Source organism: Amycolatopsis sp. NPDC028719, assembly GCF_055565395.1.
Genome location: NZ_JBVHUL010000001.1, coordinates 1,253,177 through 1,308,996 on the forward strand (window position 1 = coordinate 1,253,177; position 55,820 = coordinate 1,308,996).

At 71.3% G+C, this 55,820-nt stretch carries 53 protein-coding genes and 1 pseudogene (1 of these 54 cut by a window edge); 31 read left to right on the plus strand and 23 right to left on the minus strand.

Translation table 11 applies throughout. The annotated features are described in order from the left end of the window. Positions 1-119: 119 nt before the first annotated feature. The 5 genes and pseudogenes from ACZ4TR_RS06255 to ACZ4TR_RS06275 all read right to left on the minus strand — a co-directional run. A pseudogene (locus ACZ4TR_RS06255) lies at positions 120-947 on the minus strand (5-oxoprolinase subunit C family protein); the annotation flags it as partial. Further along, positions 944-1,555 (minus strand): 5-oxoprolinase subunit B family protein, encoded by a 612-nt coding sequence (locus ACZ4TR_RS06260; RefSeq protein WP_465285998.1) that lies wholly within the window; start codon positions 1,553-1,555, stop codon positions 944-946. The gene ACZ4TR_RS06260 and the pseudogene ACZ4TR_RS06255, both read right to left, overlap by 4 nt. Continuing rightward, positions 1,552-2,304 carry a LamB/YcsF family protein gene (locus ACZ4TR_RS06265; RefSeq protein WP_465285999.1) on the minus strand — a complete coding sequence of 251 codons (753 nt, stop codon included), beginning with the start codon at positions 2,302-2,304 and terminating at the stop codon, positions 1,552-1,554. The genes ACZ4TR_RS06260 and ACZ4TR_RS06265 overlap by 4 nt, the downstream gene beginning before the upstream one ends. A 1-nt stretch (position 2,305) precedes the next feature. Continuing rightward, on the minus strand, positions 2,306-3,100 hold the full coding sequence (locus tag ACZ4TR_RS06270) for a putative hydro-lyase (protein WP_465286000.1): 795 nt from the start codon (positions 3,098-3,100) through the stop codon (positions 2,306-2,308). A gap of 10 nt (positions 3,101-3,110) precedes the next feature. Continuing rightward, positions 3,111-4,355 carry an MFS transporter gene (locus tag ACZ4TR_RS06275; protein WP_465286001.1) on the minus strand — a complete coding sequence of 415 codons (1,245 nt, stop codon included), beginning with the start codon at positions 4,353-4,355 and terminating at the stop codon, positions 3,111-3,113. Between the two features lie 114 nt (positions 4,356-4,469). Here ACZ4TR_RS06275 and ACZ4TR_RS06280 point away from each other — a divergent pair, with 114 nt between their 5' ends. Continuing rightward, complete coding sequence (locus ACZ4TR_RS06280) at positions 4,470-5,192, plus strand: GntR family transcriptional regulator (RefSeq protein ID WP_364525326.1); 723 nt, start codon at positions 4,470-4,472, stop codon at positions 5,190-5,192. Here ACZ4TR_RS06280 and ACZ4TR_RS06285 read toward each other — a convergent pair whose 3' ends face one another. The 6 genes from ACZ4TR_RS06285 to ACZ4TR_RS06310 form a co-directional block, all read right to left on the minus strand. Further along, positions 5,193-5,852, minus strand: a complete 660-nt coding sequence (locus ACZ4TR_RS06285) for a DNA alkylation repair protein (protein WP_465286002.1) — start codon at positions 5,850-5,852, stop codon at positions 5,193-5,195. It abuts the gene before it with no gap. A gap of 249 nt (positions 5,853-6,101) precedes the next feature. Continuing rightward, a complete protein-coding gene (locus ACZ4TR_RS06290) occupies positions 6,102-7,469 on the minus strand; it encodes a ricin-type beta-trefoil lectin domain protein (RefSeq protein WP_465286003.1) in 1,368 nt (455 codons plus the stop codon). After that, a complete protein-coding gene (locus ACZ4TR_RS06295; protein WP_465286004.1) occupies positions 7,466-9,325 on the minus strand; it encodes a ricin-type beta-trefoil lectin domain protein in 1,860 nt (619 codons plus the stop codon). Before ACZ4TR_RS06295 ends, ACZ4TR_RS06290 begins: the two co-directional genes overlap by 4 nt. Next, on the minus strand, positions 9,322-10,389 hold the full coding sequence (locus ACZ4TR_RS06300) for an RICIN domain-containing protein (protein ID WP_465286005.1): 1,068 nt from the start codon (positions 10,387-10,389) through the stop codon (positions 9,322-9,324). The genes ACZ4TR_RS06295 and ACZ4TR_RS06300 overlap by 4 nt, the downstream gene beginning before the upstream one ends. Positions 10,390-10,466: 77 nt before the next feature. Next, entirely contained in the window at positions 10,467-11,708 is a 1,242-nt protein-coding gene (locus ACZ4TR_RS06305; RefSeq protein ID WP_465286006.1) for a family 16 glycosylhydrolase, read from the minus strand. Positions 11,709-12,614: 906 nt separating this feature from the next. Beyond that, entirely contained in the window at positions 12,615-13,850 is a 1,236-nt protein-coding gene (locus ACZ4TR_RS06310; protein ID WP_465286007.1) for an ROK family transcriptional regulator, read from the minus strand. A gap of 132 nt (positions 13,851-13,982) precedes the next feature. On the opposite strand from ACZ4TR_RS06310, the gene ACZ4TR_RS06315 reads away from it, so the two are divergent. From ACZ4TR_RS06315 to ACZ4TR_RS06355, 9 genes are all read left to right on the plus strand, one after another. After that, on the plus strand, positions 13,983-15,212 hold the full coding sequence (locus tag ACZ4TR_RS06315) for an ROK family transcriptional regulator (RefSeq protein WP_465286008.1): 1,230 nt from the start codon (positions 13,983-13,985) through the stop codon (positions 15,210-15,212). 206 nt (positions 15,213-15,418) lie between these two features. After that, positions 15,419-17,089 (plus strand): ABC transporter substrate-binding protein, encoded by a 1,671-nt coding sequence (locus tag ACZ4TR_RS06320; protein WP_465286009.1) that lies wholly within the window; start codon positions 15,419-15,421, stop codon positions 17,087-17,089. 120 nt (positions 17,090-17,209) lie between these two features. Beyond that, positions 17,210-18,226: an ABC transporter ATP-binding protein gene (locus ACZ4TR_RS06325; RefSeq protein ID WP_465286306.1), complete on the plus strand. Its 1,017-nt coding sequence runs from the start codon at positions 17,210-17,212 to the stop codon at positions 18,224-18,226. Then, positions 18,223-19,203 carry an ABC transporter permease gene (locus tag ACZ4TR_RS06330; protein WP_364525310.1) on the plus strand — a complete coding sequence of 327 codons (981 nt, stop codon included), beginning with the start codon at positions 18,223-18,225 and terminating at the stop codon, positions 19,201-19,203. The genes ACZ4TR_RS06325 and ACZ4TR_RS06330 overlap by 4 nt, the downstream gene beginning before the upstream one ends. A 1-nt stretch (position 19,204) precedes the next feature. Further along, the gene (locus tag ACZ4TR_RS06335; RefSeq protein WP_329054887.1) at positions 19,205-20,197 is read left to right on the plus strand and encodes an ABC transporter permease; all 993 of its coding nucleotides are present in this window, start codon (positions 19,205-19,207) and stop codon (positions 20,195-20,197) included. Beyond that, complete coding sequence (locus tag ACZ4TR_RS06340) at positions 20,194-21,189, plus strand: ABC transporter ATP-binding protein (RefSeq protein WP_465286010.1); 996 nt, start codon at positions 20,194-20,196, stop codon at positions 21,187-21,189. The genes ACZ4TR_RS06335 and ACZ4TR_RS06340 overlap by 4 nt, the downstream gene beginning before the upstream one ends. A gap of 41 nt (positions 21,190-21,230) precedes the next feature. Further along, positions 21,231-22,634 carry a GH1 family beta-glucosidase gene (locus tag ACZ4TR_RS06345; protein ID WP_465286011.1) on the plus strand — a complete coding sequence of 468 codons (1,404 nt, stop codon included), beginning with the start codon at positions 21,231-21,233 and terminating at the stop codon, positions 22,632-22,634. Between the two features lie 188 nt (positions 22,635-22,822). After that, a complete protein-coding gene (locus ACZ4TR_RS06350) occupies positions 22,823-23,542 on the plus strand; it encodes a DUF2306 domain-containing protein (RefSeq protein ID WP_465286012.1) in 720 nt (239 codons plus the stop codon). A 53-nt stretch (positions 23,543-23,595) separates the two neighbouring features. Continuing rightward, positions 23,596-24,216, plus strand: coding sequence for a DUF2306 domain-containing protein (locus tag ACZ4TR_RS06355; RefSeq protein ID WP_465286307.1), 621 nt, complete (start codon positions 23,596-23,598; stop codon positions 24,214-24,216). On the opposite strand, the gene ACZ4TR_RS06360 is transcribed toward ACZ4TR_RS06355, so the two are convergent. Further along, entirely contained in the window at positions 24,167-25,327 is a 1,161-nt protein-coding gene (locus ACZ4TR_RS06360) for an acyl-CoA dehydrogenase family protein (protein WP_465286013.1), read from the minus strand. The two genes, ACZ4TR_RS06355 and ACZ4TR_RS06360, sit on opposite strands and share 50 nt — an antisense overlap. Then, positions 25,324-27,666 carry a bifunctional salicylyl-CoA 5-hydroxylase/oxidoreductase gene (locus ACZ4TR_RS06365; protein WP_465286014.1) on the minus strand — a complete coding sequence of 781 codons (2,343 nt, stop codon included), beginning with the start codon at positions 27,664-27,666 and terminating at the stop codon, positions 25,324-25,326. Before ACZ4TR_RS06365 ends, ACZ4TR_RS06360 begins: the two co-directional genes overlap by 4 nt. Before the next feature lie 67 nt (positions 27,667-27,733). Here ACZ4TR_RS06365 and ACZ4TR_RS06370 point away from each other — a divergent pair, with 67 nt between their 5' ends. Then, a complete protein-coding gene (locus ACZ4TR_RS06370; RefSeq protein WP_465286015.1) occupies positions 27,734-28,129 on the plus strand; it encodes a RidA family protein in 396 nt (131 codons plus the stop codon). Here ACZ4TR_RS06370 and ACZ4TR_RS06375 read toward each other — a convergent pair. Both ACZ4TR_RS06375 and ACZ4TR_RS06380 read right to left on the minus strand, forming a co-directional pair. After that, complete coding sequence (locus ACZ4TR_RS06375) at positions 28,116-28,958, minus strand: PaaX family transcriptional regulator (protein WP_465286016.1); 843 nt, start codon at positions 28,956-28,958, stop codon at positions 28,116-28,118. The genes ACZ4TR_RS06370 and ACZ4TR_RS06375 overlap by 14 nt on opposite strands. Continuing rightward, positions 28,955-29,152 carry a DUF2510 domain-containing protein gene (locus tag ACZ4TR_RS06380; protein ID WP_465286017.1) on the minus strand — a complete coding sequence of 66 codons (198 nt, stop codon included), beginning with the start codon at positions 29,150-29,152 and terminating at the stop codon, positions 28,955-28,957. The genes ACZ4TR_RS06375 and ACZ4TR_RS06380 overlap by 4 nt, the downstream gene beginning before the upstream one ends. Before the next feature lie 46 nt (positions 29,153-29,198). Between ACZ4TR_RS06380 and ACZ4TR_RS06385 the strand changes: the two genes are divergently transcribed. The 3 genes from ACZ4TR_RS06385 to ACZ4TR_RS06395 are packed head-to-tail and all read left to right on the plus strand — an operon-like array spanning position 29,199 to position 30,997. Beyond that, on the plus strand, positions 29,199-29,873 hold the full coding sequence (locus tag ACZ4TR_RS06385) for a GNAT family N-acetyltransferase (RefSeq protein WP_364525292.1): 675 nt from the start codon (positions 29,199-29,201) through the stop codon (positions 29,871-29,873). Positions 29,874-29,917: 44 nt separating this feature from the next. After that, the gene (locus ACZ4TR_RS06390; protein ID WP_465286018.1) at positions 29,918-30,577 is read left to right on the plus strand and encodes a hypothetical protein; all 660 of its coding nucleotides are present in this window, start codon (positions 29,918-29,920) and stop codon (positions 30,575-30,577) included. Positions 30,578-30,637: 60 nt separating this feature from the next. Then, positions 30,638-30,997 (plus strand): PLDc N-terminal domain-containing protein, encoded by a 360-nt coding sequence (locus tag ACZ4TR_RS06395; RefSeq protein ID WP_465286019.1) that lies wholly within the window; start codon positions 30,638-30,640, stop codon positions 30,995-30,997. Positions 30,998-31,090: 93 nt separating this feature from the next. Here ACZ4TR_RS06395 and ACZ4TR_RS06400 read toward each other — a convergent pair whose 3' ends face one another. Then, on the minus strand, positions 31,091-31,555 hold the full coding sequence (locus ACZ4TR_RS06400) for a MarR family winged helix-turn-helix transcriptional regulator (RefSeq protein ID WP_465286020.1): 465 nt from the start codon (positions 31,553-31,555) through the stop codon (positions 31,091-31,093). A gap of 104 nt (positions 31,556-31,659) precedes the next feature. On the opposite strand from ACZ4TR_RS06400, the gene ACZ4TR_RS06405 reads away from it, so the two are divergent. Further along, positions 31,660-32,082, plus strand: coding sequence for a nitroreductase family deazaflavin-dependent oxidoreductase (locus ACZ4TR_RS06405; protein ID WP_465286021.1), 423 nt, complete (start codon positions 31,660-31,662; stop codon positions 32,080-32,082). A gap of 47 nt (positions 32,083-32,129) precedes the next feature. Here ACZ4TR_RS06405 and ACZ4TR_RS06410 read toward each other — a convergent pair whose 3' ends face one another. Next, the gene (locus tag ACZ4TR_RS06410) at positions 32,130-33,407 is read right to left on the minus strand and encodes an FAD-binding oxidoreductase (protein WP_465286022.1); all 1,278 of its coding nucleotides are present in this window, start codon (positions 33,405-33,407) and stop codon (positions 32,130-32,132) included. 87 nt (positions 33,408-33,494) lie between these two features. On the opposite strand from ACZ4TR_RS06410, the gene ACZ4TR_RS06415 reads away from it, so the two are divergent. From ACZ4TR_RS06415 to ACZ4TR_RS06430, 4 genes are read left to right on the plus strand one after another with little or no spacing between them, the layout of a single operon-like run. Further along, positions 33,495-34,373, plus strand: a complete 879-nt coding sequence (locus ACZ4TR_RS06415; protein WP_465286023.1) for a LysR family transcriptional regulator — start codon at positions 33,495-33,497, stop codon at positions 34,371-34,373. A 32-nt stretch (positions 34,374-34,405) separates the two neighbouring features. After that, positions 34,406-35,203, plus strand: a complete 798-nt coding sequence (locus tag ACZ4TR_RS06420) for an oxygenase MpaB family protein (RefSeq protein ID WP_465286024.1) — start codon at positions 34,406-34,408, stop codon at positions 35,201-35,203. A 49-nt stretch (positions 35,204-35,252) separates the two neighbouring features. Beyond that, positions 35,253-36,830: a hypothetical protein gene (locus ACZ4TR_RS06425; RefSeq protein WP_465286025.1), complete on the plus strand. Its 1,578-nt coding sequence runs from the start codon at positions 35,253-35,255 to the stop codon at positions 36,828-36,830. 38 nt (positions 36,831-36,868) lie between these two features. Then, positions 36,869-37,828: a DNA polymerase domain-containing protein gene (locus ACZ4TR_RS06430; protein WP_465286026.1), complete on the plus strand. Its 960-nt coding sequence runs from the start codon at positions 36,869-36,871 to the stop codon at positions 37,826-37,828. 117 nt (positions 37,829-37,945) lie between these two features. Here ACZ4TR_RS06430 and ACZ4TR_RS06435 read toward each other — a convergent pair whose 3' ends face one another. Next, positions 37,946-38,707 carry a CDP-alcohol phosphatidyltransferase family protein gene (locus tag ACZ4TR_RS06435; protein WP_364518558.1) on the minus strand — a complete coding sequence of 254 codons (762 nt, stop codon included), beginning with the start codon at positions 38,705-38,707 and terminating at the stop codon, positions 37,946-37,948. A 78-nt stretch (positions 38,708-38,785) separates the two neighbouring features. Between ACZ4TR_RS06435 and ACZ4TR_RS06440 the strand changes: the two genes are divergently transcribed. Genes ACZ4TR_RS06440 through ribA form a run of 6 tightly spaced genes read left to right on the plus strand, consistent with a single transcriptional unit; the run spans position 38,786 to position 43,762 of the window. Next, positions 38,786-39,748: a zinc-dependent alcohol dehydrogenase gene (locus tag ACZ4TR_RS06440; protein ID WP_465286027.1), complete on the plus strand. Its 963-nt coding sequence runs from the start codon at positions 38,786-38,788 to the stop codon at positions 39,746-39,748. Positions 39,749-39,779: 31 nt separating this feature from the next. Further along, positions 39,780-40,178 carry a 6-pyruvoyl trahydropterin synthase family protein gene (locus ACZ4TR_RS06445; protein ID WP_284742883.1) on the plus strand — a complete coding sequence of 133 codons (399 nt, stop codon included), beginning with the start codon at positions 39,780-39,782 and terminating at the stop codon, positions 40,176-40,178. Then, positions 40,175-41,242, plus strand: coding sequence for a glycosyltransferase family 4 protein (locus ACZ4TR_RS06450; protein ID WP_465286028.1), 1,068 nt, complete (start codon positions 40,175-40,177; stop codon positions 41,240-41,242). The genes ACZ4TR_RS06445 and ACZ4TR_RS06450 overlap by 4 nt, the downstream gene beginning before the upstream one ends. Continuing rightward, complete coding sequence (locus tag ACZ4TR_RS06455; protein ID WP_465286029.1) at positions 41,239-42,096, plus strand: methyltransferase domain-containing protein; 858 nt, start codon at positions 41,239-41,241, stop codon at positions 42,094-42,096. Before ACZ4TR_RS06450 ends, ACZ4TR_RS06455 begins: the two co-directional genes overlap by 4 nt. Continuing rightward, the gene (locus tag ACZ4TR_RS06460; RefSeq protein WP_465286030.1) at positions 42,093-43,112 is read left to right on the plus strand and encodes a lysylphosphatidylglycerol synthase transmembrane domain-containing protein; all 1,020 of its coding nucleotides are present in this window, start codon (positions 42,093-42,095) and stop codon (positions 43,110-43,112) included. Before ACZ4TR_RS06455 ends, ACZ4TR_RS06460 begins: the two co-directional genes overlap by 4 nt. Further along, on the plus strand, positions 43,109-43,762 hold the full coding sequence (gene ribA, locus ACZ4TR_RS06465; RefSeq protein WP_465286031.1) for a GTP cyclohydrolase II: 654 nt from the start codon (positions 43,109-43,111) through the stop codon (positions 43,760-43,762). The genes ACZ4TR_RS06460 and ribA overlap by 4 nt, the downstream gene beginning before the upstream one ends. Here the strand turns inward: ribA and ACZ4TR_RS06470 are convergent. Next, positions 43,751-44,449, minus strand: a complete 699-nt coding sequence (locus ACZ4TR_RS06470; protein ID WP_465286032.1) for a creatininase family protein — start codon at positions 44,447-44,449, stop codon at positions 43,751-43,753. The genes ribA and ACZ4TR_RS06470 overlap by 12 nt on opposite strands. A 29-nt stretch (positions 44,450-44,478) precedes the next feature. Here ACZ4TR_RS06470 and ACZ4TR_RS06475 point away from each other — a divergent pair, with 29 nt between their 5' ends. The 5 genes from ACZ4TR_RS06475 to ACZ4TR_RS06495 all read left to right on the plus strand — a co-directional run bounded on the left by ACZ4TR_RS06475 (position 44,479) and on the right by ACZ4TR_RS06495 (position 49,325). Further along, a complete protein-coding gene (locus tag ACZ4TR_RS06475; protein ID WP_465286033.1) occupies positions 44,479-45,279 on the plus strand; it encodes an inositol monophosphatase family protein in 801 nt (266 codons plus the stop codon). A gap of 141 nt (positions 45,280-45,420) precedes the next feature. Further along, positions 45,421-46,920 carry a serine/threonine-protein kinase gene (locus tag ACZ4TR_RS06480; RefSeq protein ID WP_465286034.1) on the plus strand — a complete coding sequence of 500 codons (1,500 nt, stop codon included), beginning with the start codon at positions 45,421-45,423 and terminating at the stop codon, positions 46,918-46,920. Positions 46,921-47,040: 120 nt separating this feature from the next. Continuing rightward, on the plus strand, positions 47,041-48,099 hold the full coding sequence (locus ACZ4TR_RS06485) for a glycosyltransferase (RefSeq protein ID WP_465286035.1): 1,059 nt from the start codon (positions 47,041-47,043) through the stop codon (positions 48,097-48,099). A gap of 103 nt (positions 48,100-48,202) precedes the next feature. Beyond that, complete coding sequence (locus ACZ4TR_RS06490; protein WP_465286036.1) at positions 48,203-48,367, plus strand: hypothetical protein; 165 nt, start codon at positions 48,203-48,205, stop codon at positions 48,365-48,367. A 37-nt stretch (positions 48,368-48,404) separates the two neighbouring features. Then, the gene (locus tag ACZ4TR_RS06495; protein WP_465286037.1) at positions 48,405-49,325 is read left to right on the plus strand and encodes an RNA polymerase subunit sigma-70; all 921 of its coding nucleotides are present in this window, start codon (positions 48,405-48,407) and stop codon (positions 49,323-49,325) included. Between the two features lie 54 nt (positions 49,326-49,379). On the opposite strand, the gene ACZ4TR_RS06500 is transcribed toward ACZ4TR_RS06495, so the two are convergent. The 3 genes from ACZ4TR_RS06500 to ACZ4TR_RS06510 form a co-directional block, all read right to left on the minus strand. After that, positions 49,380-52,622, minus strand: coding sequence for a GH92 family glycosyl hydrolase (locus ACZ4TR_RS06500; RefSeq protein WP_465286038.1), 3,243 nt, complete (start codon positions 52,620-52,622; stop codon positions 49,380-49,382). A gap of 131 nt (positions 52,623-52,753) precedes the next feature. Further along, a complete protein-coding gene (locus tag ACZ4TR_RS06505) occupies positions 52,754-53,377 on the minus strand; it encodes a response regulator (protein ID WP_465286039.1) in 624 nt (207 codons plus the stop codon). Further along, on the minus strand, positions 53,374-54,531 hold the full coding sequence (locus ACZ4TR_RS06510) for a sensor histidine kinase (protein WP_465286040.1): 1,158 nt from the start codon (positions 54,529-54,531) through the stop codon (positions 53,374-53,376). The genes ACZ4TR_RS06505 and ACZ4TR_RS06510 overlap by 4 nt, the downstream gene beginning before the upstream one ends. A 104-nt stretch (positions 54,532-54,635) precedes the next feature. Between ACZ4TR_RS06510 and ACZ4TR_RS06515 the strand changes: the two genes are divergently transcribed. Continuing rightward, complete coding sequence (locus tag ACZ4TR_RS06515; protein WP_465286041.1) at positions 54,636-55,151, plus strand: GlcG/HbpS family heme-binding protein; 516 nt, start codon at positions 54,636-54,638, stop codon at positions 55,149-55,151. A 28-nt stretch (positions 55,152-55,179) separates the two neighbouring features. Here ACZ4TR_RS06515 and ACZ4TR_RS06520 read toward each other — a convergent pair whose 3' ends face one another. After that, positions 55,180-55,820, minus strand: partial view of a LysR family transcriptional regulator gene (locus ACZ4TR_RS06520; RefSeq protein WP_364518586.1) — the 3' portion only. 202 nt of this gene lie beyond the right edge of the window; the window shows 641 of its 843 coding nt (coding positions 203-843); its start codon lies beyond the right edge, outside the window; the stop codon is at positions 55,180-55,182.

The window sequence follows — 55,820 nt, forward strand, 5'->3', positions numbered from 1 at the left end:
GGCACACCCCCCCTCCCCCTCACCCCCACTGGAGACCCCACCCCCCCTTCTCGGTTTCCTTTCCTCCCTCCTTGTTGGGGGTCGTCGGTTGCCCCCCCCCCCCCCCCCCCCCCCCCCGACGCGGGGCGGAAGCTCACTGCCTGACCCGGCCGCAGCTGGGCCGCCACATCGAGGTCGTCCTCCTCGACGACCGCGATCACCGGGTAGCCGCCGGTCGTCGGGGAGTCCGCGTGGAACAGGATCGGCCGGCCCGAGGGCGGCACCTGCACCGACCCGGGCACGCACGCCTCGGACGGCAGCTCGTCGTGGCGGAGCCGCTCGAGGGCGGGTCCGGTCAGCCGGATGCCGACGCGGTCCGAGTCCGGCGAGACCGTGTACACAGTGGACAGCAGCTGGTCCGGCGAAGCGAACCAGTCGCGACGCGGTCCCGGCGTGACGCGCAGGACCGGTGCCGCCGGCAAGGCCGCGCGCGGGGCCAGGTCGGCCGCCGGGAAAGCGCCGGGGGTGCCCACCGGCAGCAGCATTCCGGCCGCGAGCGGCGGCGGCCCCAGCTTGCCGAGCGTGTCGGTGGACCTCGAGCCGAGCACCGGGGCCACGTCGATCCCGCCGCGCACCGCCACGTAACAGCGCAAACCGGCGGAAGCCGTGCCCAGCACGAGTTCGTCTCCGGGCCACAACGTCATCGGCGCGTTCATGCCACCCGGCGACACCGGGCACAGCGCGCCGGTCACCGCCACCGTCGTGACGGCCGACGCGCGCAGCACCAGCCCGCCGAGCGTCACTTCCAGGACCGCGGCGCCGGGAGGATTGCCGACGAGCCGGTTGGCCAGCCGGTACGACCCGCGATCCGCGGCGCCGGACCGGCCGACGCCGAGCGCCGCGTGCCCGGGCCGGCCGAGGTCCTGCACCGTCGTCGCGAACCCCGGCCGCACGACTTCGAGCTTCACCTCGTCACCGCCTCGAACCGCACTCGCGTGCCCGGTGGCAGGAGGTTCGGCGGATCGCGGTCGACGTCCCACACCGGCACGTCCGTCCGGCCGAGCAGCCGCCAGCCGCCGGGCGACGCGCTCGGGTACACCGCGCTGTACTCCCCGGCGATCGCCACCGAACCCGCCGGGATGCGCGTCCGGGGCGTCGACCGGCGCGAGACGTGCAGCGCCGGGTCCAGACCGGACAGGTACGCGAACCCCGGTGCGAAACCGCAGAACGCCGAGACGTAGGAACCCTCGCTGTGCCGGGAGATCACCTCGGAGACGCTCAAGCCCGCCTCGGCGGCGACGTCGGCCAGGTCCTCGCCGTCGTACCGCACCGGGATCACCACCTCGGCCGAAGGGGACACCGCAGTGTCCACAGGGGACACCTCACGCAACAGCGCGCCCAGTCGGTCGGCGTCCGTCACCGCCGGGTCGAAGCGGACGAGCAGTGTCCGCGCCGCCGGGACCAGCTCCTCGACCCCCGGCAGGTCCGACGACGTCACGGCCGCCTGGAAGCCGAGCACGTCGTCCAGCTCCACCAGCACCGCGCGCCGCCCGCACGGCAGCAGCCGGACGGTCATCCGGTGAACGCGGCGAGCGTGACGTCCGCGGCGGCCAGGCCGTCGCGGATCCGGCGGGCCAGCTCCACCGCGCCCGGCGTGTCCCCGTGCACGCACAGGGAATCCGGGCGCAGGTCGAGCCGGTCGCCGTCCGCCGTCACGACACCGCCGCCGGTCGCCATGCCGACCGCCCGCTCGGCCACCGCGGCCGCGTCGTGCAGGACCGCGCCCGCCTTCTTGCGCGACACGAGCTTGCCCTCGGGGGTGTACGCCCGGTCGGCGAACGCCTCCGCGTACGCCACCACGCCCGCTTTTTCCGCCTGCCGCTGCATTTCCGAGTCCGGCAGGCAGAGCAGCGCGAGCGCGGGGTCGTACCGGCGCAGGCCCTCGACGATCGCCGCGGCCTGCTCGACGTCCACCGCCGCGGTGTTGTACAGCGCGCCGTGCGGCTTCACGTACGTCACGCGGCTGCCCGCCGCGCGGGCGAACGCGTCCAGCGCGCCGATCTGGTAGAGCACCTCGTCCGCCAGGTCGTCCGGCGCGATGTCGAGCGCGCGCCGGCCGAACCCGGCCAGGTCGTGGTAGCCGACGTGCGCCCCGATCGCGACGCCGCGTCCGGCCGCCAGCTCGCAGACCCGCCGCATCACCGACGGGTCGCCGGCGTGGAAGCCGCACGCGACGTTCGCGCTGGTCACGATGTCGAGCATGGCCTCGTCGTCGCCCATCTTCCAGGCGCCGAAGCCCTCGCCGAGATCGCTGTTCAGGTCCATTTCAGTCCACCCGGTATTCGCTGTCGTGTCGGTCGGTGATGAACATGTACCCGGGCGCGTGGGTGATCGCGAACGGGGGCCGCGACGCCATCAGCGCCGCCTGCGGGGTGACCCCGCAGGCCCAGAACACCGGGACGTCACCCGGCTCCGCGTCGACGGGATCCCCGAAGTCCGGCCGCGCGAGGTCCTCGATCCCGAGCGCCCGCGGATCGCCGACGTGCACGGGCGCGCCGTGCACGGCCGGCATCGCGCGGGTGATCCGGATGGCGTCGTCGACGCGGTCTTCCGGGATCTGCCGCATCGACACGACCATCGGCCCGAAGAGCCGTCCGGCGGGTTCGCACTGCCGGTTCGTCACGTACATCGCGACGTTGCGGCCCTGGTCGACGTGCCGCAGCGGGACGCCCTCGGCGGCGAGCGCCGTCTCGAACGTGAAGCTGCAGCCGATCGAGAAGGCGACCATGTCGCTGCGCCACAGGCCGGTCGCGTCGGACACCTCGCCGGCCAGCACGCCGTTCTGCCAGATCCGGTAACGCGGTAGGTCGGTGCGCAGGTCCGCGCCCTCGGCGAGCCGGGTGGCCGGGTCACCGGGGTCGGTGACGTCGAGCACCGGGCACGGCTGCGGGTTGCGGGTGCAGAACAGCAGGACGTCGTAGGCCCAGTCCTCGGGCACGGCGATCAGGTTGGTCTGGGTGAAGCCGTCGGCCCAGCCCGTGGTGGGGCGGGCGGTGCCGCGGCGGAACACTTCGCGCGCTTGCGCGGGAGTGAACGTGGCCGGTTCGTCAAAGGTCGTCATGAGAAGCCCCTCAGTCGACGAGTTCGATACCCCGGGTTTCCGGCAGCCCGAGCAGGGCCAGCACGGCGATGCCGTACCCCAGCGCGCCGAACACGATCGCGCCGCCCGCGCCCAGGAAGCCCACGACGGTCGGGAAGATGGCGCCGACCGCGCGGCCGAAGTTGTACGTGAAGCCCTGTCCCGTCCCGCGCAGCGACGTCGGGTACAGCTCGGCCAGGTACGCGCCGAAGCCGCTGAAGATCGCGGACATCGAGAAGCCGAGCGGGAAGCCCAGCACGAGTACGAGCCCGTTGGCGCCCTTGGGGATCTGCGTGTACGCGACGATCAGCCCGGCCGACAGGATCGCGAACGTCAGGAAGGTTTTCTTGCGCCCCATCAGGTCCGTGAGGTAGCCGCCGCAGACGTAGCCGACGAAGGCACCGGTGATGAGGAACGCGAGGTACCCACCGGTGCCGATCACGGTCAGCTCGCGCGTCTTCTTCAGGTAGGACGGCAGCCACGTCGAGATCGTGTAGTACCCGCCCTGGACGCCGGTGGCGAGCAGCGCGGCGAAGAACGTCGTGCGCAGCAGGTCGGGCTTGAAGATCTTGAGGAGCGTGCCCTTCGGGCGTTCGGCCTTCAGGCGTTCCTCGGCGCGCGGCGCGTCCTTGACGCTTTTGCGGACCCACAGCACCAGCAGCGCGGGGATGACACCGGTCCAGAACATGATGCGCCAGGCCACGTCGTCGCTCGCGACGCTGAACACCACGGTGTAGACGATCACCGAGAGGCCCCAGCCGACCGCCCACGCGCTCTGCACGAACGCCACGGTCCGGCCGCGGTAGCGGGCCGAGGAGTACTCCGCGACCAGCGCGGCGCCGGCCGCCCACTCGCCGCCGAAGCCCAGGCCCTGCAGGGCGCGGAAGACCAGCAGCGTCTCGAAGTTCGGCGCGAACCCGCAGAGCACGGTGAAGATCGTGTACATCGCGATGGTGATCTGGAGGGTGCGGACGCGGCCGATCCGGTCGGCCAGCATGCCGGCGCCGACGCCGCCGATCGCCGACACGACCAGCGTCGTCGTGCCGAGCAGGCCGGCTTCACCGCTCGAAATGCCGAAGTACGCGGTGATCGCGGCCAGGCCGAGCGGCAGGGTCTGGTAGTCGAACGAGTCCAGGCCGTAGCCGCCGAACGCGCCCACGAAGGCCCGCCGCCCGCGTTTGCCGAGCGTGCGGAACCAGTCGAACGGCCGGGCTTCGGTAGCAGTAGTCGCAGTCATGGGTACCTCCTGGCCAGTGTCTCATCGTGGCGTGCCTCACACAGTAGGGATTGTTGAACAATTCCACAAGACGGCAATTGGATCGTCCTCGATGTGACGGGTACCATCGACGAGGTGGTCATCGAAGACAGTGACGTCCCGGGCCTGGAGGCCGACCGCGGCCTGGTCAGCCGCAAGAGCACGGCCGAGCGGGTGGCCGGCGTCCTGCGCAAGCGCATCGCCGAGGGCTTCTTCCTTCCCGGCGGCCGGCTGTCGGAGCAGGACATCGGCAACGCGCTCGGCGTCTCCCGCAACACGCTGCGCGAGGCGTTCCGGCTGCTCACGCACGAACGGCTGCTGGCCCACGAGCTCAACCGCGGGGTCTTCGTCCGCATCCCGAGCATCGAGGACGTCGTCGACATCTACCGCGTCCGCAAGATCATCGAGTGCGCGGCGGTCCGCGGGGTGACGGCGAAGCCCGCCACGTTCGCGCGGATCAAGGAGAAGGTCGACATCGGCGACGAGGCCGCGCGCACCGGCAACTGGAAGGACCTCGGCACCGCGAACGTGTGGTTCCACCAGGAACTGGCCGCGCTGTCCGGCAGCGAGCGCGTCAACGAGCTGGTCGGCAGGCTGACCGCCGAGCTGCGGCTGGTCTTCCACATCATGGCCGAGCCGCGCCGCTTCCACGAGCGCTACCTGCCGCGCAACCACGAGATCCTGGACCGCATCGAGGCCGGCGACGGGCCGGGCGCGGAGCAGCTGCTGATGAAGTACCTCGAGGACGCCGAGGAACAGCTGGTCGAGGCGTACGCCGACCGCGCCGACGCGGCCCGGGCGGCCGTCGCGGCCGACTGACTACTTCTTGCGGCGCACGACCTCGGTGATCCAGACCGGCGCGAACGGCGACGTGCAGCCCGGCGGCGTCGGGTAGTCCTTGAGCACCTCGAGGCGTTCGCCGATTTCGATGGCGCGGGCGCGGTGTTCGACGGATTCGATCCCGATTTGCGCCAGGCAGTGGTTCATCGCCCACTGGAGGCGGTCCGGCGCGTCCTTCATCTCCTTCTCGATGACGTCGAGCAGGTCGTCGAGGCCCTCGGGCTGCTTCGCGACGCGTTCGGTAGTCAACGCCCAGCCGGCGCTCGCGACCACCGGGTCCGGGTCGGCGAACCAGCTTCGCCGTAGTTCGTCGGCGTGCGGGCTCTTCTTCACGACGTAGTTGACGAGCCAGTCGTGCACCTTGGGGGTGCGCGCGCTCCGCAGCATCGCGTCCAGCTCGTCGCGCTCGAACGCCTTCGGGCGGCAGATCAGCGTCGCGAGGAGCCTCGCCGCCGTCTTGTCGGTGGCCCACAGTTCGCGGGCGAGGTCCTGCTGCGTCTTCAGCCGCTTCGCGACCGCGCGCAGCTTGGTCAGGTTCACGCCGTGGTCGTCGCCGTGTTTCTCGTTCACGGCGCGGACCTTGGGATCTTCGAGCGCGGCCAGCTCGGCCAGGAGGTCGTCCACCGTCGATTCGGACACGGCGGCCAGTCTAGGGTGCCCGATCGGGCATCTTCGCCATCCGGAGGCACCAAAACCGGTTCCGGGTCGATAACCTCTGAGCGGTTTCGCCGCCGGAGACCCCCAGCGGCCGGCGGAACCACACCGCTGCCGGGCCGGGGCCTCCCCCAGTGTCACGGTCCGGCAGCCCAAGCCCGTAAAGCCGTGAATGTCGCATCGAGGGACTTAGAGTCCCTCAAGGCGACATTCACGGACTTGCGGGGGCCGGGGTCAGCCGGCGTAGCGGGCGAAGATCCTCGTGAAGTCCCACGCCTGCTGGGAAACACCCGAACACGTGTCGTCGTTCGGGTACGCGCCCGGGCAGGGGCGGTCGCGGTTGGCCGACCAGAACGTCAACCGGGCCAGGTGGTGCTGGTTCGCGTAGGCCAGGATGGCGCTGAAGTCGGCCAGGGTGACCGTCTCGCTGTTGTCGGTGATGCCGTTCATCGACGAGATGCCCATGTGCCGGTAGGCCGTGTCGTCGTCGTAGCCGTAAGCCGACTTGACGACGTTCTTGAGGCCCTCGGCCGCGCGCTGCGTGAGCGTGCCCATGTTCTGGCCGGCGCCGCCGAAGTCGAACGGCATGATGACCCAGCCGTCGACCGTCAGACCCGACTGCGCCGCCCGGTTGACCAGGCTGTTGTCCGGCCCCGACTGCCCGGTGCCGAAGGTGACGTACAGCTTGATCCCCGGGTTGTTCGCCCGAACCGTCTTCAGCGCGTCGACCGTGCGCTGCTGCACCGTCGGGTTGCTGTATGCGTCGGCCTCGATGTCGATGTCGATCGCCTTGAGGCCGTAGGCGTTGATCACCTTCTGGTAGCCCGCGGCCAGCTCACCCGCGCTGCCGCACGACGACTCCAGCTTGTTGCCGGAGTAACCGCCGAACGACGGGATGACGTCGCCGCCGCCCGCGCGCACCGCGTTGATCGTGTTCTGGTCGACGCCGCCGGTCAGCGCGCGCCCGCCGTCCCACATCGGGTTGCAGTAGCCGTTGGACAGGACGAACGCCAGCGTGAACCACTTGACGCCGGTGGCGTTCTGGATCGTCTGCGGGCTCGGCGGGTTGCCCCAGCCGTTGTAGAGGTACGGCGCGACGGCCATCACGCCCGGGCCGGTCGGCGGCGGGGTCGTGCCGCCGGAGGGAAGCGTCCACTGCTGGTTGGCCGTGCTCGCGCACGTCCAGATCTGCAGCCGCGTCCCGTTCGCGCTGGAGTTGCCGGTGGCGTCGAGGCACTTGCCCGACCCGGTGTTGACCAGGTTCTTGGCCGCGTTGGCCGTCCACTTCTGGGCGGTGGAGCCGTTGCAGTCCCAGAGCTGGATCGTCGTGCCGTTCGCCGTGCCCGCGCTGGTCACGTCGAGGCACTTGCCCAGCGCCTGCAGGGATCCGTCGGAGCCGACCGTCCACTGTTGAGCGTTCGAGCCGTTGCAGTCGTACAGCTGGATCGCCGTCCCGTTGGCGCTGCCGGCCGCGTTGACGTCGACGCACTTCCCGGCGATGCCGGTGATCGGCCCGGTCGCCGCCTGCGCGGCGCCGGGGAGGAGGACCACGGCGGACGCCGCGATCAGGCCGCCCACCGCCGCCAATACTCGGTTCCTCATGCGGGCACACTCCACTTCTGGTTGGCCGCGCCGGTGCACGTCCAGATCTGCAGCCGGGTGCCGTTCGCACTCGAATTGCCAGTCGCGTCCAGGCACTTGTTCGACGCCGCCCCGACGATGTCCCGGGCCGCCGTCGCCGCCCACCTCTGGTTCGCCGTCCCGCCGCAGTCCCACAGCTGCAGCTGGGCACCGTCCGCTGTGGACTGTCCGGTCACGTCGAGGCACTTGCCCAGCGCGCGGATCGTGCCGTCGGTGCCGACCGTCCACTGCTGCGCACCCGAGCCGTTGCAGTCGTAGAGCTGCACGGCCGCGCCGTTCGCGCTGCTGCCGTTCGCGACGTCCAGGCACTTGCCGCCGAGCCCGGTGATCGGGCCGGTCTTGCCGGTGCTGCCCCCGCTGCCCTGGTTGCCGGCCCAGGTGAACGTCGCCGACGTGTGGCCGGGCAGGGTGTAGGTGAACGAGGAGTTGCCCCAGTTGACCCGCACGCTCTGGTTGCCGGTGCTGGTGTTGTACGCGATGAGCGCCTTCGAGCCGTCCGGGTTCTTCCAGGCGACGTTGCGCACGGTCGAGTTGTCGTTCGAGTCGATCCGGTACGCGCCCGGCTTCACGAACTTCGTCAGGTGACCCATCGTGTAGTACTCGACCGTGTAGTCGACCTGGCCGTTGCGGCCGTCGCCATTGTGGACGGTCACCAGGCCGGTGCACGTGTCACAGCCACCGTTGTGCGGGTTGTGCGCCTGGTCCATCGCCAGGCTCCACTTGGTGACCGTGCGGCTCCAGTTGCGCGTGTAGTCGACGATGTTCGTCATGTCCTCGGCCTGCTGGTTCGACACCCAGGTGCCGCCCGAGTGCTCGGTCGAGTACGCGTTCACGCTCGGGTACTGGTTGTGCACGGTCGTCTGCTGCGAGACGTCGCCGCCGTAGCCGTGCCACGCCATGCCACCGAAGTTCGGGTGGCTGCGGATCGCGGCATCGTCCATTGTGGGCGCGGCGAAGGACTGGTACTGGTCCCAGTTCCAGTCGAGCGCGAGGACCTTGGTGGACAGGCCGGCGTTCTGCAGTGCGGGCAGGAGGTTGGTCTTGGTGAAGTACGCCAGCCCCGCGCCGTTCCAGTTGGTCGACGGGTAGCTCGCGCAGCACGTCGGCTCGTTCTGGACCGACAGGTAGTTGATCGGCACGCCGGCGGCCTGGTAGGCCTGGACGTACTTGACGAAGTACTGCGCGTAGGCCGGGTAGAACTGCGACTCGACCCAGCCGAGCAGGTAGCTGTCGTTGTCCTTCATCCACGGCGGCGCGCTCCACGGCGACGCCATGACCTTGATCTGCGGGTTGAGCTGCAGCGCCTGCTTGGTCAGCGGCAGGACGTCGGTCTGGTCGTGCGCGATGGAGAACTTCGTCAGGTTCGGGTCGGTCTGCCCGGCGGGCACGTCGTCGAACGTGTAGCTGTAACGCGCGATGTCCGACGCGCCGATCGGGTTGCGGAGGAAGCTGATGCCGATGCCCGCGTTGGGGTCGAACAGCTTCTGCATGACCTGGTTGCGGGTGGTGGCGCTGAGCAGGTTGCTCGAGTTGAGCAGCCACGCGGCGGAGTCGGTGAACGACGCGCCCGCGCCCTCGAACTGCTGGTAGGTCGTGTTTTCGTTGACGTTGATGGTCTGGCCGCCGGTCCCGGTGCCCGCGGTGAAGCTGATCGGCGTCTGCTGCTGCAGGCCGCGGGTGACGTTGACGCCCTTGGCGTCGTCGGTGGTGGTGAGCCAGACGTTGACGGTCTCGCCCGCGGCCTGCGCGGGCACGGCGAAGGTGGCGGCGGCGAGCGCGGTCACCCCGAGCAGGGAGAGCAGAGAGCGTTTTCTCATGGCAGGGTCCACTTCTGGTTCGCACCGGTCCCGCAGGTCCAGATCTGGAGCCGGGTGCCGTTCGCACTCGAGTTGCCGGTCGCGTCGAGGCACTTGCCGGAGCCGGCGTTCACGAGGTTCCGCGAGCCGTTGGCCGACCACTTCTGCGCGTTCGACCCATTGCAGTCCCAAAGCTGGGTCGGGGTGCCGTTCGCGGTGCCGGCGCTGGTGACGTCGAGGCACTTGCCGAGCGCGCGGACCGTGCCGTCGGTGCCGACCGTCCACTTCTGAGCGTTCGAGCCGTTGCAGTCGTACAGCTGGACCGCGGTGCCGTTGGCGTTGCTCGCCGCGTTGACGTCGACGCACTTGCCACCGATGCCGGTGATCTGCCCCGGGTTCCCGGCGGGCGGCGTGGTGGTGCCGCCGGCGAACTGCGTGGCGACCTGCTCACCGAGGCTGGTGGCGGTGGCGTGGTTCTCGATCGGGTCGACGTGCGTGTTCGGGAACACGATGTACGTCACCGGGCCCTCGGTGCCGCCGTTCGACGGATCCGGGTTGATGCCGAGGTTCACGGCGGTGGCGTAGGACGCCTCACCGATGATGCTCGTCGGGCCGGTGTCGCCGACCACGGCGTAGGTGACCTGGTTGTTGTAGACCACCGCCACGACGGAACCGCCGTCGATGCCGTAGTTGCGGTAGTCCCAAGTGGACGTCGGCTGCGGCAGCACGATGTAGGGCAGCTGCGCCGCGTTCAGGGGCTGGTCGGTCGAGGTGTGGAACGCCGTGTCCGGGTAGAAGCAGCAGTCGGTCTGCTCGTTGCACTGCGACGTGCGGACGCCGTCGCAGTCGATGTCCATGTCGGCGGTGAAGAACACCGCGCCGTTGGCCTGGCAGACGGGCACGGTCGCCGCGCCGCCTTCGTCGAAGGAGTACTTGCCGTTCGAGATCTGCTGGCAGGACGTCGTCTTCGCGAGCAGCTGGCTCGCGGACGGCCCGGCCTCGACGGCGGCTTGAGCGGAGCCGGTGGTGAGGAAGGAAAGCGCTAACAGGGCACACCCCATTAGCGCGACGAGGAAACGTCGCACTGTGATTCTCCTTGTGGGGGAAGGAAATAGTGCCGGGCAGGCGGGCCGGGCGGGGCCCGCCTACCCGAGGTGGTGGATCAGGGAGTGGTCCACTTCTGGTTGGCGCCGCCGCCGCAGGTCCAGATCTGCAGGCGGGTGCCGTTCGCGGAGCTGTTGCCGGTGGCGTCGAGGCACTTGTTCGCGTTGGGGTTCACGATGTCCTTCGCCCCGGTCACGACCCATTGCTGGGCGCCGGTTCCGTTGCAGTCGTAGAGCTGCACCGGTGTCCCGTCGGCGGTTCCGGCGGCGTTGACGTCCATGCACTTGCCCAGCGCGCGGATCGTGCCGTCGGTGCCGATGGTCCAGTTCTGCGCGGCGTTGCCGTTGCAGTCGGTGATCTGGGTCGGCGTGCCGTTGGCGGAGTTCGCGCCCGCGACGTCGACGCACTTGCCGCCGATGCCGGTGATCCGCCCGGTGCGCCCGCTCGGGGTGCCGCCGCCGGTGTCGTTGGTGACGTGGACGTAGTCGACGACCAGCTGCTGCGGGAACTGCGTGCTGCTGTTGGGGTCGCCCGGCCAGTACCCGCCGACGGCGAGGTTCATGATGAGGAAGAAGCCGTGGTCGTAGACCCAGCGGTTGCCGTTCAGGTCGGACGGCGTGCGGGTCTGGTAGAGGTTCCCGTCGACGTACCACTTGATCTGGTTGGGCGCCCAGTCGATGGCGTAGGTGTGGAAGTCGTCGGAGAAGTTGGGGCCGCTGTAACCCGCGCCGATGCCGCCGGAGCCGGAATAGCCGGGGCCGTGGATGGTGCCGTGCACGGTGTTGGGCTCGAACCCGACGTTCTCCATGATGTCGATTTCGCCGTCGGTGGGCCAGTTGCCGCCGCCGAGCATCCAGAACGCCGGCCACATGCCCTGCCCGCGCGGGAGTTTCATGCGCGTCTCGAAGTGGCCGTAGGCCTGGCTGAACTTGCCGGCGGTGTTCAGCCGCGCGGAGGTGTACTCGCAGCGGCCGTACCAGCAGTTGTAGTTGCCGGGGTTTTCCTTCTTGGCGGTGATGACGAGGTGGCCCTGGCCGTCGAGCTGGGCGTTGTTGGTGCCCGACGTGTAGTACTGCCGCTCGTGGTTGTTGACGTTGTCGCCGGTTTCGAGCTGCCACTTCGACCCGTCGACGGCGGCGCCGGCGGGGCCGTTGAAGTCGTCGGTGAAGGTGGCCGCGGCTTCGGCGGCGGGTGCGCTCAGCGCTTGCTGACCGACGAACAGCAGGGAGGCGGCAGCGAAGAGGGCTGCTGCTCTTCGCAACTTGCGCGTCTTGCGGGTTTTGCGGAACGAGGTGGACATCGTTGTCGCCTCTCTCACCAGGGGGACCGGCGTTCCGCGCGCAGCACGAAACGCGGGAGGGGAGGTGGCCTCGCATGCCGGGGCGGCGGCAGGCGCGACCGGGCTTCACGGCCCGGGGCGGGGGATGGGCCGCGAGGTGGTTCAGACCTTTGTTGCGCTTGGCAACAAAGTATGCATGGTCCAGACAAGCCGGGCAACCGTCGGACGGTCATTTTTTTTCAACCCGAATTAAGGGTGGGTGGGGGACGAGGCTGGGGCGTTGGGCGGGTTCCCGATCAGTGGGGCATGGGCCTTGTCCACAGGGTTGGCGGGTTGTGGACAGGTCGGGTGCCGGTGCGGGATCGGGCCGGGTTTGTCGGGTGGGGTCGATACGCTGGAGCGGGGATGGACCCCCGGGGAGGGTGGGCTCTGCGCGGGGCGGCCAGTTGGGGACGAATGAGCTGCCGGCAGCCCGATGCTGGTGCGGCGGGCCTTCTGGCAGCCCGATGCTGGCGCGGCGAGCCTTCCGGCACCCTCGATGCTGGTGTGGCCAGCCTTCCGGCACTCCGATGCTCGCGCGGCCAGCCTTTCGGCGCCTCGATGCGCGCGCGGCCAGCCTTCCGGCGCTCCGATGCTCGCGCGGCCAGCCTTTCGGCGCCTCGATGCTGGCGCGGCGAACCTTCCGGCACCCCGAAGCCCTCATTGTGACTACGGCCGGCAACACCGCGTCAAGGCGGGAAAGATGCCTTGACCCGGCGCTGCCGGCCGTGTTCTGGCTTCGGATCGGGGTGCGCGGGGGTCTGGGTCCTCGTCGGTGCCTGTTCTCGAGGTCGCTTGCCTGTCGCCTGTGGCCGTGTGGTGAAAGCTGTCGCGTCGGCCGGGCTCGTGCGAACAGCTTGATCGGTCTGCGGTGCGCTGTGAACCGGCTCAGGCCGCGTCGGAGTCCGGGGCTCCCGGCTTCACGATCCTCGATGTCGCTCCCTGGTCCAGCAGGTCCGCCACCGGTAGCGTTGCCGCCCCCGTGGCCACCGCGTCCAGGCCCAGGGATCCCAGCTGGATCGATGTCTGGCTGAACGGGTGCCGCAGTGCGTGCTCGCCCGCCGCCTCGCGGATTCGGGGCAGCAGGAGCTCGCCCAACGCCAACCCGGCCCACCCGCCGATCACTATGCGCTCCGGGTTGAACAGGTTGATCAGGTTCGCGATCCCCGCGCCGAGGTAACCGGCCGTTTCGTCGAGGACCCGCGCCGCCGTCTTGGACTTCGGCGCCGCCTCCAGCAGGGCCGCGAACTGGGCCTGCTCGTCCTCGCCCGGGACCTCCTTGCCGCGCACCCGCCGGTACCGGGCCAGCACTCCGCCCGCGCCGATGTACGCCTCCAGGCACCCGCGGGCGCCGCAGCGGCAGTCGTTGCCGCCGTACGCGATCGTCGTGTGGCCCCACTCGCCCGCGCTGCTCGTCGACCCGCGGTACGTCGTCCCGTCCGTCACCACCGCCGCGCCCACGCCCGAGCCGATCAGCGCGATCACCGCGTGGCGCGCGCCGCGGCCGGCGCCGAACCACATCTCCGCCTGACCCTGCGTCTTCGCGCCGTTGTCCACGAACAACGGCAGCCCCACGCCGGCCTCCCGCAGGAGCGAAACCAGCGGTACCGCGTCCCAGCCGACCGTCGGCGCGTGCACCAGCACCCGCGACCCCTGCTCGACCGTGCCCGGCACGCCGATGCCGACGCCCAGCACCGCCGAGTCGTCGATGCCCGCGCTCGCGAACACCTCCCGCAGCCCGGACGTCACCTGCTCGACCGCCGTCGCCGGGTCCGGGGCCTTCGGCAGCGGGTGCTCGACCGTCGCGAGGCGGTTCATCGCCAGGTCGAACAGCTCGACCTTGACGCCGGTCTCGCCGATGTCGACGCCCACGACGTGCCCGTACGCCGGGTCGACCCGCAGCAGCACGCGTGGCCGGCCGCCGTCCGACTCGACCTGGCCCGCTTCGGTGATGAGCCGTTCTTCGCCCAGTTCGGCGGTCACGTTGCTGACCGTGGCCGCGCTCAATCCGGTGAGCTGGCTGAGTTCGTGCCGCGACAGCGGGCCGTCGAAGTACAGTTTCGACAGCAGGAGGGAACGGTTGTGCCTCCGCAGGTCACGGACGGTGGTGCGCTTGCTCGCCATGGGCAACCCATCTGAACTCTTACCGGCTCACCGACAGAATGCCTGATCACCGTAAGTTGTGGCTATGTATTAAGTGGTGAACTAAGTCCCGAACCGATGGTCGCACGGACAGTCTCTGGCACAATCCCCCAGGTGACCCAGGTGGTACGCCAGACGACCCGTGACCTCCGGCGGCACAACCGCGCGGCGCTGCTGTCCTCCCTCTACCTCCGCGGCCCCGTCAGCAGGCTGGAACTAGTAGCTGAATCGGGACTTTCGGCCGCCACCGTTACGAACGTGGTCTCCGAGCTCATCGCGGACGGCGTCGTCGCGGAGGCCGGATCGGTCGAATCCGACGGCGGCCGGCCCCGGACGCTGCTGGCCGTGCGGCCGGACTTCGGGCACGTCGTGGGCGTCGATGTCAGCGAGACGCACGTCGAAGTCGGCCTGTTCGACTGCGCGCTCGGGACACTCGGGACGGTGCGCCACCCGCTGGTCGGCACCCGGCTGGACCCGGACGAAGTCGCCGGTCTGGTGCGCACCGGCATCGCGGAAGTGCTCGAAGGCGGCGAACCGGACGCGGTGTTCGGCGTCGGCATCGGCGTGCCCGGCGCGGTCCGCGACGGCGGGATCGTGCACGCGCCCACCCTCGGCTGGCGCGGCGTGGCCTTCGCCGACCTGATCCGCCCGCACGTCGAAGCGCTGTTCCCGGCCGGCGCCGGGTCGCGGGCCGCTCAGGCCATGCCGGTCCACCTCGACAACCGCGCCCGCACGCTCGGTCAGGTCGAGACCTGGCGCGGTGCCGGCCGGGGCGCCGAACGCGCCATCGTCGCCCTGCTCGGCGTCGGGGTCGGGGCCGCCGTCGCGACGGCCGGGCGCTCGCACCCGGACATCACGACCAGCGAGTGGGGCCACACCGTCGTCAAGGCGGCCGGCGCGGCCTGCCGGTGCGGCTCGCACGGCTGCCTGGAGGCCTACGTCGGCACCGAGGCGGTCGTCCGCCGCTACGCCGAGCGCGTCGGCAAAGAACCGGTCATCGGGGACGAAAGCGACGCTGAGCTGGCTCGCATCGTCGCCGAGGCGGCCGTCGCGGGGCCGGCCGCCGACGTGCTCGCCGAGGCCGCCGAGTACCTCGGGATCGGCATCGCGAACCTGGTCAACCTGCTCAGCCCGGACCGGGTGGTGCTGTCCGGCTCCGCGGGAGCGATCATGGGACCGGCGATCCTGCCCGCGGTGCGCGACGCGGTCGGCCGGCACGCGCTCGACTACCTGGCCGGGCGCACCGAGGTCGTCCTCGGCCGGCTCGGGCCGGAGGCGGTCGCGCTCGGCGCGGCCACCCTGCCCATCGCGGAACTGCTCGCCACGGGCGGCCGGACCGGCTGAAACCCTTGCGTCGCAAGGAGTAGCGTCCTCAATAGGTCCAGACCGCCAGTTCTTTTATTACTTAAACTTAGGCACAAAACGTTACCGCCGTGTTATTGACGTGACCCGAGTCACCCGGGTTGACTTCTGGGCGTCGTTCGGTCGCCGGCGGTCGGGGCTCGCAACCAGTCGACATCAGGCACGTCGTCGATGACCAGGAGGAACCGATGCGAGTCAAGCGCTCCATCGTCGCAGCGCTAGTGGCAGTGATGGCCTTGGGTGGCCTGACCGCGTGCGGGAGCGGAAGCTCCGACGCAGGTCAGAGCAACCCGAACGCCGTGCTCAACGTCGGCAAGCCGGACGGCCCGCAGTCGGAGAACAACAACCCGTTCCTCGAGACGTCCGCCCTGTCCAACATGGGCTACCGGTGGATGATCTACGAGCCCCTGGTCATGCTCAACCGCGTCAAGCCGCAGGAGCCCGGCAAGCCGTGGCTGGCGACGAAGTGGGACTGGTCGGACAACTACAAGAAGCTCGTCCTGACCGTCCGTGACGGCGTCAAGTTCTCCGACGACCAGCCGATGACCGCCGAGGACGTCGCCTACACGTTCCAGCTGCTGCGCGACAACAAGGCGCTGAACGTCGACGCCGTGCCGTACAAGGACATCACCGCGGCCGGCAACCAGGTCACCCTGGGCTTCGAAGGCTCCCAGTTCGTCAACCAGCTCAAGATCCTGCAGACGCTGGTCGTCCCGAAGCACGCCTGGCAGTCCGTCAAGGACCCGGCGCTCGACACGGTGAAGAACCCGATCGGCACCGGCCCGTACACGCTCAAGTCGGCCACGCCGCAGACGATGATCGTCGTCCGGCGCGAAACCGGCTACTGGCAGGAAGCGCCGAAGGTCAAGGAGATCCGCTACACCTCCTACACCGACAACAACGCGCAGGTCGCGGCGCTGGTCAGCGGCGCGTCGGAGTGGAGCTTCGTCTTCATCCCGAACTACAAGGCCGTCTACACGAACAAGGACCCGCAGCACTACAAGCTGTGGTTCCCCGCGCAGCTGGCCGTCCACGGCCTGTGGTTCAACACCGAGAAGGCCCCCTGGAACGACCCGAAGCTGCGCCAAGCGATCAACAAGGTGATCAACCGCGACGACATCTTCAACCAGGGTGAAGCCGGCTACTTCTACCCGAAGAACGACCAGGTCACCGGCATCCCGACGCCGGCGGGCGACCCGTTCATCGCGCCGCAGTACAAGGGCCAGACGGTCAAGGTCGACGTGCCGGGCGCCAAGGCGCTGCTGACCGGCGCGGGCTACAAGTTCACCGGTGACAAGCTGGCCGACCCGAGCGGCAAGCCGGTCACGATCAAGCTCACCGTGCCGTCGGGCTGGTCGGACTACATCACCGACCTGGAGATCATCAAGGACAACCTGTCGCAGATCGGCATCACCGCGACGGTCGAGAAGATGAACCAGGACGCGTGGATCAAGTCGGTCGACACCGGTGACTTCGAAGGCCTGATGCACTGGACCAACGACGGTGCGACGCCGTACGACATGTACCGCGACGTCATGGACGGCACCCGCTACAAGCCGACCGGCCAGGGTGGCATCAACGGCAACTACGGCCGCTACAAGAACGACGAGGCGACCCAAGCCCTCGCGACCTACGCCAACGCCGAGGACGACGCCTCCCGCACCGCCGCCATGGCGACGCTGCAGAAGATCATGATCGAGCAGCAGCCGATGATCCCGACCTCGGCGGCGAACTCCGGCGGCGAGTACAGCACGAAGAACTGGGTCGGCTGGCCGGACGACGCCAACCCGTACGCCCCGGCGCAGCCCACGCTGCGCAACGCGCTCGACATCGTCCTGCACCTGAAGCCCGCGGCCTGACCTATGGCGGACTCCGTGGTGACGACTGAACACGGGGACGGCCGCGGTGACGCGGCCGCCCCCGCCCCCTCCGACCCCGTCGCCGTCGGGTCGGAGGGGGGCCTCCCCACCTCGAGCGAGGTGGTCCTGGAGGCCGAGGGGCTGACCAAGCACTTCCCCGTCCGGCGCAAGGGCCGGGCCGCGCTGACCGGCCCGCGCCGCGCCGTCCAGGCCGTCGACGACGTGACCCTGGTGCTGCGGCGGGGCCGGGTCACCGCGCTGGTCGGCGAGTCCGGTTCGGGCAAGTCGACGGTCGCCCGCCTGCTCGCGGGGCTCTACCCGCGCACCGGCGGGGACATCCGGCTGCACGGCGAGACCGTGCACATCCACCGCGGCCGGACGTTCCGGGCCTACGCCCGCCGGGTCCAGATGATCTTCCAGGACCCGTTCGCGTCGCTGAACCCCGTGCACACCGTGCGCTACCACCTGACGCGGGCGCTCAAGATCCACGGCCGGGCGGGCGACGACCTCGAGAAGTCGTTGCACGACCTGCTTTCCCGCGTGCAGATGACGCCGCCGGAGCGGTACATCGACAAGTTCCCGCACGAGCTGTCCGGCGGGCAGCGCCAGCGCGTCGCGATCGCGCGGGCGCTGGGCGCCGACCCGGAGGCGCTGCTGGCCGACGAGCCGGTGTCCATGTTGGACGTCTCGATCCGGCTCGGCGTGCTGAACCTGCTGCGGGACCTCAAGGAACGCCTGCACCTGGCGATCCTGTACATCACGCACGACATCGCGTCGGCGCGCTACTTCGCCGACGAGACGATGGTGATGTACGCGGGCCGGATGGTCGAGGGCGGCGACAGCGAGACCATCACGCAGAACCCGGCGCACCCGTACACGCGCCTGCTCATCGACTCCGCGCCCGACCCTGACCGGCTGGCCGGCGGGAGCGACGAGCTCGACCCCGGCGCGGTGCCGGCCGAGCGCGGGGCCGGCGAGCCGCCGAGCCTGATCGACCCGCCGCCGGGCTGCCGGTTCCACCCTCGCTGCCCGGTCGCTCTTGCGCGGTGCAAGACCGACCTGCCGCCGCGGTTCGAGGTCGACGACGCGCCCGGCCACTGGGCCGCGTGCTGGCTGTACGACGGAGCCGCCCGATGAGGTTCCTGCTGCAACGGCTGGCCTTCTACGTCTTCACCGCGTGGGCCGCCGTCACCATCAACTTCTTCATCCCGCGGATGATCCCGGGCGACCCGGTGCAGTCGCTGATCGCCAAGAACCAGGGCATGATCAGCGCGGAAGCGATGGAGTCGCTGTACACCCTCTTCGGGCTGGACAAGAACGAAAGCCTGATCTCCCAGTACTTCGACTACTGGGGCCAGCTCTTCCGCGGGGACCTCGGGATCTCGTTCACGTTCTTCCCGTCGCCGGTCTCTGAGCTGATCGGCGACAGCCTGCCGTGGACGATCATCCTGGTCGGCATCACCACGGTGGTCGGCTTCGCGCTCGGTACCGGGCTCGGCGTGGTGGCCGGCTGGAAGCGCGGCTCGTGGGTCGACGGCCTGCTGCCGGTGACGACGTTCCTCTCCTCGATCCCGTACTTCTGGCTCGGCCTGATCGCGCTGGCGCTGCTGGCCGGTCCGGGCAGCTTCTTCCCGTCGTCCGGCGGGTACGACCCGGGCGTGGTGCCCGGCTGGGACGGCGGGTTCATCGGCAGCGCGATCCAGCACAGCCTGCTGCCCGCGCTGACCATCCTGATCAGCTCGATGGGCAGCTGGATCCTGGGCATGCGCAACATGATGGTCACCGTCGCGTCGGAGGACTACGTCACCGTCGCGCACGCCAAGGGCCTGCCGGAGCGCCGGGTGATGGTCGGGTACGCCGCGCGCAACGCGTTGCTGCCCAGCGTGTCCGGCTTCGCGCTGGCGCTGGGGTTCATCGTCGGCGGCACACTGCTGGTGGAGATCGTCTTCTCCTACCCCGGCGTGGGTTACCAGCTGTTCCAGGCGGTCGGTTCGCAGGACTACCCGCTGATGCAGGGCATCTTCCTGATCATCACGCTGTCGGTGCTGGTGGCGAACCTGTTCGCCGACGTCGCCTACCTCGCGCTCGACCCGCGCACCCGGAAGGAGGGCTGACATGGCCGTACCCGCGGCGGACGTCAAAGCCGCCCAAGCCCTCCCCGTCGACGCGATCGCCGGGCGGGCCAAGCGGCGCCGGTTCCGGTTCCTCACCGGCGGCAAGGCGGTCACCGGCCTGAGCGTGCTCGTGTTCTTCGTGGTGATCGCGGTGATCGGCGAGTGGATCGCGCCGTACGACCCGTCGGCGCGCAGCAACGACCTGCTGGAGGGGCCGTCGGGCCGGCACTGGTTCGGCACCACCCACCTCGGCCAGGACATCTTCAGCCAGGTCGTCGTCGGCACGCGCAGCGTCATGCTCGTCGGGCTGACCGCCGGGATCGTGGCGACGATCCTCGCCGTGCTCGTCGGCGTGACGTCCGGCTACCTCGGCGGGACACCGGGCGAAGGACTCTCCGCACTGTCCAACGTGTTCCTGGTGATCCCGGCACTGCCGCTGATCATCATCATCGGCAGCGCGGTGCCCACCGGCGGCGACTACCTGGTGGCCGTCATCATCGGCTTCACGTCGTGGGCGTGGGGCGCGCGAGTCCTTCGCGCGCAGACACTTTCGTTGCGCGGCCGGGAATACGTCGAGGCCGCCCGGGCGACCGGCGAGTCGACGTGGCGGATCATCTTCTTCGAGATCCTGCCGAACCTGACGGCCGTGATCGCGTCCAGTTTCGTCGGCACGGTGATCTTCGCGGTGATGTCGGAGATCACGCTCGCGTTCGTCGGTGTCTCGGGACTGTCCAACTGGAACTGGGGCACGATCCTGTTCTGGGCGCAGAGCCAGCAGGCCCTCGCGCAGGGCGCGTGGTGGTGGTTCGTGCCGGCCGGGCTGGCGATCGCGATCCTCGGCACCGCGTTGTCCCTGCTCAACTTCGGCATCGACGAGTTCGTCAGCCCGCGGCTGCGCGGCAGCGGCAAGGCGCGCGTCAAGGGCGCCGACGGACGGACGCATCGCATGCGCGTGGGCTTCACGCCCGTGCTCGGGCGGGAGGAACAGCCATGATGGACCCGGTCCTGGAGATCAAGGGCCTGGACGTCGACTACGGCGTCGGCGACGAGACCGTGCGCGCGGTCCGGGACGTGCACCTGACGCTGCACCGCGGCGAAGTCCTCGGCCTGGCCGGGGAAAGCGGCAGCGGTAAGTCCACTTTGGCCTATGGGCTGACACGGCTGCTCGCGCCGCCGGGTGTGATCCGCGGCGGCGAGGTCATCTACCACCCCGCCGACGGCGAGCCGTACGACGTCCTGAAGCTGACGGACAAGCAGCTGCGCGACTTCCGGTGGGCGGAGACGTCCATCGTGTTCCAGGGGGCGATGAACTCGCTGAACCCGGTGCACAAGGTCGTCACGCAGCTCGTCGACGTCATCAAGGCGCACGAGCCGCGCTCGACGAAGGCCGGTCGCTACGCGCGGGCGAAAGACCTGCTCAAGCTGGTCGGGATTTCGGCCGACCGCTTGGATGCGTACCCGCACCAGCTCTCCGGCGGCATGCGCCAGCGCGTGATGATCGCGATGGCGCTGGCGCTCGAACCGCGGGTGGTCATCATGGACGAGCCGACCACCGCGCTGGACGTCGTGATGCAGCGCCAGATCCTCGGCCAGCTCGTGGAGCTGCGCGAGCGGCTGGGTTTCTCGGTCCTGTTCATCACGCACGACCTTTCGCTGCTGGTGGAGTTCTCGGACCGGATCGCGATCATGTACGGCGGCCGGATCGTCGAGCAGGCGCCGGCGTCGGACCTTTACCGGGACGCGCTGCACCCGTACAGCCACGGCCTGCTGAACTCGTTCCCGGCCTTGCGCGGTCCGCGCCGCGAGCTGGCCGGGATCCCGGGTTCGCCGCCGGACACGCGCGGGATGCCGGCCGGCTGCGCGTTCCACCCGCGGTGTCCCAAGGCCTTCGAGCCGTGCGACTCGAAGGTGCCCGTGCTGGGCCTGCCCGGCGGAGACCCTTCTCGCGAAGTGGCCTGCTTCCTGCACCCCGTCGCGGCCCCCTGAACGCCGTCTGTCCTATCCGGTCCACCTGGAGGAGACCCGCCTTGACCGAGACCACTGCCGCGACCGCCGAACAGCAGGCGCTGATCGACACGCTGCCGCCGGACTTCCGCTGGGGCGTGGCGACCGCCGCGTACCAGATCGAAGGCGCGATCGCGGAAGACGGGCGCACTCCGTCCATTTGGGACACGTTCTGCCAGGTGCCCTGGGCGATCGACAACAACGACACCGGTGAAGTGGCGTGCGACCACTACCACCGGATGCCGGCGGACATCGAGCTGGTGAACGAGCTCGGCGCGGACACCTACCGGTTTTCCGTTGCCTGGCCCCGGGTCCAGCCGCGCGGGCGCGGCGGTGTCAACGAGGCGGGCATCGGGTTCTACGACCGGCTGGTCGACGAGACGCTCGGCCGCGGGATCGCGCCGTGGCTGACGCTGTACCACTGGGACCTGCCGCAGGAGCTGGAGGACGCGGGCGGCTGGCCGGCGCGCGACACGGCGTACCGGTTCGCGGACTACGCGATGCTGGTGTTCGACCGGCTCAAGGACCGCGTGCGCCACTGGACCACGTTGAACGAGCCGTGGTGCTCGGCGATGCACGGGTACGTCCACGGCGTGATGGCGCCGGGCCGCCGTGACTACACGGCCGGGCTGCACGCGGTGCACCACCTGCTGCTGGGCCACGGCCTGGCGACGCAGCGGATGCGCGAGGCCGCGCCGCCGGACACGGAGTTCGGCATCACGCTCAACATGTGCACGGCCGACCCGGCGACGGACTCCCCCGAAGACGTCCGCGCCGCGCGGCAGGCCGACGGTCTCGGCGTCCGGATCTACCTGGACCCGCTGGTGCGCGGGGAGTACCCGGCCGACGTGGTCGAGGACCTGGCCGCGCGCGGCGTCAAGCTGCCGGTCCAGGACGGCGATCTGGCGGTGATTTCGACGCCGCTCGACTTCCTCGGCGTGAACTACTACTTCGGCCAGCAGTTCTCGGGCGTGGACGAGACCGGCCGCGCGGTCGACGACGAGGGCGTCCCGGCGTCCCGGACGGTCCCGTTCGGCGAGCCGACGACGGCGATGGGCTGGGAGATCCTGCCGGACAAGTTCACCGAGCTGCTGACCCGGCTGGGGCGGGACTACCCGGGCTTGCCGATGTACATCACGGAGAACGGCTCGGCGTTCGACGACGACCCGGACTCGGACGGCTTCGTCCGCGACGAGCAGCGCACGGCGTACCTGGCCTCGCACATCGCGGCGGTGGCGGCGGCGCGCAACGCGGGAGCCGACGTGCGCGGGTACTTCGCTTGGTCCCTTTTGGACAACTTCGAATGGGCGTACGGGTACGCGAAGCGGTTCGGCTTGATCCGGGTGGACTACGAAACGCAACAGCGCACGATCAAGCAGAGCGGCTACTTCTACCGCGACACGGTGCGGCGGGTCCGCGGCAGCTGACCCAAGGTCCGTGAATGTCGCATTGAGGGACGTAGAGTCCCTCAATGCGACATTCACGGCTTTCGGCACGTCACCCGGGCGGGGGTGGGGTACGCCCCACCCCCGCGCCGGTGGCCGGCACCATGGTTGTCCACCCCTGAGCACCCCTAACGTCGGTCGGGCAAGATCCCGAGACGACGGAGGGAACCATGGCGGTCCGGACCGAGGCCAGGCCCATCCCGAGCACGACGACCACGGCGAAGAAGGCCTGGTGGCGACGGCCGTGGATCGGCCCGCTCGCCTTGGTCGTGCTCGCCTTCCTCGCCTTCTCGCTGCCGCCCTACCTCGCCTTCGACCCGGCTCGGTCGCGGGTGCCGCAGCCCGAGGGGTTTCCGGCGCACTACTGGTTCCTCGTCGGGCACGTCATCTTCGGCTCGGTGGCGATGGCCGGCGCCGTCCTGCAGATCTGGCCGTGGCTGCGGCGGACCCACCCGGTGGTCCACCGCTACGCCGGCCGCGCGTACGTCTTCGCCGGCGTGCTGCCCTCGGCGCTGATGGCCCTGACGATCGGGTCGCAGAGCCCGTTCGGCCCGGTGACGCGCGTGAGCGACGTGCTCGCCGCGGTCCTGTGGATCGGGTGCACCATCGCCGGCTGGCGGGCGGTGCGCGAGCGCCGCTTCGGCGACCACCGCAAGTGGATGATCCGCAGCGTGACGCTGACCTTCTCGATCATCGTCAACCGGGTGATCTCGCCGATCGCGATGATCGTGCTGGAACCGCAGATCCCGACCACCTTCGGCGGCAGCGAGCTCGCCTACAGCCAGAGCGTCGGGGCGATCTCCTCCTGGGGCGGGCTGTTCTTCGCGCTGATCGTCAGCCAGCTGATCCTGGAACGGCATCGCGCGAAGAAGCCGGCCGGCGTGCGATGACGACCACCGTGCCGGACGCGAGACCGGGCACGACGTGGTGGCGGCGGCCGTGGGTGGCGCCCTTGGCCCTGCTGGTCGCCGTCTTCCTCGCCTATTCGGTGCCGCCCTACCTCACGCTGGACCCCGCGCGGTCCCGCGTCCCCGCGCCGCCGGGGTTCGCCGCGCACTACTGGTTCCTCGTCGGGCACATCCTCTTCGGCACGGTCGCCATCGTCGGCGTCATCCTGCAGATCTGGCCGTGGCTGCGGCGCACGCACCCGGTCGCCCACCGCCGCATCGGCCGCGTCTACATCTTCGGCGGCGCGATCCCGTCCGCGCTGATGGCGTTGGCCATCGCCCTGTTCAGCCCGTTCGGCCCGGCGGCCGGTGTGCTGAACGTCGTCGCGGCGCTGTTGTGGCTTGGGTTCACCATCGCCGGGTTCCGCGCGATCCGGCAGCGCCGGTACGCCGACCACCGGCGGTGGATGATCCGCAGCTTCGCGATGACCATGAACACCTTGCTCAGCCGGGTCTACGCGCCGATCGCGTTCCTCGCCCTCGGCCCGTGCTACCCCGACCAGGCCGCGCTCTTCCAAGCCGCGTCGACGCTGACCGGGACGCTGAGCGTGCTCACCCTGCTGCTGTTCAGCCAGTGGTGGCTCGACCGGAAGCCGAAGCCAGCCACCGCGCGATGATCGTCCGCTGGATCTCCGACGCGCCTTCGTAGATGCGGGGTGCCCGGACTTCGCGGTAGAGGTGTTCGAGCAGGTGCCCGCGGCGCAAGGCGCGGGCACCGTGCAGCTGGACCGCGGAGTCGACGACGAACTGCGCGGCCTCGGTCGCGAACAGCTTCGCCATCGCCGCGCGGCCGGCGAGGTTCTGCTCGCCCGCGTCGTACGCGCCCGCGGCCGCGTAGACCAGGAGCCGGGCCGCTTCCGTGCGGGTGGCCATCTCGGCGAGTGCGTGCGCCACCGCCTGCTGCTTGATCAGCGGGCCGCCAAAGGCTTCCCGTGCCCCCGTGTAGTCCACAGTGGCGTCGAGCGCCGCCTGGGCCATGCCGACCGCGAACGCGCCGACGCTCGGGCGGAACAGGTCGAGCGTCCGCATCGCCACCGCGAAGCCGTGGTTCTCCTCGCCGAGCAGTTCCTCGCGCCGGACCTCGACGCCGTCGAACGTCAGCGTGCCGATCGGGTGCGGGCTCACCAGGTCGAGGTGCTCGCCGCCGAGTCCCGGCCGGTCGGCGGGGACGACGAACGCGCTGACGCCGCGAGAGCCGGTGCCGGGAGTGGTGCGCGCGAACACCGTGTAGAAGTCGGCTTCCGGCGCGTTCGAGATCCACATCTTCTCGCCCGTCAGGCGCCAGCCGTCGCCGTCGGGTTCCGCCGCCAGGGAGAGCGCGGCCGCGTCCGAACCGGCGTCCGGCTCGGTGAGCGCGAACGCCGCCACCGCGTCGCCCGCCGCGACGGCGGGCAGCCACTTCGCGACCTGAGCGTCCTGCCCGGACTGGAGGACAGGGTAACTTCCCAAGCCCTGCAACGCCAGCGCCGTCTCGGCCTCGGTATTCACCGTCGCGAGGTTCTCCCGCAGGATGCACAGGTCGGTCGCGGCCGCCTGGCGCGACGGCTTTCCTTCGGCGACGCCGGGGAAGAGTCGCGCCAGCAGGCCGAGCGCACCCATCTCCTTGAGCAGCGGCCGGTTCACCGCACCCTCCACACCGGACTCGGCGAGCGGGCGCAGCCGATCCTCGGCCAGGCGCCGGACGTCGGCGGCGAAGGCCTGCTGAGCGGGGTCGAGGGCGAAAGTCATGACGGAGCTCCCGGGCGCCAGCGGGCATGGGCGGTACCGGCCGGACCCGACCGGACGAGGTCGAGCCGCGGCTCGGGGCCGTCGGTGCGGCCGGACTGCGGCTTCCGGCTGCCGGCGGCGAACGGCTTCGGCCACGGCATCGCGTACCCCTGCTCGGCCGCCGCGTGCAGCGTCCACTGTGGATCGTAGAGGTGTGTGCGGCCCAGGGCGCAGAGGTCGGCGCGGCCGGCGAGGATCAGCGAGTTGACGTCGTCGTAGGAGGAGATCGCGCCGACCGCGATCACCGCGATGCCGTACTCCTCGCCGATCTCGTTGCGGATCCGGTCCGCGTACGGCGTCTGGTAGCTGCGGCCGTACTGCGGCTTCTCATCGCAGACGACCTGGCCGGTCGAGACGTCGATGCCCGCGGCGCCGTGGGCGGCGAACGCGCGGGCGATCTCGACCGCGTCGTCGGCGTCGATGCCGCCGTCCGCCCAGTCGGTCGCCGAGATCCGGACGGTCATCGGCCGCTCGGCGGGCCAAGCGGCGCGCACCGCGTCGAAGACTTCCAGCGGGAACCGCAGCCGGTCCTCCAGCGAACCGCCGTAGCCGTCACGCCGCCGGTTGGTCAGCGGCGAGAGGAACGACGACAGCAGGTAGCCGTGCGCGCAGTGCAGTTCGAGGACGTCGAACCCGGCGCGGGCGGCCGCGCGAGCGGACGAGACGAACTCGTCGCGGATCACCACCATGTCCGAAGTGGACAGCTCGCGGGGGACCTGGTTGCGGTCGGAGTAGGGCAGCGCGGAAGGAGCGCAGACTTCCCAGTTGCCCGCGGGGAGCGGCTCGTCGATGCCCTCCCACATGAGCTTCGTCGAACCCTTGCGCCCCGAGTGTCCCAATTGGACACCGATGCGCGCGGGAGACTGCGCGTGCACGAAATCGACGATCCGCTTCCAGGCGGCTTCCTGTTCCGCGGTGTACAACCCGCCGCAGCCGGGCGTGATCCGGCCTTCGGGGGAGACGCAGACCATCTCGGTCATCACCAGCCCGGCGCCACCCAGGGCTTTGCTGCCCAGGTGCACCAGGTGGAAGTCGCCGGGCACGCCGTCGACCGCCGAGTACATGTCCATCGGCGACACGACGATCCGGTTGGCCAGCTCCAGCCCGCCCAGCCAGTAGGGCTGGAACATCGGCGGCCGCGACGTCGTGCCGAGCGACCGCGCGAACCAGTGGTCCAGCTCGGTCGCGAACTCGGGATCGCGCAGGCGGAGGTTGTCGTAGGTGACCCGGCGGCTGCGCGTGAGGATGTTGAACGCGAACTGCGGCGGCTCCTGGTGGGCGTACTGCGCGATGTTCTCGAACCACTCGAGGCTCGCCTGCGCCGCGCGCTGCGTCGACTGGACGACCGGGCGCCGTTCCAGCTCGTACGCCTTGAGCGCCTCGGCGACGCCGTCGTTTTCGTGCAGGCAGGCGGCCAGCGCGAGCGCGTCCTCCATCGCCAGCTTCGTGCCGGAGCCGATCGAGAAGTGCGCGGTGTGCGCGGCGTCGCCGAGGAGCACGACGTTGCCGTGCACCCACGTCTCGCAGCGCACGGTGCCGAACGAGACCCACTTCGAGTTGTTCGCCATGATCTCGTGGCCGCCGAGGACGTCGGCGCACAGTTCCCGGATCAGCGCGATGGACTTCTCGTCGCTCTCGCCCGGCTTGAGCGCGGTCGCCGCGACGGGCCCGAACGTCCGCTGCCAGACGTCCTCCTGCACCTCGAGGATGAACGTGCTGCCGTCGCGGCCGTAGGGGTAGCCGTGGATCTGCATGATCCCGGCCGGCGTCTCGAGGACGTAGAACTTGAAGGCGTCGAACACGAGGTCCGTGCCCAGCCAGATGTAGCGGCACCGGCGCGTCTCGACGCTCGGCCGGAAGGTCTCGGCGTACTTCGCGCGGATCGCGGAGTTGACGCCGTCCGCGGCGATGACCAGGTCGTACCCCGAGAGGTCCGCCGGGGCCTCTTCGCGGAAGTGGAGGCCGACGCCCAGTTCGGCGCAGCGGCTCTGGAGGATGCCGAGCAGGCGCCGCCGGCTCATCGCCGCGAAGCCGTGGCCGCCCGAGGTGGTGACCGTGCCGCGGTAGTGGACGTCGATGTCGTCCCAGCGGGCGAACTCGGCGCGCATCGCTTCGTGCACCGCGGCGTCGGCGTGCTCGATGCCGCCGAGCGTCTCGTCGGAGAACACGACGCCGAAGCCGAAGGTGTCGTCCGGCGCGTTGCGTTCCCACACGGTGATTTCGTGAGTGTGACCGAGCTGTTTCGCCAGCGCGGCGAAGTACAGACCCGCCGGGCCGCCACCGATGACCACGATACGCACGTCGTCCAGGGTATGTCGTCACCTCTACGACCGTCAATAAGGCGAAAGATGGCGTACGGTGTCCCGCATGGAACGCATCAACCCGCCGGAGCTGGGCAAGCCGTCCGGGTTCTCGCACGCGGTGGTGGCCGAAGGGCGCGTCGTCTTCCTCGCCGGGCAAACGGCGCTGGACGCGTCGAACAAGATCGTCGGCGACGGCGTCGTCGAGCAGTTCGAGCGCGCGCTCGGCAACCTGCTGACGTCCCTGCGCGCGGCGGGCGGTGCGCCGGAAGACCTCTGCAGCGTGACGATCTACATCGTCGACATGGCGGACTACCGGGCCCACGCGCGCGAGATCGGCGCGGTGTGGAAGCGGCTCGCGGGCACGGAGTACCCGGCGATGGCCGGCATCGGCGTCTCCCGGCTGTGGGACGAAGAGGCCCTCGTCGAGGTGCAGGGCTTCGCGGTCGTCAGCCGAAGTTGATCGACTTCGCGACGTACGCCCGGGCCGGGTCCTCCAGCTGCGCGTGCAGCTCGAAGAACAGGTCGGCCGCGCGGATCCCCGACCAGTCCGGGGGCAGGAACTCCGCGGGCAGGCCGGGGTCGAGGTACGGCATCCGCCGCCAGCCGGTCAGCACGCGGACGTAGTCGGCGAAGGCCTGCTCGTCGGTCACGGACTTGCGGCGCAGCGCGGGACCGTGCTCGTCGAGGAACGTCGTGTACAGCTGGTCGAGCCGGTCGAGGTCCCACCAGTCGCGGACCTTCGCCCGGACGTCGCCGAAGGCCAGGTGGTCGGCGCGGAACAGGTCGGCGTACCCGGCCAGGCCGAGCCGGGTCAGCGCCTCGGCGGTCGCGGCGTGCAGGTGGGCCGGGGCGATCCAGACGCCGGAGGCGGCGGTGCCGAAGCCCATCCGGGCGAGCTGGGTGCGCAGGAGGTGGCGCTTGTGCCGCTCGGTCTCCGGCACCGAGAACACGGCGAGCAGCCAGCCGTCGGCCGCGGTCGCGCGCCCGCGCCGGAAGATCCGCTCGTCGCCCTCGCGCAGGATCTCGCGCGCGTCGTCGGAGAGCTCGTAGCCGGCCGTCGCGCCGCGGCGCACCGCTTCGAGGATCCCGCGCCGCTTCAGCCGGGAGATCGACGAGCGCACGGCGGGCTCGTCGACCCCGACGGCGGCCAGCAGGTCGATCAGCGAAGCGACCGAGAGCCAGCCGCCCTCGGTGCGCGAATAGAGGCCGTACACCGTCACGATGAGCTGGCGAGGCTGGGCCACACGGCCGGAGCCGTCCAGTTCGGTTGCCTCGGGTACGGCCGTCATCGGGCCACAATAACGCCTCCCGCGCCGATCGCTCCGCTACGATTTCGCCGCGATGACGCCGAAGGTGCGGGTCGCGGGAGCGCCTGGCCGGGCCGCTGGCTCGACGGCTTGACGTGCTCGGTCCACCGGGCGCCGTCCCACCACTGCGTCACGCCGTCCCGGGTCGGCGACGGGTACGAGCCGGCGGTGGTCACGCGTTCGCCGGTTCCCGGCTGATCGCTGAGCTACGATTCCGCCGCGATGCCACCAGCCACCAAAGGGATCTTCGACCGGCTCACCCGCCGCGGCCGCCTGATGACCAAGCGGACCTGCGACCGGCAGGGCCACGTGCTGCGTGCGGGGCGGTTCCTGTTCCGGACGCCGACCGCGTGGGAGTACGCCGCCGCGGTGGCCTGCGGTAGCGACCCGGCCGCCCAGCGGTGGCTCGGCTGGCAGCCGGACTCGATCGTCGCCCGGGGGGCGCGGGCCGACGCGCTGCGCGTCGTGCCCGGGACCGGGCCGGACTGGGTGTCGCCCGATCCGCAGTCGATCGACCTGGTGATGATCGACGTCGAGGCCAACCGGTGCGTCGGCCTGGTGAGCGTGCACACCGGCGAGGACGGCGGCCCGGAGACCGGCGGATACCTCGCGCCGGACTACCGCGGCCGCGGCAACGGCCGGGTGCTCTTCGGGGCCGGGCTGACGCTGGCGCACGAGCACCTCGGCCTGCCTCGGGTGCGGGCCGGCGCCGAGGTCGGCAACGTCGCGAGCGCGCGTTCGCTGCTGGCCGCCGGCCTCGCCCGCGTCGCCGGGCCGCCGACGTACCGGCTGCCGGACGGCCGCGTCACCGAGGCGTGGTGGTTCCAGCACGCCGTCCCGCGGAGCACGCGCTGCGGCGGCCCGCAGGCGACGTGGTTCCCGGCGTCGCTGCTCTGATCACTTCGGCCGCCGCCGACGTTTCCCGTGGCTATCTTCGCCGCATGACTTCGCTCTCCGCCCCGGTTCCCCCGGTGCCCACTGACGTTCCGCCGGGCAGCGTCGCCTGGTTGCGTGCTTCGGTCGCCCGCTTCAGCAACGGTCCCGACCACGCCCGGCGGCGATCGCTGGCCGTGTCCGCGTTGGCTTCGGTCGAGCCCCAGGTGTTGCGGCGCAAGGCCTTCGAGGCGGCCGGCGGCGACCCCCGCCTGGTCGTCGTCGGGGTGCTGGCGGGGGAGCTGGGCCTGCCGGTGGTGGCGTCGGACGTCGTGGCGGTCGCGGCCGCCTACCACCCGCACGTGACGCCGTCCGCGGACGCCGAGGCCGCGCTCGGACGGCTGGTCACGGCGTGCGGTGGGACCACCGGCGAACTCGCCGCCGCGCGGATCGGCCTGCTGATCCAGGCCTGCGAAGCCACCGCCGGGCTGATCCGCAACGCGGTTCCGTTGGTGCGGGCGGGAAAGCCGCCCGAGGAGGCGGTGGCGGAAGTGCTGCGCTCGGATCCGCCGGTGCCGCACACCCGGCGCCGGGTGGACGGCGAGGACGTCCTGGTGCCGCTGGCCGGGACGCCGTTCGGCGCGGGCCCGCGCGAGTGCCCGGGGCCGGCGCACGCGATCGCGCTGGCGACCGGCGTGCTCGCGGCGGCGCGGGTGACCCGCGACTGAACCGCGGCCGGGTTCTGCTACTACTTACCGCGTTCATCTTCTTGGGGGAAGGCGCGGGAAATGCTGTATTTCGACGGTCTGCTCGGCATCGTCACGCTCGGGTTGTGGATCTTCTGCCTGGTCGACGTGATCACGACGGACGACTCGTCCTGCCGCAACCTGCCGAAGGGGCTGTGGCTGCTCGTCGTGCTGGTGCTGCCGCTGGTGGGGTCGATCATCTGGCTGGCCGCGGGACGGCCGCAGCAGGTGACGCGGGCGCGCGCCCCGTACGAGCGGAACGCGCCGGCGTACCCGGAGTACGACCGCCCGGGCCGGTTCGCGGCCGGCAGCCCGGACGACGACGAAGAGTTCCTGCGCAAGTGCCGCGAACGCGCGGAGGCGCAGCGGAAGCTGGCCCGGGAGAGGCGCACCGAGGACTGACGCTCCCCAGCGCCCCAATGTGGCGTTGGGTGCGTGGGACGCACCGAACGCCACATTGGGTGCGTGGGACGCACCGAACGCCACATTGGGGCGCTAGCAGGCGGGGCCCTCGCAGGTGCCGTGTTCGTAGGCCTCCAGCGTCGAGATCACCAGCGTGCGCTCGGCCGGGGTCAACGGCGCCAGCGCGTTGCTCCACGCCTGCGCGCCGCGGGCCAGCCACGCGTCGACCGCCGGGCGTCGTTCCGGCGTGATGCTCACGATCGTGCGGCGGCGGTCCGCCGGGTCCTCGGCGCGGTTCAGCACGCCCTGGCGGCTCAGGTCGCCGACCATCAGGCTCGCCGTCGTCGGGGCGACCTCCAGGCGCCCCGCCAGTTCGGTGACCGTCATCGGGCCGTCGAACAGCAGGATCGACAGCAGGGACAGGTGCCGCGGCGCGAGCGCGCAGCCGTTCAGCTCTTCGGGGACCGGTGTCCGCTTCGCGCGGCCGACCAGGCGTGGCATCAGCAGCAGGAGCCGGCGCACGCCGTCCTCGAGACTCAACCCGGCCTCCGTTGACACCGCCTGCCTCCGCTCGGTAGCTTTGTTTGCAAAGCAAACGCTTCTCTGGCTTCCGAGCCTACCTCGGGCCACGAACGAGCGTACCGGCCAGAACAGGGGATTCCATGACAGCGCCAGCCGACATGAACGACTTCAACAACAAGGTCGTCGAGGAGTTCCGGGCCAACGAAGGCAAGGTCAGCGGCTTCTTCGAAGGCAAGAACGTGCTCCTGCTCACCACGATCGGCGCGAAGAGCGGCGCGGAGCGCCTGTCGCCGCTGGTCTACACCTGCGACGGCGACCGCCTCGTCGTCGCCGCGTCCATGGGCGGCGCGCCGAAGAACCCGGCCTGGTTCCACAACCTCGTCGCCAACCCGAAGGTCACCGTCGAGGTCGGCACCGAGAAGTTCGAGGCCACGGCCACCGTGATCGAAGACCGCGCCGAGCGCGACCGCCTGTACGCGGGCATGGTCGCCCACGCCGAGGGCTTCGCCGAGTACGAGACGAAGACCACGCGGGTCATCCCGATCGTCGTCCTCGAGCGCTGACGTCCCGTCCCGCCGGCCGCACCGGAGCGCGGCCGGCGGGAACCGGGTCAGCCGAACCGCCCCGCCGGGTCGTACTTCGCCTTCAGCTGCTTCAGCCGGGCGACGTCCGCGGCCGGGAAAGCCGTCGCCAGCTCCGCGGCGGAGTGCTCGCCGTAGAGGAACGGCAGCAGCCGGCCCGTCGACCACGGCGCCAGCGCGTCGAACAGCTTCGCGTGCGCGCGGCGGATCGCGTCCACGCCGTCCTCGACCACCGACAGCGCCCGCACCACGAACTCGGCCGCCGAATCCCAGCCGACGCCGTCGCCTCGCCGGCGCGCGAGTTCGCCGCCGAGACGGTCGATGATCAGCACCGTCTCCACCGGCGCGCCCGGGCCGGCGTGCTCGACGATCGACGTCAGCATCGCGTCGTTCAGCGCGGTCACCGTCGCGTTCGTCCCGTGGTACGGGTGCGGGTGCGGCGGGTCGCTCGCGATCGACCCCGAATCCGTGTACGGCAACCGTTTCAGCGTGTCCAGCAGCACCGGCGCGGCGGCCCGCAGCGGCGCCACCACCGAGTCGCCGTCGTCGCCCAGGTACGCGATACGCACGTTCGCGACGTGCTTCCCGCGGATCGGCTCCGGCAGGAACGGCAGGTCGGGCAGCGGGACCACGGCGATCGACGTCGTCAGCTCGTCGGGCGCGGTCATCGCCCACGTCCGCCACGCGCGCAGCACTGCCGGCAGGTCCGCGGCGTCGAAGTACAGCCCGCCGCCGTACAGCTCGGTCACCGGGACCAGGCCGAACTCCAGTGCCGTCACGACGCCGAAACCGGCGCGGCCGCCGAGCAGGGCCCAGAACAGCTCCGATCCCGGCGTCACCGTGCGGAGTTCGCCGTCGGGAGTGACGACGTCGATCGCGCGCACGTGGTCGGCCGCGCGGCCGAACCGCCGCGCCAGCAGCCCGAAGCCGCCGCTGAGCGTGTAGCCCACGACGCCGACGTCGGGTGACGAGCCGCTCAGCGGGGCCAGCCCGTGCTTCGCGGCGGCTTCGATCACCGCGCCCCAGCGGACGCCGGCGCCGGCCCGCGCGGTCTTCGCCCCGGTGTCGATCTCGACGTCGGTCATGCGGCGCGTGCTGATCAGCAGGCCGCCGGTGCCGGCAGTCAGGCCGTGCCCGGTGGCCTGGACGGAGACCGGCAGGTCGTGCTCGGCGGCGTAGCGCACCGCGGCGGCGACGTCCTCGGCGCTCTCGGCCGCGACGACCACCGCGGGCTGGGTGGCGACGGACGTCTGGAAGCCGGCGACCTCTTCGGCGTACCCGTCCTGACCAGGGCGAAGGGTGTGCATTCCTGGCTCCTTTCGTTGCTTCCAGCTTCGGGCCGCGGCGATCAGAAGTCCAAGATCTGATTTGTCTGCCTACTAGAATCGGTGCTTATGGAACTGCATCAGCTCGCGTACTTCGTCGCGGTCGCCGAGGAAGGCAACTTCACGCGCGCGGCGGAACGGCTGCACGTCGCGCAGCCCGGGGTGAGCGCACAGGTCAAGCGGCTCGAGCGCGAGCTGGGGCAGGAGCTCCTCGACCGATCGGGCCGCACGGTCCGGCTCACCGACGTCGGCGCCGCCGCGTTGCCCCACGCCCGGGCGGCACTCGCGGCGGTGCAGGGCGTGCGCGAGGCCGTCGACGAGCTGGCCGGGCTGGTCCGCGGCCAGGTCGCGATCGGCGCGGTGACGTCGGCGGGCCCGGTGAAGCTGCCGGACCTGCTCGCCCGCTTCCACGAGCGCTACCCGGCGGTCGAGATCACGCTGTCCGAGGCCAACTCGGACACGATGCTGGCGGCCCTGCGCGAAGGCCGGCTCGACCTGGCGGTGGTCGGGTTGTCGACCGATCCGCCGCCCGGCATCGCGACGCAGGTGCTGATCGACGAGCCGTTCGTGGCGGTGACTTCGGGGCTCCTGGCCGATCGCGCGGAGGTCGTGATCGCGGACCTGGCCGGGCTGCCGCTGATGGCGCTGCCGAAGGGGACGGGCCTGCGCACGGCGTTGGACGCCGCCTTCGCCCGCGAAGGGCTGACGCCGCGGATCGCGTTCGAGGCGGCCGACCCGAACGTCCTGGTGCAGCTGGCGATGCGTGACCTGGGGGTGGCGGTGGTGCCGGAGTCGCTGGGCCGCTACCACGAAGGGGAGCTGCGAGTCGTCACGATCGCGGGGCCCGGGCTGCGGGGTGTGCTGGCGCTGGCGTGGCGCACCGATGGGCCGCTGAGCCCGGCGGCTCGAGCCTTGATCGCGTTCGCCCGGAGCAGCTACCACTCTTGACACGTAGTCAACAGGGGCGTTTTCTGAAGAGCGTGACCGAAACCGCGCTCCGGGACGCCGTCGTCGGGGCGGGACTGCTGGCCGGCACCGCCAACGTGATCATGCAGCTGTCCCGCGCGCCCGTCGGGTACGGCGTGCTCGAAAGCAAGGTCGACAGCGGCAACGTCTTCCGCCACCCGCTCAAGCGGACGCGGACCACCCTGACCTACCTCGCCGTCGCGTCGATGGGCACCGACGCCGAACGCGCCGCCTTCCGCCGCGGCGTCGACCGGGCCCATTCCCCAGTGCACTCGAGCGCCGAAAGCCCGGTCGCCTACAACGCCTTCGACACGGATCTGCAGCTGTGGGTCGCGGCCTGCCTGTACAAGGGCTTCGAAGACGTCTACCTGGCGTTCGTCGGCGGTGAGCCGGCCACGTTCTACCGGGACGCCGCCCGGCTCGGCACCACGCTGCAGGTCCGCCCGGAGATGTGGCCGGCCGACCGCGCCGCCTTCGAGGAGTACTGGGTCGCCGGGGTTGCCGCGACCGGCATCGACGACACCGTCCGCCGCTACCTCACCGACCTCGTCGACCTGCGGTTCCTGCCGCCGCCGGCGGCCGCGCTCGGCCGGCGGTTCAGCCGCTTCGTCACCACCGGGTTCCTGCCGCAGCACTTCCGCGACGAAATGCGCCTGCCCTGGACGGCCGCGGACCAGCGCCGGTTCGAGACGTTCCTCGCGGCGGTCGGCCGGGTGACGCGCGTGCTGCCCGGCCCGCTGCGGCGCTTCCCGTACAACCTCTGCCTCCGGGACCTGCGTCGGCGGCTGCGGGCCGGGCGTCCGCTGGTCTGACGCACCCCGGTTACAGTGTCGGGTCGGCACAGCCACCCGAGGGGATTCCATGACGGCGATCGAGACCGACGTCGAGCCCACCGAGACCGCGCCGGTCGGGACCACCCGTCGCGCACCGCTGATCGTGGTGTCCGCGGCGCTGGTGGCCGTCTTCCTGGTCGGCGCCTGGGCCGCCTGGTTCCTCACCATCGACGACGCGTTCATCAGCTTCCGCTACTCGGCGAACCTCGCGGCCGGGCACGGCCCGGTCTGGAACGTCGACGGACCGCGCGTCGAAGGCTTCACGAACTTCGCATGGGTCGTCTGGTCGGGGCTCGGTGCCTGGCTGGGGCTGGCGCTGCCGCTGTTCGCCAAGGTGACTTCGCTGCTGCTCGGTCTCGGGACGCTGTACCTGCTGGTCCGCGAAGGCCATCGTCGCGCCGGGCTCACCGGCGTCCTCGTCGGGGCCGGCGCGTACGTCGTGTTCCTGCCGACGTACTTCCACGTCACTGCCGGGCTCGAGACGGCCGCGTTCGCCGCGGTGCTGCTGCGCGTCGTCGTGCTCGGGCTGCGCGTGCTCGCGAACGAGCGGGTCCGGACGTGGGAACCGCCGGTGCTGCTGCTCCTGCTCGGCATGCTCCGGCCGGAAGGCGTCCTGGCCGCGCTGCCGGTCTTCGCGCTGTGGTTCTGGCGCGAACGCGGACGGGTCTCGGCTCGCTGGTGGACTCTGGGCGCGGCTGTTGTCGGCGCCGCCTACTTCGTGTGGCGGTGGCGGTTCTACGGCCAGCTGCTGCCGAACACCTTCTACGTCAAGTTCGGCAACCTCGACTCCGGCTGGGTCTGGACCAAGCACACGACGCTGCTGCTCCTTCCGCTCCTGCTGCTGACGCTTTCGCTCGTGTTCCGCAAGGCGACGCGGGCGGTGGGCGCGCTCCTGGTGGTCACTGTCGGGGTCACGTACCTGACGTACGCGGTGTCGGGTCCGACCATGGACTACCTCGACCGCTTCGCCGACCACGCGATCCCCGTCCTCTGCCTCGGCGCCGGGATCGCCGTCGGGACGCTGACCCAGCGTGTCGTGGGCGCCGTGCTCGGGCTGGTCGCCGTCGGCTGGTCGGCCGTCGCCGGCGCGACCGCGCCCGACCTCGGCGTGATCGCGAACTACGGCCCCGACCTGCAGCGCGCGCACGTCGCGATCGGCCAGGGGCTGGCCGAGGCCGACGTCCCGGTGCCGGCCCGCAGCCTCGCCGTCACCGACGCCGGCGCGATGCCGTACTACAGCGGCTGGACGTCGATCGACTACATCGGCCTCAACGACGCGGCGATCGCCCGCGGCGCGGACCCGACGCAGGTCGTCATGCAGGCGCGGCCGACGGTGATCGTCGTGACCGCGAACGGCCCCGAGCCGGTGGGCAAGCGGTACGGCTTCGACTTCGCCAGGGCGACGGCGGGCTACGAAAAGGTGGCGGCGGTCGAGATGCGGGCCGGGTACTGGCAGGACGTCTACGCGCTGCCGCAGTACGCGTCGACGATCGGCGAGCACGTCCGGCAGCGCGCCGACGCCGCCCGGCAGGTCAACGACCCGGCGCGGACCGACGACACCGTCGACCGCTGGCTCGACCGGCTTCGCACGCAGCTGCCATTTTGAGAGTTGACCGCTCCGCGCGCGGGCGCGAAGGTGGGCCGATGAGCAGCGACGAGGTCCGGCATGGCGTCAAGCTGAGCAGTCTCGACCAGGAGGTCTTCCCCGGCGCCGGGGTGACCAAGCGGGAGTGGCTCGACTACCTCGAAGCCGTCGCGGACCGGATGCTCCCCGAACTGCGCGACCGCCTGCTGACGGTGCTGCGGGTGCTGCGCGGGCAGGGCCCGTTCATGCAGAAGAACCTGCCGAAGTACACCCCGGACTGGGTCGAGCGGGTCTCCGTGTGGGCCGAGGCGTCCAAACGGGACGTTTCGTACGCGCTGTGCAACGACCTGCGCACGCTCATCTGGTTCGGCAACCAGCGGGCGATCGAGTTCCACACGTCGCTCTACCGGGGCGACCCCGGAAACGGCCCGACGCACCTGATCCTCGACCTGGATCCGCCCGCCGACGGGCCGTTCTCCCTGGCCATCGGGGCCGCAGGGCTGGTGCGCGAAGCACTGCGCGCGGACGGGCTCGACGGCGCGGTGAAGACCAGCGGTTCCAAGGGCGTCCACGTCTTCGTGCCGCTGGCGCCGGGCCAGTCGACCGAGGACATCGCGGCGGCGACACGGGCGGTCGCGGCCCGGGCCGAGCGCGTCGACCCGTCGCTCGGGACGACGGAGTTCGTCAAGGACCGCCGCGAGGGCAAGGTGTTCCTGGATTCGACCCGCGCGGGCGGCGCGACGGTGGTGTCGGTGTACAGCCCGCGTCACCGGCCGGGCGCGCCGGTGTCGTTCCCCGTCCGGTGGGCCGACCTGGACGGGGTGAAGCCGGGCGACTTCACGGTGCGGACGGCGGCGGAACTGCTCGGCGACGGCGCCGACGCCTGGACCGAGGAGATGCCCGAGCCGTTCGTGCTGCCGGAGGACCTGGTGGCGGAGGGGCACACGATCCCGATCGCCCGGGTCGTGGCGATGCACGAGGGCAAGCGCCGGGCCCGCGCGGCCCGCGAGTCCGGCTGACCCCGAGCGCCCCAATGTGGCATTGGGTGCGTGGGACGCACCGAACGCCACATTGGGTGCGTGGGACGCACCGAACGCCACATTGGGGCGCTGGGGAGCAGGGTTCGCGAGCCGGGGTCAAGCCGCCTGGTTGTGGCCCCGCCAGACCGTCCCGTGCGGACGCCGCAGCGTCGCGCGGGTGAGCTCCACGATCCGGCCCGGCTCCGCCGTCGCCACGCGGTGGCGGGCCAGCCACACCGTGTCCCGGCCGAACGACCACACCAGCGACCCCAGCGCCGCCACCACGAAACCGAACGAGACCACCCCGGGCAGCAGCCCGGAAACGGCCACCACCAGCACCACGCCCTGCACCGCGGCCACCGTCTTCCGGGCCATGCTCGGGTACAGCGGCGCGGTCAGCCACGGCAACGCCCACGACGCGGCCACGAACGCGTACCGCATCAGGCCGATCGCCAGCACCCACAGCCCGAGCGTGCGGGACACCTGGATGCACAGCAGCAGGATCAGGAACGCGTCGACCTCCATGTCGAACCGCGCGCCGAACTCCGACGCCGTGCCCGTGCGGCGGGCGACCTGGCCGTCGAAACCGTCCATCGCCAGCGCGACCGCGACCAGCCCGACCAGCAGCCAGAGCGGGTGACCGCCGTCGGCGATCAGCTCGGCCGCGCCGCCCACCAGGACCGCGCGGGCGAACGTGATCCAGTCCGCCGGGCCGAACTTGCCGCGGCCGCTCTGCCGCAGGCCCCAGCCCGTCAGCAGCACCAGCGCGAGGCCGTACACGGCCCCGGTCGCCCAGGCGACCGGGGACAGGGAACCGGCTCCGGCGGCGAGCGCCCACACCGGGACCGCAGAGCGTAGGAGAAGTCCGTTCTTGATCATCTTTAACTCCGCGAATCGGCACGGGTGCTCATAAGGTGGCGGCGACACCAGCCTCCGGTCGCCTGCAGAGGAGAACACGTGGAACAGGCTTTCTGGGTTCAAAGCCCCGGCGAAGGTGCCCTCCGTTCCGTGACCTTGCGTGAGCCGGGCGACGGCGAAGTCCTCGTCCGCACGCTCTGCTCCGGCGTCTCCCGCGGCACCGAAACCCTCGTCTTCCGCGGCGGCGTCCCGGCGAACCAGCACGACGTCATGCGCGCGCCGTTCCAGGAGGGCGAGTTCCCCGGGCCGGTGAAGTACGGCTACCTCAACGTCGGCGTCGTCGAGCAGGGCCCCGACGAGCTGACGGGGCGGACCGTCTTCTGCCTCTACCCGCACCAGACCGCGTACGTCGTCCCCGCGAGCGCCGTGACGCCGGTGCCGGACGCCGTCCCGCCCGGCCGCGCGATCCTCGCCGGCACCGTCGAGACCGCGGTCAACGCCGTCTGGGACGCGAAGCCGAAGCTCGGCGACCGGATCGCCGTGATCGGCGCCGGCATGGTCGGCTGCAGTGTCGCGAAACTGCTCCAGGGCTTTCCGGCCACCCGTGTGCAGCTGATCGACGTCGACCCGTCACGCGCGGAGATCGCCGAGGCTCTCGGGGTCGAGTTCTCGACGCCGGAAGCCGCGAAAACCGACTGCGACCTCGTCGTGCACGCGAGCGCGTCCGAAGCGGGACTCGCCAAAGCCCTGGAGCTGCTCGCGCCGGAAGGCGAGGTCGTCGAACTGTCCTGGTACGGCGACCGCCGGGTGAGCGTGCCGCTCGGGGAGAACTTCCATTCGCGCCGGCTGACGATCCGCAGCAGCCAGGTCGGGACGGTCGCGCGGCCCGACCGCGACTACGCCCAGCGGCTCGGCCTCGCCCTCGAACTGCTGGCCGATCCGGCGTTCGAAGCACTGGTCAGCGGCGAGTGCATGTTTGAAGATCTTCCCACCGTGCTACCCCGGCTCGCCGCGAATGAACTTTCCGCCCTCTGCCTCCGTGTCATGTATCAGCCGCAGTGACCACGTCCACCCGAACGCATCGGAGGTCTTGGTGTTCAGCATCACCGTCCGTGACCACGTGATGGTCGCCCACAGCTTCCGCGGGGAAGTCTTCGGACCCGCGCAACGCCTGCACGGCGCGACCTTCGTGGTGGATGCCACCTTCCGCCGCACCGACCTCGACGAGGACAACATCGTCGTCGACATCGGCAAGGCCACGGAAGAGCTCGGGGCGGTGCTGAGCGACCTGAACTACCGCAACCTCGATGACGAGCCGGTGTTCAAGGGCATCAACACCTCGACCGAGTACCTCGCGAAGGTCATCGCCGACCGCCTCGCCGACGCCGTCCACGCCGGACGCCTCGGCGAAGGCGCCCGCGGCCTCGAAGGCATCGCCGTCTCGCTGAAGGAATCGCACGTCGCCTGGGCGAGTTACGAGCGTGCGCTGTGAACAGTCTCTACGTGATCCTCCCGGGGGACGTCGACGACGCGTCGGTCCCGAGTGGCGGCAACACCTACGACCGCCGGGTGTGCGACCGGCTCACCGAGGCCGGCCTCGACGTCCACGAGATCGCCGTCTCCGGCAGCTGGCCGCGCCCGGACACCGAGGCCCGCGCGGTCCTCGGCCACCTGCTCTCCGCGCTTCCCACCGGGGCCGCGGTGCTGCTCGACGGCCTGGTCGCGTGCGGCGTGCCCGAAGTGATCGTCCCGCAGGCGCGCCGGCTGTCGCTTTCGGTGCTGGTGCACCTGCCGCTGGCCGACGAGACCGGCCTGCCGCCCGCGCTGGCCGCCGAGCTCGACGCGCTCGAGCGCGACACGCTGCGGGCCGCCAGCTCCGTCATCGCGACCAGCGAGTGGGCCGCGCGCCGGCTGGTGAGCCACCACGGTCTCGCCCCGCACCGCGTGCACGCCGTGCCGCCCGGCGTCGACCCGGCACCGCCGGCCATCGGCACCGACGGCATGTCGCGCCTGGTCTGCGTGGCCAACGTGACCCCGCGCAAGGGCCAGGGCGTGCTCGCCCAGGCCCTGGAAACCGTCGCCGACCTGCGCTGGACGTGCGAGTGCGTCGGCGGGATCCGGCGCGAGACGAAGTACGTCGAGCGGCTGCGCGAGCACCGGCTCGGCGACCGCTTCACCCTCACCGGTCCCCGCACCGGCGCCGCGCTGGCCGCCACCTACCACTCCGCCGACCTGCTCGTCCTGCCCTCGCGCGGCGAGACGTTCGGCATGGTCGTCACCGAAGCCCTCGCCCGCGGCGTGCCCGTGCTGACCACCGACGTCGACGCGCTGCCCGACACCGTCGGCGTCGCGCCGGACGGCTCGGTCCCGGGCATGCTCGTGCCCGGCGACGACGTCGAAGCGCTCGGTGCCGCCCTGCGCCGCTGGCTCACCGAGCCCGAGCTGCGGGCGCGGCTGCGCGCCTCGGCGAAGCTGCGCCGCGAGACCCTGACCAGCTGGGACGACACCGCCCGCCGGATCGCCGACGTCCTGCAGCGGCAGGAGGCGGCGGCATGAGTGAGCTTGCGAGCGAATCAGTCAGCACCGCCGCGTTCGCGCCCGACTGGCTCTACCTGCGCGAACCCGCCGACGCCGCGGCCCGCGCCACCGAACTCGTCGACACGCTGCGCGAGCACCTGCCGGCCGGCGACCTGATCATCCGCGACCTCGGCTGCGGCACCGGCTCGCTCGGCCGCTGGCTGGCCGCGCGCCTGCCCGGCACCCAGCACTGGATCCTGCACGACGAGGACGCGGAACTGCTCACCCGCGCCCGCACATCCCTGCCGGCCACCACGCTGGACGGCAGCCCCGTCGACGTCGTCACCGAGCAGCGCGACGTCACCGCGCTGCGCGCCGCCGACCTCGCCGGGACGTCGCTGGTCACCGCGTCCGCGCTGCTCGACCTGCTGACCGAGGCCGAGGTCACGGCGCTGGCCAGGGCGATCGTCGAAGCGGGCTGCGCGGCGCTGCTGATGCTCTCGGTCACCGGCCGGGTGGAACTGTCGCCCGCCGACCCGCTCGACGCCGCTCTCTCCTCCTCGTTCAACGCCCACCAGCGCCGGCTTACCGGGGGTCGGCGGCTGCTCGGCCCCACCGCGATGGACGTCGCCGCGACCGCGTTCGGCAGGCTCGGCGCCACGGTCGTGCGCGCCGAGAGCGCCTGGCGGCTCGGACCCGAGCAGGCCGAACTGCAGCGGCAGTGGCTCGAGGGGTGGGTCGGCGCCGCCGTCGAGCAGCTGTGGGAACTGCGCCCGGCCGCCGAGGTCTACCTCCAGCGGCGGCTCGAAATGGCCGACGCCGCCGAGCTGCACGCGGTGATCCACCACGGTGACCTGCTGGTCCTGCCGCCGAGCCCGGAGGTGGCGGCGTGAAGCGCGCGCTGGCCTGGCTGCGGATCCTCGGCGCGTTGGCCATCCTCGGTGTCCTCGTCTGGCAGCTCGGCAGCGACGCCTTCCTCGACGGCCTCGGCCGGATCAGCGCGCCCGGCGTGCTCGCCGCCCTGGTCATCGGCTTCGCGACGACGCTGTTCAGCGCGGGGCGCTGGCAGATCGTCGCGACCCGGCTCGGCCTGCGGCTTTCGCTGCGCGGGGCGGTCGGCGACTACTACCGCGCGCTGTTCCTCAACGGCGTGCTGCCCGCGGGCGTCCTCGGTGACGTCCACCGCGCGGTGCAGCACGGCCGCGACTCGGGCGACGTGCCGCGCGGCGTGCGCGCCGTCGTCCTCGAGCGCACCGCCGGCCAGTTCGTCCTGATCGCGTCCGCGGTCACCGTCGTGCTCGTGTCGCCGGACGTCGTGCCCGGCGCGTTCCGCGAGGTCGTGACGATCACCGGGGTGGTCGTCGTGCTGGCCGCCGTCGGCGCGCTCGTGGCCGGCCGACTGTTCGGCGGGCGGTGGATCCACAGCGAGTCGAAGTGGCGTCGCGGTTTCGCCGTCACCCTCGCCGACCTGCGGCTGGGCCTGTTCACCCGCGAGACGTGGCCCGGCGTGGGCTTCCTGTCGATCGCGACGCTGGCCGGGCACCTGGCGCTGTTCGTCGTCGCCGCCCGCGTCGCCGGGGTCGGCGCACCGGTCGGGCAGCTCGTGCCGCTGATGATCCTCGCGCTGCTCGCGATGGGTCTCCCGCTCAACGTCGGTGGCTTCGGCCCGCGCGAGGGCGTCTGCGCCCTGCTCTTCGGCGCGGCCGGGCTCGGCGCCGCCCAAGGCGTCACCGTCGCCGTCGTCTACGGAGTGCTCACGCTGGTCGCGAGCCTGCCCGGCGCCGGCGTCCTGCTCGTCCGGAGCGTCGCCGGGTTCCGCGTGACCCGCGCTCCGCACACCGGTGTCGTGTCCGCTCCGCGCATGGCGGCCGGCACCGGGATCGAATCGGAAGTGGGGTTGAAGTCATGACCGCAAGCGAAGTCGTCGGAGACCTGCCGCATCGTGCCGTCGTCGAGCGGGTGGTCGACACCCGGCTGCCGACCCGGCACGGGACGTTCCGCGCGGTCGGCTACCTCGATCGCACCGGCACCGAGCAGGTCGCGCTGGTCTACGGCGACGTCGCCCCGCTCGGCGCCCTGGTCCGCGTGCACAGCGAATGCCTGACCGGTGACGTCTTCGGCTCGACGCACTGCGAATGCGGCGACCAGCTGGCGGTGGCGCTGGACCGGATCGTCGAGGAGGGCTCGGGCGTGCTCGTCTACGTCCAGGGCCACGAGGGTCGCGGGATCGGCCTGCTCGCGAAGCTCGAGGCAATGCGGCTGCAGCAGGACGAGGGCCTCGACACGGTCGACGCGAACCTGGCGCAGGGCCTGCCGGTCGACGCCCGCGACTACCACGCGGCGGCGGGCATCCTGACCGACCTCGGCGTCCGCTCGGTACGCCTGCTGTCGAACAACCCGGCGAAGGTCGAACAGCTCACGCGCTACGGAATCCGGATCAGCGAGCGGGTTCCGCTGCTGGTTCCGCCGAACCCGGAAAGCCTGCAGTACCTCCGCACGAAGGCCGAGCGGATGGACCACCTGCTTCCGCACCTGGGGCAGGCGTTCTCAGGCGCCTAAGGCCTCGAGAACGCCGGCGAAGCGCTGGACCAGCGTGTCCAGCAGGACGTGCCCCTTCGCCGCGCTCGCCAGCGAAGGACGGCCGACCACCCCCGACTCCGTGTATGCCCGCAGGCCCAGCGTCAGCAGGTGTTCCCGGTCGGTGACGTGGTCGGCCGTCTCGTGGCCGGGCCGGACGAGGTGCGGGTGCGCGTGCAGCAGGATCGACGTCTCCAGTTCGCCGGCGTGCATGTCGTCGTCCAGCGACGTGCGCAGGCCGGCCGCCGTGTGCGCCGCCTGCCAGTCCGCGACGCCGGGGAACAGTGCCATCGCGCCGGCGGCCTCCTGGACCACATTGGACAGTACGTAGTTGCCGCCGTGCCCGTTGACCAGCACCAGCCGCCCGACCTCGGACGCCTTGAGCGACGCGGCGACGTCGGTGACCACGGCGTGCAGCGTGCGGGCGGAGATGCTCACCGTGCCGGCCCACGCCGCGTGCTCGTGGGAGCACGAGATCGTGATCGGCGGCAGGTGGAGGACGGGATACGCCTCCGCCACCGCCTTTGCGAGGGTGGCCGCGATGACCGTGTCGGTCGTCAGGGGGAGGTGCGCGCCGTGCTGCTCGAAGCTGCCGATCGGCAGCACCGCGACCCCCGCGCCCCGCCGCTGCTCGTCGGCCGTCGTCGATAGCGGGAACAGGTCGGTCATGAGCACGTCCCTTCACTAGGTTGGAAGTCATGAGCGAGCATGCCGCACTACTCGACGTCGCGCGCGAAGCCGTGGCGAAGGCGACGGAGATCGTCCGGTCGCGCCCGGCTTTTTCCGTTTCCGCGAAAGGTGATCGCGACCTGGTGACCGACGTCGACATGGCGGTCGAGGACGCGCTGCGGGAGTTCCTCACCGCCGAGACGCCGGAGATCGGTGTCCTCGGCGAGGAGCGTGGCCGCAGCGGCGACGGCGGTGGCCGCTGGTGGGCGCTCGACCCGATCGACGGCACCGCCAACTTCGCCCGCGGGATTCCACTCTGCGGGATTTCCCTGGCGCTGGTGGACGGCGAGCACAGCACGGTCGCGGCGATCGCCCTGCCGTACCTCGGCGTCACGTACACCGCCGCGCGCGGCGAAGGTGCTTTCGCGAACGGGGAGCGCGTCGGCGCGTCCGCCGCGACGGAGCTGGCGGACGCGATGATCGCCGTCGGCGACTTCGCGATCGGCCGGTTGGCGGAAGAGAAGAACGCGGCGCGCCTGCGGCTGCTGTCGGACCTCGGCGGGCGGGCGCAGAAGATCCGGATGCTCGGCACCGCGGCGATCGACCTCGCCTGGGTGGCGGACGGAAAGCTCGACGCCGCACTGATCCTGTCCAACAACCCGTGGGACACCATGGCCGGCGTGCTGCTCGTGCGCGAGGCCGGCGGCGCCGTCGTGGACCGCGACGGCAGCGAGCACACGGTCGGTTCGTCGTCGACGATCGCCGTCGGTGCCGGGCTGCGCAAGGAGATCGTGGACGCACTTGATCGGGCCTACGGGGTTGTTCGTTAGGATTTGCGGGTACACGGTGGGCAGCGCCACAGCGCTCGATTGCGCTGTCCGTCCAAGGCTTTCGGTTACGTTGGTACCGGCCGGCGGATGATCCTGGCATGCTGGCCGGATCTCGTCGGGACACTTTGTCAAGAATGGTGGATGCTCGTGGAAAGTCGCCGGATCCGCGATCGGTACCGGCTGCTCGAGCCGATCGGCGGCGGCGCGATGGGCACGGTGTGGCGGGCCCAGGACGAAATGCTCGGCCGCACCGTGGCGATCAAGGAACTCCTGCTGCCGCACGACCACGACGAGCACCGCACCGAAGAGGCGAAGAACCGCGCGATGCGCGAGGCGCGGATCGCCGCCCGGTTGCAGCATTCCCACGCGATCACGGTGTTCGCCGTCCTCGAGGAGGAGGACCGGCCGTGGTTGATCATGGAGTACCTGGCGTCGAAGAGTTTCGCCGTCCTGATCCAGGACGAGCCCGTCTCCGTCGACGTCGCCATCCGCATCGGCGCGCAGATCAGTTCGGCGCTGGCCGGCGCGCACCGCGCCGGGATCGTGCACCGCGACGTGAAGCCGGCCAACATCCTGGTCTCCGACGACGGCACGGCGAAGATCACCGACTTCGGCATCTCCCGCGCCATCGGTGACGTCAAGCTGACGGCCACCGGCGAGATCGCCGGTACGCCCGCGTACCTCGCGCCCGAGGTGGCCCGCGGCGAGGACGCCGACTTCGCCGCCGACGTCTTCTCCCTCGGCGCCACGCTGTACGCGGCCGTCGAGGGGCAGCCGCCGTACGGCACGGCGGACAACCCGATCGCCTTGCTCTACAAGGCGTCCAGCGGGGAGATCGAGCCGCCGGCCAAGGCGGAGCGGCTGACCCCGCTGCTGGAGCGGATGCTCGCCACCGACCCGGCCGCGCGGCCGTCGATGGACGAGGTCGAGCAGGAGCTGCGCGCGCTGCTGACGGACGCGGAGCCGGGCGAGTCGGTGCTCGCGGCGACGATCCCGGAGGCCGAGGTGGCTGCCGCGGCTGCCGTGCCGACCGTCCCGGACACCGTCGCCGTACCGCCGCCGCCGTCGTCGTCGTCGCCCGGCGCGGTCGCCGCCGTGTCGCCGGGCGCGCGCAAGGGCATGATCGCCGTCGGGGCGGGCGCGGCGCTGCTGTGCGTCGCGGTCGTCGTCGCGATCCTGCTGGTCGTGCGGCAGAAGCCGCCGACGGACACCGCCGCGCCGCCGGCCACGTCCCAGCCGTCGGCTTCGGTTTCCGTGACACCGTCGCCGTCGGCGTCACCTTCACCGACGCCCACTTCGGCGCCGACGACCACGCCGCCGCCCACCTCGACGCCGGTGTCGCCGGTGTCCGCGACCAAGACGGCCGCCCAGGCTCTTTCCGACTACTACGCGCTGCTGCCGGGCAACCCGGCGCAGTCGTGGAACCTGCTCACCGCCAACTTCAAGGCGTCACGACACCAGACGTACGAGTCGTATCGGAGCTTCTGGGCGCGCTACAGGTCGGTGCAGGCGACCAACGTCAAGGAGGTCGGCCCCAGCAGGGTGACCGCGACCGTCCTCTACGACGGTGGCAAGGCCGAGAACGACACCTTCACGATGGTCCAGGTCAACGGCGTGTGGATGATTGACTCGCAGGACTGAACCAACTCGCCGCCGGCCGCGTGTGACAGATGAGCCGTCATCGTCGTCGACCGCGCTGGAGGTTGCCGTGTCCCGTCCCGCCGCTCTGCTCCGGCCTTCGCGATGAGGCCCGCCGACCCGATGGTGTTCATCCTCCCGGCCGCGCCGCCGGGGAGCGACACGTACGACAAGCGCATGTGCCAGAACCTGCCCGCCGTCGGGCAGCCGGTGCTGGAGCTGCCGCTCGCCGGCGACTGGCCGGAGCCGGACGCGACGTCCCGGCGTCGCCTGGCCAGATCCCTGGCCGCGCTGCCGGACCGGACGGTGGTGCTGCTCGACGGCGCGATCGCCTCGGGCGTACCCGAGATCGTCGTCCCGCACGCGCGGCGGCTGCGGCTGGCCGTGCTGGTGCACCAGGCCCTGGCCGACGAGCCGGGCCTCGACCCGGCGCACGCGGCGGAACTGGACGCGTGCGAGCGCGAGACGCTGCGGATGGCCGGGATGGTCGTCGCGACGAGCCCGTGGCTCGCCCGGCTGCTGATCGACCGCCACGACCTCGACCCGGGCCGCGTGTACGTGGCCAAGCCGGGCACCGACGCGGCCCCGCTCGCGGCCGGCGCCGACGGCGTCTCCCGGCTGCTGTGCGTCGGCGACGTGACCCGCCGCAACGGCCAGGACGTGCTGGTCCAGGCCCTCCGCGAGGTCGACCACCTGGCGCTGTCCTGCGTGATGGCCGGCTCGCTGGAGGTGGACCGGGGGTACGTGGACGAGCTGGGGTGGTCCATCGAGCGCCTCGGCCTGGGCGGCCGCATCACGCTGACGGGCGACGCGGTCGACCTGGGCGCCGCCTACAACGCGGCTGACTTGCTGGTCATCCCGGCCCGCGCGGCGACGTCCGGGATGTTCGTCGCCCAGGCGCTGGCCCGCGGAATCCCGGTGCTGGCCACCGAGGTCGGCGGGGTGTACGACGCCCTCGGCGTCGACGCGGACGGCGAGATGCCGGGCCTGCTGGTCGAGCCGAACGACCCGTTTTCCCTGGCTGACGCGCTGCACCGCTGGTATGCGGACCCGGAGCTGCGCCGGTCCCTGAGGACGGCGGCCCTGGGCCGGGGAAGTGCGCTGGAGGAGTGGGAGGTCGCGGCGCGGCGGCTCACGCAGGCGCTGTCGAGGCTGGCTTCCGAGCCGCGCATCGTCGCCTGACGCTTGCCGCGGAGGCGGCGGTGGGCGCGGATCACCGCGCTCGTCCTCACCGCGCTCTCCACGATCGTGCTCGGCATCCCCGAGATCCCGGCTGCGCGACGAGATGGACTATTACCTGGTCACCACGCCGGCCGCGGACCTGCGACGCGACCGGCTCGATGCCTTCTACGCCGAACAGCAGGAACTCTGGGCCGACGTGAGCCGCCGGTGGGTCGAGTTCCGGAAGCACGACCGCGCGCCGCAGCCGGAAGTCCGGCCTTCGCCCTGACCGATTCCTTTCGCCGCCGCCGGCGGTCAGCAAGAGTGTGACCGTGGATTTCGAGCCGTACCGGCGTGAGCTGCTGGCCCACTGCTACCGCATGCTCGGCACTCCCGACGAAGCCGAGGACGTCGTCCAGGAGACCTACCTGCGCGCGTGGCGGGCCTACGACCGCTTCGAAGGCCGGGCCTCCGTCCGCTCCTGGCTCTACCGGATCGCGACGAACGCCTGCCTCACCGCGCTGGAGCAGCGGGGGCGGCGGCCGCTGCCGTCCGGGCTGGGCGCGCCCGCGGCCGATCCGGATGCGCCGCCCGTCCCGGCCGAACCCGCCGATCTCTGGCCGCGGCCGATCCCGGACGCCTTGGTCACGTCCGACGCCGACGACCCGGCGGAGATCGCGGTGGCCCGCGACGGCGTCCGGCTGGCGTTGATCGCCGGGCTGCAGTTGCTTCCGCCGCGCCAGCGCGCGGTGCTGATCCTGCGGGAGGTGCTGGCGTTCCCGGCGGCCGAGGTCGCGGAGATGCTCGGCACGAGCGTCGCGGCGGTGAAGAGCACCCTCCAGCGCGCCCGCGCCACCCTCCACGACGCTCCGGAGGTCGGCTCCCTCACCGAGCCCGAGCAGCGCGAACTCCTCGACCGCTACATGAGTGCGTTCATGAACTCGGACCTGGCGGCGCTGGAGAGCGTCCTGCGCGACGACGCGGTGATCGAGCCGGTGCCGTCCCGGACGTGGTTCGCCGGAAAGCGGACTTGTGTCGCATTCCTGCGACACGTAATGGGCGAGCCGGGCGAGTGGCACATGACGCCGACCCGAGCGAACGGCCAGCCCGCGGCGGCGGCCTGGTACCGCGGCGAGCCGTTCGGCTTGGCGGTGCTGACCCTCGGCAAGGGCGGCATCGCCCGGATCACCGTCTTCGGCTTCCCCGACCTGGTCGCCCGCTTCGCCGCCGCTCCCCGAGAGCCGTGAAGGCCTCCTTACCGGCTCAAGATGCCGGTAAGGAGGCCTTCACGGCTTTTCAGATCACGCCAGGGTGAGCGCGTAGATCTCGACCCGCGGGTCGTTCGGCAGGCTCACCGACTGCAGTGTCTTGCCGGAATCCAACGCGGCTGCGACGCCGAACAGCCGCACCGACGGCCCGTCGACTCCGCTGCCCGCCTTGATGCGGTGCGGCATGTCGAGCACGACCGACGCCCCCGAGCCCGCCCAGTCCGCGAACGTCACGGCCAGGTCGGCGCTGGTCCCGTCGGTGTAGTGCGCGGTCAGCGTCGTCGACACCGGCCCGTTGTGCGACGACCCGACCAGCTTCAACGCCGCGTGCTGACCCGCCGGGAGCAGCAGCGATTGGCCACGGGCCTCGACGAAGTTGGGCGAAGTCCCCGAAGCGTCCGGCGCCGCGTACGTGACGCCGTCCCAGGTCACCGGCCCGGCCGCGGGCAGCAGCGCGGCATCGTAACTCCAGCCTCCACCGTCGAAATTGCCGTCGGAAGACGCATCAACCGTCGCCGTGCCGTCGTGGTTGTAGTCGCGGCCCAGGTCGACCGCGCACGAAGTGCCCGGAACGCAAGCGGACGGTGTCCGCACCTCGACCGTGGCCGACCGGGAGACGCTGTTCGCGCCCAGCCCGGACACCTTGAACTGCACCGGGTACGTCCCCACCGCGGCCCCGGCGGGCACCGTCACCGTGATCGGCACCGTCTTCTGCACCGGCAGCCGTCCCGACCAGATCAGGTCGATCGGCTGGACCTTGACCTTCCACCCGGACGGCGCTGTCGCCGACACGGTCACCGGCTGCAGCGCCGGGTTCTGCGCGAGGACGTCGAGGTCGAGGTGCACCTGCTGGGCCGCGCCGGCCGGGATCACCACGGACGACTGCCGCAGCGACGCGTCGACGTGCCGCCGCAGGTCACCGATGGCGTCGTTCACCGACGGCGGCTCGGCAGCGGCCGAAGTACCCCACGAAGAAGGCTTCGACCCCAGCTTGTGCGAAAGCGTCCCGCCGTGCGCGATGGCGGACCAGTCCAGGGACGTCTGCCGGACGTCCCGGCCGTTGAGCGACACGCTCTGGACGTACCGGTTGGTGTCGCTCGCGCCCGGCGCGTTCACGGTCAGCGTGCCGCCCTGCGCACGGCCGTACTGTCCGATCCGGACGGTCGCCGACTCGAACTGCGGGCTCGACAGCGCGAGGAAGTTCGCGCCGCTCATCGTCGGGTACAGCCCGAGCGAGGAGAAGACGTACCACGCGGACATCGTGCCGAGGTCGTCGTTGCCGGTCATGCCGTCCGGGCCGGTGGTGAACAACGTCATCGCCGCGCGGACGACGGTCGCGGTCTTCGACGGCGTCCCGACCCAGTTGTACATGTACGGCGCGAGCAGGTCGGGCTCGTTGTTCGGGTTGTACGTCGGCTTGCCGTAGTAGTCGTACGGGCTGGAAATCCAGTCGTTGCGCGCGGTGCCCGCCGGATCCTTCAAAAGCTTGTCGTAGGCGAAGAAGGAGTCGAGCCGCTTCTCGGTCGGCTTCTTGCCGCCCATCAGCGAGACGAGCCCGGCCGGGTCCTGCGGCACGAGCCACTGGTACTGGTAGGCGCCGCCTTCGTGGAACTGGTGGTCGGCGTCGACCGGGTTGTACGGGGTGAGGAACGTGCCCTCGGTCGTGCGCGGGCGGAACTGCTGGATCGAGGAGTCCCACAAGTTGCGGTACCACTGGCCGCGGTCGGCGAACATCCGCGCGTCGGCGCCGTGGCCGAGCCCGCGGGCCATCAGCGCCAGCGCCGCGTCGGCCGCCGAGTACTCCATGGTCGCGGACGCCGGGTGCTCGCAGTCGTTGTCGCCGCCCTTGGCCGCGCAGTCCTTGCCGAGCTCGAGGCCACTCGGGATGTACCCGCGGTCGTTGTAGTAGTTGACGCCGGAGCGGCCGTTGTACGGCGAATCGGCGGGCGGCGTGCTCGTCGCGTTCTTCTTGAGCAGCCCGTACGCCTCTTCTTCGTGCCCGGCGAGCAGGCCCTTCGACCACGCTTCGACGAGGAACGGTGTCACGGGGTCGCCGGTCATGATGTTGGTTTCGCTCTCGGCCAGCGCCCACCGCGGCAGCCACCCGCCGTCCCGGCCGATGGCGACCACCGACAGCGCGACATCCCGCGCGACCTGCGGTTCGAGCATTTCGAGGAGCTGGTTCTGCGGCCGGTAGGTGTCCCAGAGCGAGAAGTTCTGGTACGGCGTGTAACCACTCGCGGTGTGCACCTTGCCGTCGAAGCCGGTGTACGCGCCGTCGGTGTCGCCGGCCAGGTTCGGGTGCAGCTGCGAGTGGTAGAGCGCGGTGTAGAACGCCGTCTGCCGCTCGGTGGTACCGCCGCCGATCTTGATGGCGCCGAGCCGGTCGGCCCACTGCTGGTGCAGCGCCGCGCGGGTGGCGTCGAAGTCGTAGTTCGACGTCTCCGCCGCCAGGTTCTTCCGCGCACCGTCGAGACCCGTGTACGACAGGCCGACCTTGAGGACGACGTCGTGGTCGGTGGTGGCGTCGAAGCTCGCCCAGGCGCCGTTGCCGCCGGTGCCCGCGGCGTCGCGGCTGCCGTCGGTGCGCGTCGAGCCGCGCCAGGTGCCGTAGGAGCTGAACGGCCGGTCGAAGGTGGCGGTGAAGTAGACGGTGTGCTCGTCGTGGCCGGCGCAGAACCCACCGGCGCGGACGCGGCCTTCGAGGGTCCGGTCGCCGACGACGTGGATCTCGGAGTCCTTGACGGACTGGTTGGCCTGGCCGGTGTTGAACAGGACGTTCGCCTGCCCGGTCGAGGGGAAGGTGTAGCGCTGCCAGCCGGTGCGCGCGGTGGCCGTCAGCTCGGCGTTCACTCCGTACTTCTGGAGGCCGACGCGGTAGTAGCCGGGCTCGGCGTGCTCGTCGTCGTGGCTGTACGGGGACTTGTAAGCGTCTTTGTCAACGTTGTCGACGGCGCCGGTGGTCGGCATGATCGGCAGCTCGCCCATGACGCCGCAGCCGACGCCGGACAGGTGCGTCTGGCTGAAGCCGTAGATCGCGTTCTGCAGGTAGTCGTAGCCGCCCTGACCGCCGGTGTCCGGGCTGACCTGCACCATTCCGAACGGCGCGCTCGCACCGGGGAACGTGTTGCCGAAGTTCTGCGTGCCGACGAACGGGTTGACGAGGCTCACCGGATCCACCGGGGCGGGCGCGGCCTGCGCCACGGCGGGCGCCAGGCCGACGACCACCACCCCCGCGGCCACCGCGGCGGCCAACCGTCTGCTCTGCGACCACATGGGCGCACCTCCAGGAGATGACAACGTTGTCAGAAGCGGACCTATGGTCAGGCCCTCGATCGGTGAGCAGCTTTCCACCTCGATGGGCGTTTGAGAAGACCTCGGCCTGCCGCTTCTCGCGGCAAAGGCGTCTAGTCCAGGATCCGCTGTGCCTTGGCCACCGCAACGGCCCCGGAGCGGGTGTCCACCTCGAGCTTCCCGTAGATCCGGCTCAGGTGGGTCTTGACGGTCGCTTCGCTGATGAACAGCGCGCGGGCGATCTCCTTGTTGCCCAGCCCCTGGGCGAGCTGGCGGAGGATGTCGAGTTCGCGGCCGGTCAGCGTGGGCCGCGGGGCGCGCAGCTGGGCCATCATCCGGTCGGCGACCGGCGGGGACACCGCGGTGCGCCCGGCCGCGGCCGCGTCGATCGCCGCGTACAGCTCGGTGGCCGAGCCGGCTTTCAGGAGGTACCCGGTGGCACCGGCGGCGATCGCGCGGCTGATGTCCGCGTCGGTGTCGTAGGTCGTCAGGACGAGGATCCGGGGTGCGCCGGGGGTGCTCCGGATCCGGCGCGTCGCTTCGATCCCGTCGATGCCGTCCCCGAGCTGGATGTCCATCAGGACGACGTCGGGCCGCACGGCCGCGGCGGTCGCGACGGCTTCCTCCCCGCCGGCTGCCTCGGCGACGACCTCGATGCCGTCCGCGCCTGATAGCAGGGCTCGCAATCCGGCGCGGACTACGGCGTGGTCGTCGCACACCAGGACGCGAATGGTCATGGGGCAGCCTCCAGCGGGATCGCGGCCGAAACGACCGTGCCCTGGCCGGGCGCGGACTCCACGGTCAGCCTGCCACCGAGCTGCCCGGCGCGGACCCGCATGGCCGGGAGCCCGTGACCGCGTTCGCCGGGCTCGGACTCGGTCACGAGGAACCCGCGCCCGTCGTCGGCGACGTCCAGCACGACCTGGTCGTCGAGGTAGGTGAGCGTGAGGACGACGTTGCCCGCGTCGGCGTGCTCACGCGCGTTGGCCAGCGCGCCCTGGGCGATCCGGACCACAGTGGACTGGACGCCCTCCGGCAGCGGGCGCTCGTCGCCGTCGATGCGGACCTCCACCGGCAGCCCGGCCCGGCCGGCCACGGCGCGCAACGCCTCCTCGAGGGTGGCGTCGGCGAGGTCGGCGGGCGCGAGGTCCTGGACGAGCCGGCGTGCCTCCGACAGGTTGCCCGCACCGACGCGCTGCGCGGCGCGCACGTGTTCGCGGGCCAGCTCGGGCCGGTCCCAGGCCTGGTCGGCGGCCTGCAGCAGCATCGCCTGGCTGGACAGGCCCTGCGCGAGCGCGTCGTGGAGCTCGCGGGACACCCGGTGCCGTTCGGCCAGCACGCCGGCTCGCCGCTCGGACTCCCGCAGCCGTTCGGCCTGCCGCCGCATGAAGGTGATGACGGCGGCGGTGACCGCGGCGATGGCGATCGGGACGATGGTGAGGTTCGGGTCGAAGCCGTCGGCCAGCCGGTTCTGCGAGACGACCACCAGTGCCGTGATCACGGCGACCAGGGCGAGGGCCTGCCCGGCCGGCAGCGTGCGCAGGCCGGTGACCAGCAGGGGGATGGCCGACCAGGCGAAGCTGGGGGCGAGCACCACCAGGACGATCCAAAGCGCCAGGACGACGGTCAGCCAGCGCAGGGTGCCCGGCCGGAAGACCAGGCCCACGCCGTACGCGAGGACCAGCGCCGCGGTGAACACGATCACCCAGGGCTGGAGCGGGTTGCCGTCGTGGCGCGTCAGGAAGCGGACCGCCGAAGCGAGCACCAGCAGGACGAACGCCGAGTGCAGGACCGCGGCGAGCCACCGCGCGTCGGAATCGGCCGTCATGCCGTCCATGCTCGCTCCCTTCGGGTCCGGCACCAGCGTCAGCCCGGCGGAACGGCCGCGCATCAGCCGATCGGATGACCCGGTTGTCGGCCGGGACGACGACCGGATCACCCCCGGGCCGGGCTGAAGCTGGAGTCATCGAACCCGATCGACCCGAGGAGCACACCATGATCGCCACCCGTACCCGGATCGCCGCCGTCGTCGCCGGCCTCGTCGCTGTCGGTGCGACGACCGTCGGCGCCGTGTCGGCCACCGCGGCCCCGGCCCCTTCCAAGGGCGTCATCCAGACGTCGCACCTGTCGATCGCCTCCGCGCAGAAGGCCGCCCAGGCCGCGCTGGACGCCGCGGGCCAGGCCGGCCAGCACGTGTCGGTCGCGGTGGTCGACCGCGACGGCAACACCGTCCTGACCCTGCGCGGCGACGGCGCGGGCCCGCAGTCCTACAGCTCGGCCCAGCAGAAGGCCTTCACGGCGGTGTCGTGGAACGCCAAGACGTCCGAGCTCGTCGGCCGCCTGCAGCAGGCCCCGACGCTGAAGGACATCGACGGCACGTTGTTCCTGGCCGGCGCGGTCCCGGTGACCGCGGGGTCCGCGCCGATCGCCGCGGTGGGTGTTGCCGGCGCGCCGTCCGGGGCGCAGGACGAGGCGTTCGCCCAGGCCGGTGTGGACGCGCTCGGCAAGTGACTCCCGTGCTCATGCCTGAGCGCGGTGGTCAAGCCCTGACGCCGGCGGTGGCGAGCAGCGCGGCAACACTCGGTTTGTGCTCGTCGCGCCGTCGCCAGGTCAGGGTGATGCCGGTCGTCCGCCCGGCCAGCGGGACGGCGACCGCGCCGGGGTGGTCGACCATCGCGGGCACGATGCCGCACCCGAGGCCGGCGGCCACGCAGCGCCCGAGCGCGGCGAGGCTGCCGACCTCGGTGCCGACCACCGGCCCGTCGATCCGGTCGAGCATCTCCCGGAAGCCGCAGCCCTTCGGCGTGGCGAGGAACCCGACGCCGCGAAGGTCGTCAGGCCGGATTTCTTCCTTCAGTGCCAACGGATGCCCGGGCGGTGCGATGACGACGAGCGGCACCTCGCCGAGCGTCCGGCCGGCGAACGCGGGATCGTCCGGCGGGGCGCCGAAGGTGACGCAAACGTCCATTTCGGACTCGCGGACGCCTCGGTACAGCTCGCCGCGCCCGCCTTCCTTGACGGACAGCCGGACGCGCGGCCACCGCGCCCGGTAAGCGGCGAGGATCGGCGGAACCCAGTGCGTGCACAGGGTTTCGAGCGCCCCGATGGTCAGGTCGCCTTCGGGCTCGCCGCGTTCCTCCTCGACGGCGGCCTTGGCTTCCTCGACGAGCTCGAGCACCT

Bases quoted from the DNA above. Each gene is read 5' to 3' on its own strand.
- ACZ4TR_RS06490 (WP_465286036.1), top strand. From the start codon at position 48,203: ATGGACTATTACCTGGTCACCACGCCGGCCGCGGACCTGCGACGCGAC.
- ribA (WP_465286031.1), top strand. From the start codon at position 43,109: ATGACCGCAAGCGAAGTCGTCGGAGACCTGCCGCATCGTGCCGTCGTC.
- ACZ4TR_RS06455 (WP_465286029.1), top strand. From the start codon at position 41,239: ATGAGTGAGCTTGCGAGCGAATCAGTCAGCACCGCCGCGTTCGCGCCC.
- ACZ4TR_RS06390 (WP_465286018.1), top strand. From the start codon at position 29,918: ATGACTTCGCTCTCCGCCCCGGTTCCCCCGGTGCCCACTGACGTTCCG.
- ACZ4TR_RS06405 (WP_465286021.1), top strand. From the start codon at position 31,660: ATGACAGCGCCAGCCGACATGAACGACTTCAACAACAAGGTCGTCGAG.
- ACZ4TR_RS06470 (WP_465286032.1), bottom strand. From the start codon at position 44,449: ATGACCGACCTGTTCCCGCTATCGACGACGGCCGACGAGCAGCGGCGG.
- ACZ4TR_RS06350 (WP_465286012.1), top strand. From the start codon at position 22,823: ATGGCGGTCCGGACCGAGGCCAGGCCCATCCCGAGCACGACGACCACG.
- ACZ4TR_RS06335 (WP_329054887.1), top strand. From the start codon at position 19,205: ATGGCCGTACCCGCGGCGGACGTCAAAGCCGCCCAAGCCCTCCCCGTC.
- ACZ4TR_RS06385 (WP_364525292.1), top strand. From the start codon at position 29,199: ATGCCACCAGCCACCAAAGGGATCTTCGACCGGCTCACCCGCCGCGGC.
- ACZ4TR_RS06515 (WP_465286041.1), top strand. From the start codon at position 54,636: ATGATCGCCACCCGTACCCGGATCGCCGCCGTCGTCGCCGGCCTCGTC.
- ACZ4TR_RS06310 (WP_465286007.1), bottom strand. From the start codon at position 13,850: ATGGCGAGCAAGCGCACCACCGTCCGTGACCTGCGGAGGCACAACCGT.
- ACZ4TR_RS06265 (WP_465285999.1), bottom strand. From the start codon at position 2,304: ATGGACCTGAACAGCGATCTCGGCGAGGGCTTCGGCGCCTGGAAGATG.
- ACZ4TR_RS06340 (WP_465286010.1), top strand. From the start codon at position 20,194: ATGATGGACCCGGTCCTGGAGATCAAGGGCCTGGACGTCGACTACGGC.
- ACZ4TR_RS06320 (WP_465286009.1), top strand. From the start codon at position 15,419: ATGCGAGTCAAGCGCTCCATCGTCGCAGCGCTAGTGGCAGTGATGGCC.
- ACZ4TR_RS06505 (WP_465286039.1), bottom strand. From the start codon at position 53,377: ATGACCATTCGCGTCCTGGTGTGCGACGACCACGCCGTAGTCCGCGCC.
- ACZ4TR_RS06290 (WP_465286003.1), bottom strand. From the start codon at position 7,469: ATGAGGAACCGAGTATTGGCGGCGGTGGGCGGCCTGATCGCGGCGTCC.
- ACZ4TR_RS06275 (WP_465286001.1), bottom strand. From the start codon at position 4,355: ATGACTGCGACTACTGCTACCGAAGCCCGGCCGTTCGACTGGTTCCGC.
- ACZ4TR_RS06375 (WP_465286016.1), bottom strand. From the start codon at position 28,958: ATGACGGCCGTACCCGAGGCAACCGAACTGGACGGCTCCGGCCGTGTG.
- ACZ4TR_RS06510 (WP_465286040.1), bottom strand. From the start codon at position 54,531: ATGCGCGGCCGTTCCGCCGGGCTGACGCTGGTGCCGGACCCGAAGGGA.
- ACZ4TR_RS06425 (WP_465286025.1), top strand. From the start codon at position 35,253: ATGACGGCGATCGAGACCGACGTCGAGCCCACCGAGACCGCGCCGGTC.
- ACZ4TR_RS06305 (WP_465286006.1), bottom strand. From the start codon at position 11,708: ATGTCCACCTCGTTCCGCAAAACCCGCAAGACGCGCAAGTTGCGAAGA.
- ACZ4TR_RS06430 (WP_465286026.1), top strand. From the start codon at position 36,869: ATGAGCAGCGACGAGGTCCGGCATGGCGTCAAGCTGAGCAGTCTCGAC.
- ACZ4TR_RS06295 (WP_465286004.1), bottom strand. From the start codon at position 9,325: ATGAGAAAACGCTCTCTGCTCTCCCTGCTCGGGGTGACCGCGCTCGCC.
- ACZ4TR_RS06260 (WP_465285998.1), bottom strand. From the start codon at position 1,555: ATGACCGTCCGGCTGCTGCCGTGCGGGCGGCGCGCGGTGCTGGTGGAG.
- ACZ4TR_RS06410 (WP_465286022.1), bottom strand. From the start codon at position 33,407: ATGCACACCCTTCGCCCTGGTCAGGACGGGTACGCCGAAGAGGTCGCC.
- ACZ4TR_RS06415 (WP_465286023.1), top strand. From the start codon at position 33,495: ATGGAACTGCATCAGCTCGCGTACTTCGTCGCGGTCGCCGAGGAAGGC.
- ACZ4TR_RS06475 (WP_465286033.1), top strand. From the start codon at position 44,479: ATGAGCGAGCATGCCGCACTACTCGACGTCGCGCGCGAAGCCGTGGCG.
- ACZ4TR_RS06480 (WP_465286034.1), top strand. From the start codon at position 45,421: ATGCTCGTGGAAAGTCGCCGGATCCGCGATCGGTACCGGCTGCTCGAG.
- ACZ4TR_RS06360 (WP_465286013.1), bottom strand. From the start codon at position 25,327: ATGACTTTCGCCCTCGACCCCGCTCAGCAGGCCTTCGCCGCCGACGTC.
- ACZ4TR_RS06370 (WP_465286015.1), top strand. From the start codon at position 27,734: ATGGAACGCATCAACCCGCCGGAGCTGGGCAAGCCGTCCGGGTTCTCG.
- ACZ4TR_RS06485 (WP_465286035.1), top strand. From the start codon at position 47,041: ATGGTGTTCATCCTCCCGGCCGCGCCGCCGGGGAGCGACACGTACGAC.
- ACZ4TR_RS06435 (WP_364518558.1), bottom strand. From the start codon at position 38,707: ATGATCAAGAACGGACTTCTCCTACGCTCTGCGGTCCCGGTGTGGGCG.
- ACZ4TR_RS06270 (WP_465286000.1), bottom strand. From the start codon at position 3,100: ATGACGACCTTTGACGAACCGGCCACGTTCACTCCCGCGCAAGCGCGC.
- ACZ4TR_RS06395 (WP_465286019.1), top strand. From the start codon at position 30,638: ATGCTGTATTTCGACGGTCTGCTCGGCATCGTCACGCTCGGGTTGTGG.
- ACZ4TR_RS06500 (WP_465286038.1), bottom strand. From the start codon at position 52,622: ATGTGGTCGCAGAGCAGACGGTTGGCCGCCGCGGTGGCCGCGGGGGTG.
- ACZ4TR_RS06330 (WP_364525310.1), top strand. From the start codon at position 18,223: ATGAGGTTCCTGCTGCAACGGCTGGCCTTCTACGTCTTCACCGCGTGG.